Origin of the sequence: Fastidiosibacter lacustris, from assembly GCF_003428155.1 — a bacterium.
Lineage (GTDB): Bacteria > Pseudomonadota > Gammaproteobacteria > Francisellales > Francisellaceae > Caedibacter > Caedibacter lacustris.
Genome location: NZ_QLIR01000005.1, coordinates 1 through 57671, shown reverse-complemented (window position 1 = coordinate 57671; position 57671 = coordinate 1). Strand labels below are relative to the sequence as shown.

The 57671-nt window shown below is 35.4% G+C and carries 49 protein-coding genes, 1 other RNA gene and 3 pseudogenes (1 of these 53 running past the window's edge); 18 read left to right on the top strand and 35 right to left on the bottom strand.

Annotation, left to right across the window (positions count from 1 at the left end; genetic code table 11):
* Positions 1-672: the 5' portion of an outer membrane protein assembly factor BamD gene (locus DNJ77_RS03860; protein WP_116963686.1), read on the bottom strand. 129 nt of this gene lie to the left of the window's left edge; the window shows 672 of its 801 coding nt (coding positions 1-672); it begins with the start codon at positions 670-672; its stop codon lies beyond the left edge, outside the window.
* 88 nt (positions 673-760) lie between these two features.
* Between DNJ77_RS03860 and rluD the strand changes: the two genes are divergently transcribed.
* On the top strand, positions 761-1858 hold the full coding sequence (gene rluD, locus DNJ77_RS03855; RefSeq protein ID WP_116963685.1) for a 23S rRNA pseudouridine(1911/1915/1917) synthase RluD: 1098 nt from the start codon (positions 761-763) through the stop codon (positions 1856-1858).
* Between the two features lie 147 nt (positions 1859-2005).
* Here the strand turns inward: rluD and leuS are convergent, their stop codons facing one another.
* The 6 genes and pseudogenes from leuS to DNJ77_RS03830 all read right to left on the bottom strand — a co-directional run bounded on the left by leuS (position 2006) and on the right by DNJ77_RS03830 (position 10291).
* On the bottom strand, positions 2006-4750 hold the full coding sequence (gene leuS / locus DNJ77_RS03850) for a leucine--tRNA ligase (RefSeq protein ID WP_116963684.1): 2745 nt from the start codon (positions 4748-4750) through the stop codon (positions 2006-2008).
* Between the two features lie 110 nt (positions 4751-4860).
* Positions 4861-5197, bottom strand: a pseudogene (locus tag DNJ77_RS03845) (transposase); the annotation flags it as partial.
* On the bottom strand, positions 5164-5292 hold the full coding sequence (locus DNJ77_RS10205) for a transposase (protein ID WP_420810612.1): 129 nt from the start codon (positions 5290-5292) through the stop codon (positions 5164-5166). The pseudogene DNJ77_RS03845 and the gene DNJ77_RS10205, both read right to left, overlap by 34 nt.
* A gap of 264 nt (positions 5293-5556) precedes the next feature.
* A complete protein-coding gene (parC, locus tag DNJ77_RS03840; RefSeq protein WP_116963683.1) occupies positions 5557-7794 on the bottom strand; it encodes a DNA topoisomerase IV subunit A in 2238 nt (745 codons plus the stop codon).
* 117 nt (positions 7795-7911) lie between these two features.
* Complete coding sequence (gene mnmC / locus DNJ77_RS03835) at positions 7912-9867, bottom strand: bifunctional tRNA (5-methylaminomethyl-2-thiouridine)(34)-methyltransferase MnmC2/FAD-dependent 5-carboxymethylaminomethyl-2-thiouridine(34) oxidoreductase MnmC1 (RefSeq protein WP_157966583.1); 1956 nt, start codon at positions 9865-9867, stop codon at positions 7912-7914.
* Position 9868: 1 nt separating this feature from the next.
* Entirely contained in the window at positions 9869-10291 is a 423-nt protein-coding gene (locus DNJ77_RS03830) for a hotdog fold thioesterase (RefSeq protein WP_116963681.1), read from the bottom strand.
* A 337-nt stretch (positions 10292-10628) separates the two neighbouring features.
* On the opposite strand from DNJ77_RS03830, the gene DNJ77_RS03825 reads away from it, so the two are divergent.
* Both DNJ77_RS03825 and DNJ77_RS03820 read left to right on the top strand, forming a co-directional pair.
* A complete protein-coding gene (locus DNJ77_RS03825) occupies positions 10629-11900 on the top strand; it encodes an MFS transporter (protein WP_116963680.1) in 1272 nt (423 codons plus the stop codon).
* Entirely contained in the window at positions 11878-12744 is an 867-nt protein-coding gene (locus DNJ77_RS03820; protein WP_116963679.1) for a response regulator transcription factor, read from the top strand. Before DNJ77_RS03825 ends, DNJ77_RS03820 begins: the two co-directional genes overlap by 23 nt.
* Here DNJ77_RS03820 and DNJ77_RS03815 read toward each other — a convergent pair.
* The 3 genes from DNJ77_RS03815 to DNJ77_RS03805 all read right to left on the bottom strand — a co-directional run bounded on the left by DNJ77_RS03815 (position 12741) and on the right by DNJ77_RS03805 (position 14025).
* Positions 12741-13142, bottom strand: a complete 402-nt coding sequence (locus DNJ77_RS03815; protein WP_116963678.1) for a hypothetical protein — start codon at positions 13140-13142, stop codon at positions 12741-12743. The two genes, DNJ77_RS03820 and DNJ77_RS03815, sit on opposite strands and share 4 nt — an antisense overlap.
* 143 nt (positions 13143-13285) lie before the next feature.
* Positions 13286-13588 (bottom strand): RnfH family protein, encoded by a 303-nt coding sequence (locus tag DNJ77_RS03810; protein ID WP_116963677.1) that lies wholly within the window; start codon positions 13586-13588, stop codon positions 13286-13288.
* Positions 13588-14025: a type II toxin-antitoxin system RatA family toxin gene (locus DNJ77_RS03805; protein WP_116963676.1), complete on the bottom strand. Its 438-nt coding sequence runs from the start codon at positions 14023-14025 to the stop codon at positions 13588-13590. Before DNJ77_RS03805 ends, DNJ77_RS03810 begins: the two co-directional genes overlap by 1 nt.
* Positions 14026-14099: 74 nt before the next feature.
* On the opposite strand from DNJ77_RS03805, the gene smpB reads away from it, so the two are divergent.
* A complete protein-coding gene (gene smpB / locus DNJ77_RS03800) occupies positions 14100-14582 on the top strand; it encodes an SsrA-binding protein SmpB (RefSeq protein ID WP_116963675.1) in 483 nt (160 codons plus the stop codon).
* Between the two features lie 5 nt (positions 14583-14587).
* The gene (ttcA, locus tag DNJ77_RS03795; protein ID WP_116963674.1) at positions 14588-15370 is read left to right on the top strand and encodes a tRNA 2-thiocytidine(32) synthetase TtcA; all 783 of its coding nucleotides are present in this window, start codon (positions 14588-14590) and stop codon (positions 15368-15370) included.
* 3 nt (positions 15371-15373) lie between these two features.
* On the opposite strand, the gene DNJ77_RS03790 is transcribed toward ttcA, so the two are convergent.
* On the bottom strand, positions 15374-15952 hold the full coding sequence (locus tag DNJ77_RS03790; protein WP_157966582.1) for a hypothetical protein: 579 nt from the start codon (positions 15950-15952) through the stop codon (positions 15374-15376).
* A 275-nt stretch (positions 15953-16227) separates the two neighbouring features.
* Here DNJ77_RS03790 and DNJ77_RS03785 point away from each other — a divergent pair, with 275 nt between their 5' ends.
* The 3 genes from DNJ77_RS03785 to fabF all read left to right on the top strand — a co-directional run bounded on the left by DNJ77_RS03785 (position 16228) and on the right by fabF (position 19052).
* Positions 16228-17307 carry a beta/alpha barrel domain-containing protein gene (locus DNJ77_RS03785; RefSeq protein WP_116963672.1) on the top strand — a complete coding sequence of 360 codons (1080 nt, stop codon included), beginning with the start codon at positions 16228-16230 and terminating at the stop codon, positions 17305-17307.
* A gap of 141 nt (positions 17308-17448) precedes the next feature.
* Positions 17449-17685: an acyl carrier protein gene (gene acpP / locus DNJ77_RS03780; protein ID WP_116963671.1), complete on the top strand. Its 237-nt coding sequence runs from the start codon at positions 17449-17451 to the stop codon at positions 17683-17685.
* A 113-nt stretch (positions 17686-17798) separates the two neighbouring features.
* Entirely contained in the window at positions 17799-19052 is a 1254-nt protein-coding gene (fabF, locus tag DNJ77_RS03775) for a beta-ketoacyl-ACP synthase II (RefSeq protein ID WP_116963670.1), read from the top strand.
* A gap of 22 nt (positions 19053-19074) precedes the next feature.
* Here the strand turns inward: fabF and DNJ77_RS03770 are convergent, their stop codons facing one another.
* The 5 genes from DNJ77_RS03770 to DNJ77_RS03750 all read right to left on the bottom strand — a co-directional run bounded on the left by DNJ77_RS03770 (position 19075) and on the right by DNJ77_RS03750 (position 23657).
* Complete coding sequence (locus tag DNJ77_RS03770; RefSeq protein WP_157966581.1) at positions 19075-19581, bottom strand: hypothetical protein; 507 nt, start codon at positions 19579-19581, stop codon at positions 19075-19077.
* A gap of 10 nt (positions 19582-19591) precedes the next feature.
* Positions 19592-20605, bottom strand: a complete 1014-nt coding sequence (queA, locus tag DNJ77_RS03765; RefSeq protein WP_116963668.1) for a tRNA preQ1(34) S-adenosylmethionine ribosyltransferase-isomerase QueA — start codon at positions 20603-20605, stop codon at positions 19592-19594.
* Positions 20606-20696: 91 nt separating this feature from the next.
* Positions 20697-21875: an FAD-dependent oxidoreductase gene (locus DNJ77_RS03760; RefSeq protein WP_116963667.1), complete on the bottom strand. Its 1179-nt coding sequence runs from the start codon at positions 21873-21875 to the stop codon at positions 20697-20699.
* Positions 21875-23089: an FAD-dependent monooxygenase gene (locus DNJ77_RS03755; protein ID WP_116963666.1), complete on the bottom strand. Its 1215-nt coding sequence runs from the start codon at positions 23087-23089 to the stop codon at positions 21875-21877. Before DNJ77_RS03755 ends, DNJ77_RS03760 begins: the two co-directional genes overlap by 1 nt.
* Before the next feature lie 7 nt (positions 23090-23096).
* Positions 23097-23657 (bottom strand): UPF0149 family protein, encoded by a 561-nt coding sequence (locus DNJ77_RS03750; RefSeq protein WP_116963665.1) that lies wholly within the window; start codon positions 23655-23657, stop codon positions 23097-23099.
* A 139-nt stretch (positions 23658-23796) separates the two neighbouring features.
* Here DNJ77_RS03750 and ssrS point away from each other — a divergent pair.
* A non-coding RNA gene (gene ssrS / locus DNJ77_RS03745) (6S RNA) lies at positions 23797-23979 on the top strand.
* 8 nt (positions 23980-23987) lie between these two features.
* Here the strand turns inward: ssrS and DNJ77_RS03740 are convergent.
* The 7 genes from DNJ77_RS03740 to DNJ77_RS03710 form a co-directional block, all read right to left on the bottom strand.
* Complete coding sequence (locus DNJ77_RS03740; RefSeq protein ID WP_116963664.1) at positions 23988-24590, bottom strand: CvpA family protein; 603 nt, start codon at positions 24588-24590, stop codon at positions 23988-23990.
* A gap of 42 nt (positions 24591-24632) precedes the next feature.
* The gene (locus DNJ77_RS03735; RefSeq protein WP_116963663.1) at positions 24633-25160 is read right to left on the bottom strand and encodes an OmpH/Skp family outer membrane protein; all 528 of its coding nucleotides are present in this window, start codon (positions 25158-25160) and stop codon (positions 24633-24635) included.
* Between the two features lie 35 nt (positions 25161-25195).
* The gene (gene bamA, locus DNJ77_RS03730) at positions 25196-27601 is read right to left on the bottom strand and encodes an outer membrane protein assembly factor BamA (protein ID WP_116963662.1); all 2406 of its coding nucleotides are present in this window, start codon (positions 27599-27601) and stop codon (positions 25196-25198) included.
* A 126-nt stretch (positions 27602-27727) separates the two neighbouring features.
* Positions 27728-28894, bottom strand: coding sequence for a 1-deoxy-D-xylulose-5-phosphate reductoisomerase (ispC, locus tag DNJ77_RS03725; RefSeq protein WP_116963661.1), 1167 nt, complete (start codon positions 28892-28894; stop codon positions 27728-27730).
* Positions 28895-28897: 3 nt separating this feature from the next.
* Positions 28898-31531, bottom strand: a complete 2634-nt coding sequence (gene gyrA / locus DNJ77_RS03720; RefSeq protein WP_116963660.1) for a DNA gyrase subunit A — start codon at positions 31529-31531, stop codon at positions 28898-28900.
* 220 nt (positions 31532-31751) lie between these two features.
* A complete protein-coding gene (locus tag DNJ77_RS03715; RefSeq protein ID WP_157966580.1) occupies positions 31752-32672 on the bottom strand; it encodes an FUSC family protein in 921 nt (306 codons plus the stop codon).
* Between the two features lie 86 nt (positions 32673-32758).
* Positions 32759-33340, bottom strand: coding sequence for a cysteine hydrolase family protein (locus tag DNJ77_RS03710; protein ID WP_116963658.1), 582 nt, complete (start codon positions 33338-33340; stop codon positions 32759-32761).
* A gap of 102 nt (positions 33341-33442) precedes the next feature.
* Between DNJ77_RS03710 and DNJ77_RS03705 the strand changes: the two genes are divergently transcribed.
* Complete coding sequence (locus DNJ77_RS03705; RefSeq protein WP_116963657.1) at positions 33443-34357, top strand: LysR family transcriptional regulator; 915 nt, start codon at positions 33443-33445, stop codon at positions 34355-34357.
* Positions 34358-34437: 80 nt separating this feature from the next.
* Positions 34438-35043 carry a short chain dehydrogenase gene (locus tag DNJ77_RS03700; protein WP_116963656.1) on the top strand — a complete coding sequence of 202 codons (606 nt, stop codon included), beginning with the start codon at positions 34438-34440 and terminating at the stop codon, positions 35041-35043.
* A gap of 10 nt (positions 35044-35053) precedes the next feature.
* On the opposite strand, the gene DNJ77_RS03695 is transcribed toward DNJ77_RS03700, so the two are convergent.
* Both DNJ77_RS03695 and proC read right to left on the bottom strand, forming a co-directional pair.
* The gene (locus DNJ77_RS03695) at positions 35054-35617 is read right to left on the bottom strand and encodes a YggT family protein (protein WP_116963655.1); all 564 of its coding nucleotides are present in this window, start codon (positions 35615-35617) and stop codon (positions 35054-35056) included.
* Between the two features lie 157 nt (positions 35618-35774).
* Positions 35775-36620, bottom strand: coding sequence for a pyrroline-5-carboxylate reductase (proC, locus tag DNJ77_RS03690; protein ID WP_116963654.1), 846 nt, complete (start codon positions 36618-36620; stop codon positions 35775-35777).
* Between the two features lie 157 nt (positions 36621-36777).
* On the opposite strand from proC, the gene rdgB reads away from it, so the two are divergent.
* The 3 genes and pseudogenes from rdgB (at position 36778) to DNJ77_RS03675 (ending at position 39625) form a co-directional block, all read left to right on the top strand.
* The gene (rdgB, locus tag DNJ77_RS03685; protein WP_116963733.1) at positions 36778-37371 is read left to right on the top strand and encodes an RdgB/HAM1 family non-canonical purine NTP pyrophosphatase; all 594 of its coding nucleotides are present in this window, start codon (positions 36778-36780) and stop codon (positions 37369-37371) included.
* A gap of 103 nt (positions 37372-37474) precedes the next feature.
* Positions 37475-39265 carry a translation elongation factor 4 gene (lepA, locus tag DNJ77_RS03680; protein ID WP_116963653.1) on the top strand — a complete coding sequence of 597 codons (1791 nt, stop codon included), beginning with the start codon at positions 37475-37477 and terminating at the stop codon, positions 39263-39265.
* 99 nt (positions 39266-39364) lie between these two features.
* Positions 39365-39625 (top strand): annotated as a pseudogene (locus DNJ77_RS03675) (transposase).
* Between the two features lie 4 nt (positions 39626-39629).
* Here the strand turns inward: DNJ77_RS03675 and DNJ77_RS03670 are convergent.
* Positions 39630-40934, bottom strand: a complete 1305-nt coding sequence (locus DNJ77_RS03670; RefSeq protein WP_116963652.1) for an MATE family efflux transporter — start codon at positions 40932-40934, stop codon at positions 39630-39632.
* 818 nt (positions 40935-41752) lie between these two features.
* Here DNJ77_RS03670 and DNJ77_RS03665 point away from each other — a divergent pair.
* Both DNJ77_RS03665 and plsY read left to right on the top strand, forming a co-directional pair.
* Positions 41753-44011, top strand: coding sequence for a hypothetical protein (locus DNJ77_RS03665; protein WP_116963651.1), 2259 nt, complete (start codon positions 41753-41755; stop codon positions 44009-44011).
* Between the two features lie 110 nt (positions 44012-44121).
* Positions 44122-44712, top strand: coding sequence for a glycerol-3-phosphate 1-O-acyltransferase PlsY (gene plsY / locus DNJ77_RS03660; RefSeq protein ID WP_116963650.1), 591 nt, complete (start codon positions 44122-44124; stop codon positions 44710-44712).
* A gap of 157 nt (positions 44713-44869) precedes the next feature.
* On the opposite strand, the gene nadB is transcribed toward plsY, so the two are convergent.
* Positions 44870-46444: an L-aspartate oxidase gene (nadB, locus tag DNJ77_RS03655; RefSeq protein WP_116963649.1), complete on the bottom strand. Its 1575-nt coding sequence runs from the start codon at positions 46442-46444 to the stop codon at positions 44870-44872.
* Between the two features lie 163 nt (positions 46445-46607).
* On the opposite strand from nadB, the gene DNJ77_RS03650 reads away from it, so the two are divergent.
* Both DNJ77_RS03650 and DNJ77_RS03645 read left to right on the top strand, forming a co-directional pair.
* Positions 46608-47129 (top strand): outer membrane beta-barrel protein, encoded by a 522-nt coding sequence (locus tag DNJ77_RS03650; RefSeq protein WP_116963648.1) that lies wholly within the window; start codon positions 46608-46610, stop codon positions 47127-47129.
* A gap of 130 nt (positions 47130-47259) precedes the next feature.
* Positions 47260-48663: a leucyl aminopeptidase gene (locus DNJ77_RS03645; RefSeq protein ID WP_116963647.1), complete on the top strand. Its 1404-nt coding sequence runs from the start codon at positions 47260-47262 to the stop codon at positions 48661-48663.
* Here the strand turns inward: DNJ77_RS03645 and DNJ77_RS03640 are convergent.
* The 8 genes and pseudogenes from DNJ77_RS03640 to DNJ77_RS03605 all read right to left on the bottom strand — a co-directional run.
* A complete protein-coding gene (locus DNJ77_RS03640) occupies positions 48647-51730 on the bottom strand; it encodes an efflux RND transporter permease subunit (RefSeq protein ID WP_116963646.1) in 3084 nt (1027 codons plus the stop codon). The two genes, DNJ77_RS03645 and DNJ77_RS03640, sit on opposite strands and share 17 nt — an antisense overlap.
* Positions 51731-51733: 3 nt before the next feature.
* Positions 51734-52909, bottom strand: coding sequence for an efflux RND transporter periplasmic adaptor subunit (locus DNJ77_RS03635; protein ID WP_157966579.1), 1176 nt, complete (start codon positions 52907-52909; stop codon positions 51734-51736).
* A 125-nt stretch (positions 52910-53034) separates the two neighbouring features.
* Positions 53035-53976 carry an alpha-L-glutamate ligase-like protein gene (locus tag DNJ77_RS03630; protein WP_116963644.1) on the bottom strand — a complete coding sequence of 314 codons (942 nt, stop codon included), beginning with the start codon at positions 53974-53976 and terminating at the stop codon, positions 53035-53037.
* Entirely contained in the window at positions 53977-55566 is a 1590-nt protein-coding gene (locus DNJ77_RS03625) for a UUP1 family membrane protein (protein WP_116963643.1), read from the bottom strand. It lies immediately after the preceding gene.
* Between the two features lie 41 nt (positions 55567-55607).
* On the bottom strand, positions 55608-56258 hold the full coding sequence (locus tag DNJ77_RS03620; protein ID WP_116963642.1) for an ATP-dependent zinc protease family protein: 651 nt from the start codon (positions 56256-56258) through the stop codon (positions 55608-55610).
* 566 nt (positions 56259-56824) lie between these two features.
* On the bottom strand, positions 56825-57118 hold the full coding sequence (gene cas2, locus DNJ77_RS03615) for a CRISPR-associated endonuclease Cas2 (protein WP_116963641.1): 294 nt from the start codon (positions 57116-57118) through the stop codon (positions 56825-56827).
* Positions 57119-57128: 10 nt separating this feature from the next.
* Entirely contained in the window at positions 57129-57533 is a 405-nt protein-coding gene (gene cas1 / locus DNJ77_RS03610; protein WP_116963640.1) for a CRISPR-associated endonuclease Cas1, read from the bottom strand.
* Positions 57530-57671 (bottom strand): annotated as a pseudogene (locus tag DNJ77_RS03605) (IS5/IS1182 family transposase); the annotation flags it as partial. The gene cas1 and the pseudogene DNJ77_RS03605, both read right to left, overlap by 4 nt.

Below are 57671 nucleotides of genomic sequence, written 5' to 3'. Positions count from 1 at the left end.
AGCACGAATGATCAATACCAATGCATTTTCAATAGATTTACTTTGCGGGTAACTCTCAACCACAAGCTTAGCGCGGTTAATTGCTGCCACATAAGCCTCATGGTCAAAATAAAACTTGGCGATATTATATTCATATTCCGCAACCACATTGTTGATATGCACCATTCTACGCTTTGCATCGCCAACGAATGAACTTTCTGGATCTAACAGTACTGCACGCTTTAAATCATTAAATGCTTGGATATAAGCAGATGGATCATGTTGGGCCATATCATAAGGCAATCTGCGTTGCAAAAATCCACGACCATTATCGTAATTGATCACTCCCATCATATAGTAGACATAGCCCAAATTTTTAGAAGTAGGATAGGCTCTTAAAAACTGTTGAGCCAAACCTAATGCCATTTCTGATTGACCATCTTCATAATAAGCGTAAATAAGCTCAAGATTTCCCAACTCAGAATATTTTTGAAAAGGATATTGAGAATTTAATGAGCGAAATGTATCGATCGCTTTATAGTACTCACCATTTTTAACTTGTTCATGCCCTTTAGCATAAATATACTCTGCACTTTCACCTTGATAAGGTAAAGGCTTGTTTGTGGTGGTAGCACACGCTGAAAGCAAAGCAAACACACCAAGACAATACATCCTCAATAAAATCTTTTTCATTTATTTTCCTTTGATTCATTACCGCCTTTGTCATTTATTGTTTACAATAATACCCAGATTAAAAGGCGTCTTTTATAGGATTTTACTTGTGTCACATCATACCGTATTTAAAAATATTCATCAAAATGTTATTGCACCAGAAACACTAGCTGGAAAAAGACTTGACCAATGTTTATCCATCCTATTTAGAGACTATTCACGTTCACAATTACAAAAATGGTTAAAACAAGGCGATATTCTCGTAAACGGTGAACAACGTAAAGCTAAAGATAAAATTATCGGCGGTGAAGAAATTACTCTTAATACACAATTAGAACAACAAAACAACTGGCAAGCCGAGCCAATAGCACTTGATGTTATTTTTGAAGATGATCATATCATCATTATTAACAAACCAGCTGGTCTTACTGTCCATCCAGGAGCTGGAAACTATTCTGGGACTCTATCCAATGCGCTACTTGCACACGATTCTGCTTTTTCAACACTACCAAGGGCAGGTATTATTCATCGATTGGACAAAGATACTTCAGGCATAATGGTTATAGCTAAAAGTCTTAAAGCTCATACTTCGTTAATTGAACAATTAACTAAGCGACAAGTAAAGCGTGAATATGAAGCAATTGTAACAGGATATATCACCGTTGGTAGTACCATTAAAACAAAAATAGGTCGAAACCCTCATAACCGTTTGAAAATGGCTGTAACACCAACTGGTAAAGAGGCAATTACTCATTTTGTAGTACTTGAGCGTTATCGTGGGCACACGCGAATTAGATGTAAACTTGAAACGGGTAGAACTCATCAAATTCGCGTGCATATGGCGCATATTAAAGCACCTCTTGTAGGTGATCCTATCTATAACCCACGTTTAAAACTGGTTAAAGGCTTATCAGATGAAGCACAAGAAGTATTAAAAGCTTTCAAACGTCAAGCACTACATGCTTATAAACTTGCCTTTATTCACCCTGATACTGAAAAGCATATTGAGTTTATTGCCAAACCACCTACAGATCTACAAAATTTAATTAAAACGCTCCGCTACGACGCTCAGCAATTGTACAGTTATGATGAAGATGACTTTAATGATGACTATTTTGACTTTGTTGATGACTATGAAGATTATGACGACGAGGAATATGATAACGATGATGACAACGATTTAGATCAACTAAGGTTTGAATATTAATAATTAGGCAGTGTTGTCATCTAGCACATCCCTTTTTATAATCTCAAATCAAAAATGACGAAAATTGATGTAGATTGCAGGAATTCCAACTCAATAAAGACAGTTAAAGCAGGAACGCTAAAGTAAAACACTGCCAATCTATCTATATCAAATAACAATATTAATTATTTTCCCAGGAACATGTATAAATTTTTTGATTTCTTGATTTTTTATTAACCTTTTAATTTTTTCTTCACTTATAGTCTTTTGTTTTATGGTTTCATTATCATCTTGTGAATCAAAATCCATGTGTAGTTTTAACTTTCCATTTATAGTAATTGGGTATGTAATAACTTTAATGTCTAGATATTGATCTTTGATTTCAGGATAACTTTGGTCAACGATGTAATCATTCTGTTTAAGAGCTTGTTGCCAAAGTTCTTGTGATATATACACAGCAAAAGGAGAAACAGCGATAAGTAAATCCTTCAGGATGTGAGTACTATGGCATTTAATGGCAGTTAGTTCATTGACACAAATCATCATGGCGCTAATAGCTGTGTTATAGGAGAAGCGATCTATATCGCTAGCTACTTTTTGCAACATAGTATGCAGGATATGCAACTCATGATGTGTTGCTGCGTTATGACTAACTATAAGCTCTCCTTTATCATTATAAAACAAGCGCCACAGCTTATTGATAAATTTGCTGACACCTTCAATACCATTTAACATCCAAGGTTTTGACTGCTGTATTGGACCTAAAAACATTTCGTAAATTCTAAAGACATCTGATCCAAATTGTTGAATTATATCGTCTGGATTGACTACATTGTATTTTGATTTAGACATTTTTTCTATTGTCCAATCGCAGTAAAAATGTTTACCATCGTAGATAAACTTACTGTCTTTATTTTCATTTCTCCATGTTTTAAATTCTTTAATATTGAGAGAGTCATCTGAGTTAATATATTTAATATCAACATGAAGTTTTTGAACGTCATAATTATTTTTTAACTCACTTGAAACAAAAGTATTTTCTCCTTTTATACGATAAATAAAGGATGATCTTCCTTGGAGCATCCCTTGATTAATAATTTTTTTAAAAGGTTCAGCAAAGCTTATAACTCCTATATCATATAAAAAAAGATTCCAAAATCTTGAATATAAAAGATGTCCCGTTGCATGTTCACTGCCACCAATATATAAGTCAACTTGATCCCAGTAAGAACTGTCTTCGCTGTTTACAAGATGGTTTTCATTATTAGGTGACATATATCTTAAGAAGTACCAAGTTGAAGCTGCCCAGCTTGGCATTGTAGTTAGTTCATATTTAAATTTACCTTTATACAACCACTCTTTAGCACGACCTAAAGGTGGTGTTCCATCTTTTGTTGGAAGGTAGTTATTTATCTCTGGAAGTTCTAAAGGGAGTTCAGATTCTTTAATAGCTTTAGGGATGCCATCTTCATAATAAATTGGGATCGGTTCACCCCAGTATCTTTGACGACCAAATATTGCGTCACGCAATTTGAAATTAGTTTTTTTCTTTCCAATCTTTAAATTGCATAAATATTGGCATATTGATTCGTTTGCTTGATAAGTAGACATTCCATTTAAGAAGTTTGAATTTATTATTTTATTTGTGTTTTTATCTAGTACATCAATAAAATTTAAGTCATATTTTTTTGCTAACTCGCTATCTCTTGCATCTTCACTTGGAACTCCCATTACAACTCCCGTTCCATAACTTGATAGAACGTAGTTTCCAATCCAAATAGGTATTTTCTGGTTATTTGCAGGGTTTATGGCATATTTACCAGTAAAGATTCCACTTATTTGGTTAAGATTAGAAACTCTTTCTAGCTCGCTATCTTTGGAAGTTTTTTCAACATACTCATTTACTTTTAACTTATTCTCATTTGTTATAAAGCTTTGCAAAGATGGATGCTCTGGGGAAATGCATAAAAATGTTACGCCAAATATAGTTTCAGGTTTAGAAGTATATATATCTATCGTTTCACTTGAGTTGTCAATATTGAAATTAATTACAATACCTTGAGATTTCCCTATCCAATTTTTCTGTGTTTCTTTTAAAGATTCTGGCCAATCCAGAGAATTTAAGTTAGATAGCAAACGATCTGCATATGCTGTTATTCTCATCATCCATTGTTTCATCTTCCGTTTTTCTACCGGGTGCCCCCCTCTTTCAGATACCCCATTAATAACTTCATCATTCGCAAGTACAGTTCCTAGTTTTGGACACCAATTCACTGTCGCATAAGACAGATAAGTCAGTCTATATTGCATAAGGATTTCTGATTTTTCAAGTTCAGAAAAATTTGTCCAATCATTTGCTGAGAAATCAGCAGCATTATTGTCCTTAGCTGCATTAATTCCAAAAGAACCACCTTTTTCAAAACATAAAATTAAATCTTTTATGTCTCTAGCTTGATTTTTTTCTGTATCGTACCAAGAATTAAATAACTTAATAAAGATCCATTGAGTCCACTTATAGTATTCTTTATCTGATGTTCTAATTTCTCTAGATTTATCAATGCACAGTCCCATTCTACTTATTTGGGAATTAAAGTTACATATGTTTTCTTCAGTTGTTTTTTTTGGGTTTTGCCCTGTCTCTATTGCAAATTGTTCTGCTGGCAATCCAAATGAGTCAAATCCCATAGCATGCAAAACATTATATCCTTTCAAGCGTTTATAGCGGCATGTAATATCAGTAGCAATGTATCCTAGAGGATGTCCAACATGAAGACCGCTACCAGAAGGATATGGGAACATGTCAATGCAATAAAATTTTTTCTTTGTAGAGTCGGGGTGAACTTTATATACATTGTCATCATTCCATTTAATATTCCATTTTTTCTCTATTTTTCTATAGTTAATATATCCCATTAATTAAACTCCCAAACTCAAATTAAAGCAAAATAATAACACACAGAGATTAGTGTAACTAGTACACCGTCTCATTAATTTTGTCAGGCAGATGAGACCTTAGAGCCTGTTCAAAGTCTCTGTGCTATTAGCCTAATGAAAGCAAGTACAACCATTTGCAAACTGGTATTATTTTTTCTTTCACAGTTTTTCCATAAACGCCGACATTTTATTTTTCTAATCAAGCAAAAGAGCGTTCAACCACCCAACTCTTTGGGATCACAGCAAACTTATGCAGTTCACTTCGTTTAGCTAATTTGTTGTAATATGGATAGCATGCGGCAAGCCTTGTGTATCCACAGCAATATATCGCTTAATTCCAGAAACTCTTTTACCTGCGTCATAACCTTTATTTTCAGCAGTATCTGTATTTTTCACACTTTGCGCATCCACAATACAAAAGCTAGTTCTCTTGGTGCTGTCTTTTTTCTAGCACTTAAAAGAATGGGTTCAATTACTGCAAACTGTGCGCGTGTAATATCAATGGGATAGCGTTTTCGCATTTCAACTCCCCACTTTTGGAATTTAAAAACGTAGATTTTAGCAAATTAAAAAAATTTTTGAACAGGTTCTCAGGCAGCCGACCTAGTGCTTTATATTCAATTTGACAGGGATATCTTTGTGCACCATTTGGACTAGATTTCAATTGGTTCTTACCTGCTTTAACTGTTTTTATTGAGTTGCAATTCCTGCAACGTATATCAATTTTTTCTATTTTTGATTATAAAAACAAATGCGCTAGATGACAACATTACCCACTTTTTAATCTATAGCACAATCACCCGATCAACATTCTGAAACCCACGAGGGAGGAGCTTACCCCTTGTTGCCCGCTTACCTTCATAATCCTTTAAATCAGAAAAGCTTAAACGCATATGGCGTTTACCTGAGAAGATAGTCAATGTTTCACCTTTAAGAACAACTGCAACAAACTTAAGCATTTCGCCTGTTGCAAGATGACTTGGCATATTAATTAAGCGATTGCCTTTACCTTTAGTTAAGTTTGGGATCTCTGATTTCTTTACTGCCAAAAGCCTGCCTTGATTAGAAATAGCAACAACAAAGGCATCTTCATTTTCTTTAATATTAACAGGAGGTACAATGCGATCATCACCTAGTGTAATCACCTGTTTACCGACTTTGCTTTTGGTGATAAGACCTTCTGATTGTGCTAAAAAAGCATTGCCCGCACTTGAGGCAAAAAGCACTTGATCATCAGTCCTCACAAAACTTAAACCTATTATTGTCTCATTTTTTTCTAATTTCAAATGTCCAGTAATTGGCTCACCTTGCCCTCTTGCTGAAGGCAGATCTGTACTTAGTAAACTATAAACTTTACCTAGGCTTGAAAAAAATAAACAAGGTTGATTAGTTTTACCCACACTAGAAGCAAAGTAGCTATCGCCCACCTTATAACTTAAACCTTCAACGTTTACTTCATGCCCTTTAGCAACTCTCACCCAACCTTGCTTAGATAAAACGATAGTTACGCTTTCCACAGGTTGCAAATCAGAATCTTTGAGCGCTCTGGCTTCAGGGCGTACAATTAAAGCAGATTTACGTGCATCTCCATGCTTTTGCTGAACAAGTTCTAGTTCCTTCTTAATAAGCGTTTTAAGCTTAGCTGGATCATCTAAATAACCCATTATCACATCACGCTCTATTTCTAATTCATGTTTTTCCTTTTGAAGGGCAATTTCTTCAAGCTTAGCCAAATTACACAAGCGTAAATTCAATATTGCTTCTGCTTTTGCATCTGTAAGTTCAAAGCGTTTTTTAAGCTCATCTTTTGGATCATCTTTATAACGAATAATGGCAATGATTTCATCAATATTTAAAAATGCAATCAAAAAACCATCTAGGATGTGTAATCGCTCTAATATTTTATCCAATTGAAACTCTAAGCGTTTAGTTGTTACTTGTGTTCTAAACTCTAACCACTCAGTTAAAATTTGGATTAATGATTTAACTTGAGGTTTGCCATTTAGACCAATTATATTTAAATTAATACGATAGCTTTTCTCTAAATCAGTTGTTGCAAACAAATGACTCATCAGCAGATTTGTATCAATACGATTGGATCGTGGAACCAGTACAATTCTAACAGGGTCATTGTAATCTGATTCATCTCGAATATCACTTAACCACGGAATTTTCTTACCGTGCATGTGAGATGCAATCTGTTCAATCAACTTAGCACTAGACACCTGGTGTGGCAAACGTGTAATAATGATATTTCCATCCTCAACATGAAAAACCGCACGTAGTTTAATGCTACCTGTGCCTGTTTCGTAAATTCTTTTTCGCTCTTCAAAAGGGGTAACAATCTCAGCACCACCTGGATAATCTGGTCCTGGAATATGATCCATCAATCCATCTAAATCATGATTTTTATCCGCTAGTAAATATAAACATCCTTGTACTACTTCATTTAAATTATGTGAAGGGATATCCGTTGACATTCCAACTGCAATGCCCATACTCCCATTTAACAATACATTTGGTACTTGTGCAGGCAATATCTTTGGCTCCTGAAGCGTACCATCAAAATTTGTGGTCCAATCAACCGTACCAAGTTTCAATTCGCTTAAGAGTACTTCTGCATACTTTGATAGCCGTGACTCAGTATAACGCATTGCTGCAAACGATTTTGGATCATCTTGAGATCCCCAGTTACCTTGACCATCAATAAGAGGATATCGATATGAAAAATCTTGTGCCATAAGCACCATTGCCTCATAACAAGCACTATCACCATGTGGATGATATTTACCCAACACATCCCCTACGGTACGCGCGGATTTTTTATGCTTACTTAATGCTGATAATCCAATTTCGGACATTGCATAAATAATCCTTCTTTGCACAGGTTTTAGACCATCACCAATATGTGGTAGTGCACGATCTAAAATCACATACATGGAATAATTTAAATAAGCTTGACGCGTAAATTGGCTAATGGTTTGCTTTTCATTATCCTCAAAAGATAGACTTAACTGATCCATATTCTCATAGCTTAGACATAGAACTCTGCCTAATCATAACAAATGGATGCTTATAGGTCACGGATGATTTGTATAGAGTATAAAATAAGTTTTCAAAAACTATATATGTAGAAAAAACTATCTTTGCTTCAATTCTCTTACCCAAAATCTAAGCGGATGCAACGCTTCAAGTAAATGATTTGCCAACGCAAAATGACGACCATTTTCGATCAAACAAGCTAGAATTTTAGAACCATAAATCATTGAGCATAAACCTTTAGAACCAAAAGCACTTAGTACATATAAACCTGTTAGATACTGTGGCTCTGGTAGTGCTTTTAAAATCATGCCCTTTTGCAGTTTATGGTAATACTGTTGATAAAATTCATCGTAACTTGCAAGCGCACCTATTATTGGTACATGATCACTTGTCACACAGCGAAGCCCTACTCTATTTGTGATAATTTCTAAGCTGACATCATCACTATTTTTAAATACGTTTTGTAATTGTAGAATATTGCTTTGATCATCTTCATTTCGCCTATCTCCAGCTAAATCAATATTATCGCGAAAACTTGCACCAATCAGCTGCACGTTATTATGAATGGGCAAAAAGTAACCTTTGTCTAATAAAATTGTTTTATTTGCTAATGCAGGTTTTAACAATGTGATTTGTCCATAGGAAGGATAAACTTTAAGTTTTTGTAAAATTTCCAATGTATTTATCAACGAAGCATTACCAGCAAATATTACTTGTTGATAGTAATTTGTTTTTTGTTCAAAGACTAATTGCCATTTGTTACCGTTTTTCAAACAATATTTAAGTTTATGTTCTAAAAACAGCTGTAGTTTTTCACTTGCATGATTCATAAGAGCTTTACATAACGAATAAGGATTTACCATCATCGCAGTTGGATAATAAGCACATGGATATTCAATATTTATACTTGCAATTTCTGAGGCATAAGTTTTATCCACAAGCCGTAGAATCCTTGGATCAACTGCACGCTTTTTGACAATATTGCTAAAGCGCAAATAGGACTTATCGTCACTCAATAACTCAAGCGCGCCACATTCAATAAAATCAATCTTAGCCTGATGCTTTAATATATACTCTCGTGTAGATAAAAAGCCCTGCGTATGAAATATGTCTGAAACATTCGCATCAGCAGTAAGATAAGGTTTTAAGATGCCATAAGGATTACCTGAAGCTGCTTGTGCAATGTCTTTTTTTTGCTCATATAAATGAACCTCATACCCTTTTTGTGTTAACTCATAAGCTACAGCACAACCAGCCATACCTGCGCCTATAACAGCAATAGGGTTATTTTTATTAGTTTTTACATAAGGCTTAGAAAAATAAGGTTTAATACGATTTATAGGGTTTTTATGAATGTCTTTAACAGTTGCTGTAAGCATTTCACGCTTATAAGCAAAACCTTTTTGCTTTTTTACTTGAAAACCATTATTTTCAAGTGCGCGTTTCACAAAACCTGCCGCACTAAAGGTTGCTAACGTTGTCTTAGCATGACTTAAACGATAAGTTTCACTAAAAAGCGCATCACTCCACATATCAGGATTTTTAGATGGGGCAAAACCATCTAAAAACCACGCATCAACCGAGGTATCAATTTTTGCAAGTGACATTGCAGCATCACCTATTAACAAATTAAGGCTGATATTTTCAGCAATTGTTAATAAAGTTTGTCCTGTATAAAAAATTTCTGGATAACTTGCTATTAAGCTCCTTTTTTCTTGTTCTAAGCTTGACCATAAAGATAATGATTGGATAAGATCAGATCGGGTTAATGGGTATTTTTCACAGCTAATAAAAGTGAGTTTTGCAGATTTAGGGGCTACCTTATGCCATAAAGAAACTAATGCTAAAAAATTTAATCCTGTCCCAAAACCTGTTTCAGCAACAATAAAATGAGCATTATCTGTTAAGTTTTCGAAGCGCTCTCTAAGGCGATTGCCTTGCAAAAACACATATTTGCTTTCCGCCAAACCATTACTTTTAGAAAAGTAGACATCACCGAATTCAGAAGATATAGGTTCTCCTGTAGCTTGCCAGCTTAATTTAGCATATTGCAAATTAGCGATCCTTAACAGCCATTGTTAAGCGATTGATTGAAATTAAACGATTTTGCTCATCTTTTATCTCAATTGCCCAAACCTGTGTCGTGCGTCCGATATGATGTGGATAGGCTTTAGCCGTTAATATACCAGAAGTAGCAGGTCGAATATGATTAGTGTTGATGTCTAAACCTACGCAATATTGCGTAGTTAAATCCACTGCATAATTTGCAGCTGTACTGCCTACCGTTTCAGCAATTGCACATGAAACCCCTCCATTCATAATCCCAAGTGGTTGCTTATGTTTCTGCTGAAGTGTTATTTCTGCAAGCAAATAATCATTACCTAACTCAGTAAACCGAATGCCTAATAAATCTGAAAATAAACCTTCACCACGCTCATTTATTTGTTTGATTGTTACTGACGTTTTCCAAATATTCATTCTCTATCCCTTAATGACTCTATGTTCTATAAACCTACAACACTACATGATTTGAACTTAAATTGTTTTAATCAAAATATGATTTGAAAGCTTACAATCCTTAAGCTGAAACATTGTTTGCAAAAACAACAAAAGAATCGCAAGATGAATTATTACATAGTTGAAGATATTTGGAAAAAGATTTGTGAGCAGCACTCCCTTATTAAAATTTAATTATTAGATTCCTTGTTACATTCGCTTCAAATTAAATATATTTCAATACAAGAAATGAAATACATATTTTCATGGTTCTGGGTGACAATTATGCTATCAAGGTGATAGTGAAGGATGAAGTTTGGTGATAGAGAAAAAAGCACTGGTTATTGCTCTTGGAAACGGGCTAGAATTTTATGACTTTATGCTGTATGGAATTTTGGCACCTATTTTTGCCCCTCTATTTTTCCCACATGATAATCATTTTATCAGCTTATTAATGGCATATACCTTAATTGCGGTAGGCTATATCATTCGACCACTTGGAGTGTTCTTATGGGGGCATATAGCAGACAAAAGAGGGCGAAAACCTGTTTTAATAATCACAATTTCACTAATGGCAATTTCAGCAACGATTATAGCAATACTACCAACCTACAATAGTATTGGCATGATAGCCCCATTAATTTTATTAGTATGCAGAGTAACTCAAGGGCTGGCATACGCTGGTGAAATGCCAACTTCAAGAGCCGCATTATACGAAATTGCACCATCTGGTCAAAAAATCAGATACACAAGCTATTCTGAAATTAGCACAGTCACTGGAGCGGTTACTGCGTGCTTAATCGTTCTGTTATTCACGTGGATAATGCCTCAATCAATGTTTCAAAATTGGGGTTGGAGAATACCTTTTGCCATATCAGTAGCAATAATTATCTATCTTGGTTACATACGTAGTATAGCATTAGAAACACTACCTAAAATTAATCATAAAGTCACAAATTTTCCAGTATTTAGTGCTCTTAAATACCAATGGAAAAGTGTTTTAAGAATTATGCTAATAGAATCACCCTTAAGCATCTGTTTCTATACATTGACATTTTACTTGCCAAATGTTTTGCAAGACTTAATGGGTTTCTCAATTTTAGGATCGTTAACATTACTTTCTATTTCTTTAATCATATTGCTATTGTTCTTGCCGTTGATGATTAAGATTGCGAAAAACTTACATGTTTTATATCAAGTTGGTACAGCTTTGATGGGAATGTGTTTAACAAGTTTTTTAGCATTTAAATTTGTTCAATCACAATCAATTTGTGGAATTATTATCTCAATGATCTCTATATGCTTTTTCCTTTCGATGTATTTGCCAAAGTATGCTTTACTTGTTGCAAAACAAAGTAGTAATCACTTACGAGCATCAACAATTGGGCTAGGTTTAAATATTGCAATTGCAATATTTGGAGGAACAACGCCTATGGTTAATACGTATTTACAATCAACTCTTAATATATACTACGCTCCAAGTCTGTATTTATTGATTATGAGCGTTATAGCAATTTTTATCATTCGTTCTGTTCCACAAGTTAACAGTGAAAACTGGGAGAACAATTATGCTTACCAATTCAGCCAGTAATGTACCAGCAGAAGTTCGTAACTTTACTATGCCTAATCATGAACCCTTAAGTGAAATATGTGCACCTTTATGGAAGAGTTCCCTAATATCCTACTTTACCTATGCCAGAATATTTGACGATGGGTTTTGTATTGATTTAACGACCTCAGATGACAAAACCACGCCGATATCTGCTTCAAAAGAATGGATTTTATACTTTTATCAAAACCGTATGCATGAAAAAATTGCTGGTCGCATGAAATTGGGAATTAATTACCTAAGAAAATTAGAAAAGGAAATATCTCAGTCAGAAACTCTATCCACACAGTTATTTGATATTGGTAATAAACTTGACCTAGTGAGAAGAGGAAACGGCTATTTTGACCAGTTTTGTTTTGGATGTAGTAGTAAAAATTTCGATCAAGTTTCTCATTTTTATATATACCATCAGGATGAATTATTAAAATTTGCATCATATTTTCAATCTGCGGCAGAGAAAATTATACTAGACGCATATAGCCATAAAATCGAACTTCCTAATTACATTACACCCACATATAAGCTAGAAAGAAAATATCATAAAGAACTGCAAGCTGAGCGACATAAATTAAGCCTTACAGCAAAAGAATTTGTCTATCTTCTATTATATGCAAACGGTTGCAATCGCCAACAAATGGCTGAAATGATGAACGTTACTATAAAATCTGTTGATTACCATATTTCAGAAATTAAAAGCAAAAACAATATTAGCACAAGAAAAGACGCTAACGTAATTGTAAGAGAACATGGATGGCAAGACCTTGTGGGATTTTTTTTTAACTATATCCCTAAAGCAAAACACAAAGTAAAGCACAAGTTTAACTAACAAAAATCAAAAGTTGGATTTATTTTATCAAAAACAGGGTATGCTGGTTTACCCTTTAATATCTCCCTATAACTTGAAGTTATTAGAATACTATCACTTTCTATATGCCACAGCGCAATGAGTTCTTGCCCTGTAGGTTCAGCTGCCTCAATTGTATATTTATTATCTAGAATGTAAATAGCTCTTAAACCACACCCATCTAATTGATTTTTTAACATAGCTAGCTGGCTTGTTGTTTTAGCAATATAAATTGGTAACATCAACTCCACATTAACTTGTTGAACTATATCAACAATTCCATACATGTAAGTGCTGTCATCTTCTGCGATAACAATTGCATCATAATCATTTAGACGTTTAGTCAACAGAAATTTTAAATCATCTTTATTACTTGACATATCGATCTCCCTACATGAAAGTATTTTTTATATAGGAAGTAATTATAAAATTAAAGACATTATGTTAATTTAGGAGTAAATACTAAATTTTCTTATTTTATTTCTTCTTTTGTGTTACATACATAATAAATCAACCTTATTTTTTATGCCCCAAACAACTTTAATCCCTCTTTTTTGCGTTTTTCTTCGGCACGAATTCTACGTGCTTCTTTTGGATCAATGGTTAATGTACGATAGATTTCAACTCTATCACCTTCTTTTAACCTATGCCCCAACTCAATAATTTCTGAGAAAATTCCCACTGGTTGTGTTTTTAAATCAATTTCTGGAAAATCCTTTAATACGCGAGTTTGTTCAATGGCATCTTCTACTGTTGTACCCTCAGTCAACTCAAGCGTATATCGCTTTTGTATCGTTTTTGTTGCATAAACAAGTTCAACTTTCATCAATCATCTCCATAAACAACTTTTGCCCTTTTACAAAAGGCATCTAACATTGTATTTGCTAAAGTATTAAACACAACACCTAAAGCTAAAGCAAACACCTTAGAAGAAAATTCAAATTCAAGGTTTAAAGTCACTTTACATGCCTTCTCATTTAACGAAGTGAAGTGCCACACACCCAATAAACGCTTAAAAGGACCCTTGATTAAACGAATTTTTATCTCTTGATTTTTGATCATATCGTTATGTGTGCCAAAATCTATTTTCACCCCACCCTTAGCAATTTTAAGTGTCGCTTCAGCTTCATTTTCAGTATGTTTATGCACTTCAACTGATTGGCACATTGGTACAAATTCAGGATAACGATCAATATCGTTAACAAGATCATACATCTCTTTTGCGCTATATTCAACTAATGCCGTGCGATGAATTATTGGCATATTATTTCTCTTATGTCATGAGTTCATGTTAAAATCTCGGCTATTGTAACGCTTACCCACAAATTTGCAAAACAATGGCAAAAACAAAATCAAAATCAACAGCAACTGACAACGTCATTGCCAAGAATAAAAAAGCTTTTCATGATTATATCATCGAAGAACGCTTTGAAGCAGGTATCGTTCTTCAAGGCTGGGAAGTCAAAAGCATTCGTGCAGGGCGCGTGCAATTGATTGATAGCCACATTCATGTTAAAAATAATGAAGCTTGGCTTTTTAATGCACTGATTACACCCCTTAATTCAGCTTCAACCCATGTGGTGCCTGCCCCAAGTGGTACTCGCAAACTTTTGCTACATCGCCGAGAAATCAATAAGCTACTAGGCAAGGTAGACCAAAAAGGCTATACCGTAGTACCTCTTTGTATGTATTGGCAAGGATCACGCGTTAAACTGGAAATCGCGATTGCCAAGGGGAAACAACTGCACGACAAACGCCAAGCATCAAGAGAGCATGATTGGAAACGTGAAAAAGAACGATTATTTAAAAAGAGTATCTAGCCATCATGACTGCCGTTGAGAAAAAACTTCATTTTTACATTACTAAAGCGATTGCTGATTACAAAATGCTAAAACAAGATGACAAGGTGATGATTTGCTTATCTGGTGGTAAAGACTCCTTTAGCCTTGTTAAAATCATGCATGATCTTGTTCAACGTGGCATTTATGACGTCCACCTTCTTGCTTATACTTTAGATCAAAGTCAACCTGGATGGGACGATAGTAAAATGCGTAATTATCTTGAAAAGCATAACATTAAATATGTGATTGAAAAACGTGACACTTATTCAGTTGTAATTAATAAGGTACCTGAAAATAAAACCTATTGCTCATTATGCTCACGCTTGCGTCGCGGCAACATCTATCGATTTGCACGCGAAAATAAAATCGATAAAATCATATTAGGTCATCACCGTGACGACGTCATTGAATCAGTTTTAATGTCGATGCTCTATCAAGGCAAAATAAAATCCATGCCACCTAAACTTCTCACAGAAGATAAACAAAATGTTGTTATTCGACCAATGGTTTACTGTCAAGAAAATGACATTGCACGTTTTGCTAAAGAACAAGATTTTCCAATTGTTCCTTGTAACTTATGTGGCAGCCAAGAAAACCTAAAACGTAAGCAAGTTAAGCACCTAATCCATGAGCTTGCCAAACAAAACCCAAAGGTTCCGCAAAATCTATTTAGTGCATTGAATAATATCGTACCTAGCCACCTATATGATAGTAATTTGTTTGATTTACGCGAATGCGATCAAGAACGCATACCATTGCCAATTTAAATCTCAAAAACGAATAACAAACTTTACCGTAAAAACCACACCAATATAAGAAAATTCGGCTCCAAAATTTTTATACGTATAATCGATATAAAGCTCAGGAATAGGTAAAACAGGCAAATATTTTGCAAAGTCAGACATCCGTTCATCATAACCAGATATTAGTCCTAAACGATAGCCAATGTTAATCTGATTGTTCTGCGATAGCTGGTCAGTATAAATATTACGTTGTACACCAATAACAAATGCGCGATCATTAAATGAATTCAAAAGTGTTCCCATAAAAATACTATTGTACACCCCCCCAATTAAGTTATTTGACCAGCGATCATCAGATCGACTTGCAGGGTTAAAGTGCCAGGTAAACATACCCAAATAAATGCCATTACTTGGTTGAGCACCTTTTAGGAACTCCCAAAATGATGTACCTTGTTGCGATTTGCTGTCACTTTGATCATCACTATTTGTATTGTTTTGCTCAACGTTAGCAGTGTTTTTTGAACCCACTCCCTCTGACTCAAGGACTGTTGCCGATACACTATTTGAATGCCTAGTTCCAGCTGCTATCGTCAGTCCATTGGACATAAAAAACAAAATTATCAATAAGCAACACTGTATGCTTTTTTTCATCAATCCTACCGTACTTATAAATTATCAACCGTAAAAAATGGATGTGGCATCTTCTCAAAATGAATATAAAAGGTCAATATTGTAACTTAGATTTCAAATTTTAAGGTATGAGCTAAAGCGATTGATTCAATTTATTTTTGCATTACTACTTGTTATTTTTTGACTACACACTTCCTTTTTTCTATAACATTCTCTACCATAAGGTAAATCTAGTTAAGGTATCTAGTAGTATGCTTCACCCGACTTACAATATTCACAAGTCTTATGATGAAAATTATCAAAATGGTCCCATGTGCGATTTTGAAATCCCAAAGAGAGTTAAACTTAAGCCTATCAAGCTCTGGGGATATGAGATCAACTCCCCAATTGGCGTACCAGCAGGTCCCTTACTAAACTCATCATATATTAAACTTTATGCAGCACTTGGTTTTGACTTACCAGTTTATAAGACTGTACGCACGGTTGAGCGTAAAGCGCATTTAGCACCAAACTGTCTTATGGTCAAAAGTAATAGACAACTAACCGTTGATGATATTGGTAACAGCATCTATCCATTTGATCATGAACCTCAAACTACACAAGAAATTGCGATTACAAATTCTTTTGGTATTCCAAGTAAATCAATTGAAATCTGGCAAGCCGATATCGAAAAGGCCAACAGATTTATGGCAGATGACCAACTGATGATTGTTTCATGTGTTGGCACCCCCAGTGAAAATAGAAACTTTATTGATGACTTTGTCTTTTGTGCACAGAAAGCTGTTGAAGCAGGCGCCAAAGCAATTGAGCTTAACTACTCTTGCCCGAATGTTGTTTCTAAAGAAGGTAGTATTTATCAAGATCCAGTACTGTCAGGTGCCATCTCTAAAGCTGTTAAAAAAGCAATTAAAGATATCCCTCTTATGATTAAAATGGGCTATATTGCCAACGAGTACCAAGTATTAGAAATATTAAAAGCCAATGCGCCTTTTATTGATGGAGTTTCTGCAATTAATACCATCTCAATGCAAGCGCGTAACAAAGATGGCTCACAAGCCTTACCAGGTGAAGGACGCTTAAATAGTGGGATCTGTGGCAGTGTTATTAAAAACCTTGCTCTTGAAATGACAAAACGTATTCATAAAATACGCAAGCAAAATAAGTTTGATTTTGTGCTGTGCAGTGTCGGTGGAATCGTCAGTTTAACTGATATAGATGATTATTTACAAATAGGCGCTGATATTGCAATGAGTGCCACAGGTGCAATGTGGAACCCACTGCTAGCATATGAATGGCAACACCAAAAAAGTCAACTACATATAAGAATTTAATCCTTATGTGCAGAATTTTGTTGTAAGCTTATTGCAAATAAGGCACATTTCTCTACAATGTCTACTCGATTGTGGCACATGCCAGAACTTCAAGACAGTTAATAATTTTATTAAGCAAAAATAAAAAACTAAGGAAATAAAATGAGCGATATTCAAGAAAAAGTAAACGCTATTATCGTTGAACAGCTAGGTGTAAAACCTGAGGATGTAAAAGCAGAAGCCTCTTTTATTGACGATCTAGGCGCGGATTCTCTTGACACTGTTGAATTAGTGATGGCTTTAGAAGAAGAGTTTGATACTGAAATTCCTGATGAGGAAGCAGAAAAAATCAAAACTGTGCAAGATGTTTATAACTATATTGAAGCACAAAACAAATAAAAGGCTTATTCATAAGCTAATGCATTGACGATAAATCAGCATTAATCGCAAGAGTAATGCTGATTTTTTTGTTTGTATACTTTGTATAACTACGAAACTTGGATAGATGAGTTATGAAATCAGCAAGACGTGTTGTTATTACTGGAATGGGGGCAATAAGTCCACTGGGTAATGATGTTAAAAGTACTTGGGATGCGATCTTAAAAGGACAAAGTGGAATTGATAAACTGCCTGAATTTGACCTTGAAAGCGGTCCATCCATTTCAGAATTCAAGGTCACCATTGGTGGGACAATCAAAAACTTTGATCCTTTACAACACTTAGACAAAAAAGAGCTTAAAAAGTACGATCCTTTCATGCAATACGGTCTTGTTGCAGCTGAAGAAGCTTGGCAAGATGCGAGTATAACCGTTACCGATGAAAATTGCCGCCGAATTGGTATTTCGATGTCCTCTGGTATAGGTGGTATTGGGACGCTAGAAGAAACTCGTGTTATTATTGATCAAAAAGGTCCAAGCCGAATTTCTCCATTTTGTATTCCAGCTACTATCATCAACTTGATCTCTGGTAATTTCTCAATCAAACATAATTTACGTGGTCCTAATACTGCAATTGTCACTGCATGTACGACAGGCACACATAACATTGGTATTGCAGCACGCATGATTGCTTATGGTGATGCCGATGTAATGATCGCAGGTGGCGCAGATAAGGCGAATACAGCAATCGGGATAGGTGGATTCGCCGCAGCACGTGCACTTTCTACTCGTAACGACAATCCTAAAGCTGCTTCTCGCCCTTGGGATAAGGATCGTGATGGTTTTGTGCTGTCTAATGGTGCCGCAGCTGTGGTCTTAGAAGAATATGAACATGCCAAAAAAAGAGGTGCTAAAATATATGGCGAACTTATTGGATTTGGCATGAATGCAGATGCTTTCCACATTACCAACACTAGTGGTGAAGGCGGCTATGAATGTATGAAGCTTGCATTAGAGGATGCGCAAATCAATCTAGATCAAGTGCAATATATCAATGCCCACGGCACTTCAACACCTGCAGGAGATGTTAAAGAAAGCCAGGCAGTTGAAAAGTTAATGGGAAATCACGCTAAAAATATCGTTATGAGTTCCACCAAGTCGATGACAGGTCACATGCTTGGGGCTGCTGGTGCTATTGAAGCGATTTTCTCATTACTTGCAATTCGTGATCAAGTTGCACCTCCAACTATTAACCTAGATAACGTCGATGAAGGTTGTAACTTAGACTATGCTGCACATGAAGCAAAACAAATGAAAATTGATATTGCAATGTCGAATTCATTTGGTTTTGGTGGCACAAATGGTACGCTTGTGTTTAAAAGGCTCTAAATAACACTAGTCTAGTTACATGTTATTTTTCTTTGTTAAGCAACACTTCATTTTGAAGACTTATTTTCTCTAACGATAAAATCATTTTATTATTCTGCTCTAATATAAGCTGATTCTGCTGTGCTTGCTTATATAATAGATAAAATATGTATTGTTCGGGCTTTGATAAATTATGTGCGTTTTGATCGACCTTTAAAAACATATTATATAACTCGGATTGAATCGCCTCTATTTGACTTTCATTACCAACCATAACAGGATAATTTATCTGTGCTTTATACGCTATTGCAACAGGATTTTCTGGCATAATCACTTGTGGTGCTTTTACACCTCTTAGTTGTTGATCAAGAGATAAAGATTCGTCACCTGCCGAGATCACTTGCATTTGAGCATGGCTTTGTGTGCTATCACTAATAATATGCTCATTTTTAGACGATATTGTCGTTTCAGGTAGAGTTTCAGCAAACAAACTAGCTATCAACCCAAATGACACCATAAATGAAAAAACCTGAATTTTTCTGCTTTCCATGAATTTACTATCAATAAATAAACATAGCATCACCATAACTATAAAAGTGATAATTGTCATCTATTGCATGGCGATAGGCCTGTTTTATCATATCGGTAGAAGCAAAAGCACTCACTAACATAATTAAGGTTGATTTTGGTAAATGAAAATTCGTCACCATAGCATCTACAACATGAAAGTTTTTGCCAGGGTATATAAAAATATCACTCTCACCATAAAATGGCTTTATTTCGCCTGATTGAGCTGCTGATTCTAATGAACGCACTGAAGTTGTTCCCACTGCAATGACACGCTTACCATTGGCCTTTGTCTTTCTGACAAGCTCACATATTGATGATGGTACATTGATTAACTCACTATGCATAACATGTTCATAGATGTTTTCAGCTTGAATGGGCTTAAATGTGCCTGAACCCACATGTAACGTTACATAAGCAGTTTCAGCGCCCTTTTCTCTGATCGCTTTTAATAAAGCTTGTGTGAAATGAAGTCCTGCCGTAGGTGCTGCTACTGAGCCTAACAATTTACTATAAACCGTTTGATAACGCTCAGCATCAAAACTTTCATCTTGGCGCTTCATATAAGGAGGCAATGGTATATGACCATGCAGATTCATTAACTGCCACACATCACTATCGTGAAGCTTAAGCATATAAAGTCCATTTTGCTTGTTCAGTACCTGAGCTGGTACATCTGCGATCAAAATTTCGGATCCTATCTTAAGTGCTTTATTGGCACGGATATGAGAGATAAAAATTTGATCATCTATTATTTTTTCAATTAAAAATTCAAGTTTAGCACCTGTTGACTTTTGACCAAACAAGCGTGCTGCCATCACTCGAGAATTATTAAAAACAACTAAATCACCTGCTTCAATATAATGAATAATCTCAGTGAATATGTGATTACTTAGCTGACCTGTCTGTCGATCAAGTACCAAAAGCCTGCTCTGATCACGCTCTTTTGCTGGGTAACGAGCTATTAGCTTTTCCGGTAAATCATAATCAAAAATATCTGTTTTCATATAAAATATATTTATTTTAACCGTTTATCACATGAGTTATATTCTTTTATTTGTACTTAGTTTCATATTAAGTATGAAAATCTAGAAACGACTAATGACCTGCTGCTTTTTCGATAAAAAATCGCTTTAATAAATAGGTGTCATTAACAAAGTTCATTCCCAGTGCACGCAAGGGTTTTAATAACCTGTTATCATTACAAAATAGCTGCTTTAAACCTTGTACTGTATGAAGCATGGTTTGATTCTTAACACGTCTTTTACGCTCATATTTCGCCAAAGTGCTAACATCTGCAATGTCACGATGAATAGCTTTTGCATGAGCTAATACCTCAATCAATACATTAGCATCAGCAAAACCAAGGTTAATTCCTTGCCCTGCTAAAGGATGAATTGTATGAGCTGCATCAGCAATTACAACAATAGCTTTTTGATAATAACAATCAACGTGACGTTCGATAAGCTCAAAACTCATCCTGGGACTTTTAAGTTCAATTTGCCCTAGTTTTGCCTCGGATGCAACAAACAAATGCTTGCTAAACTCTATTTCACTAAGTGTCAAAATATCATTGAGTTTATTGCTTTGAATTGAATAAACAATCGAACATAAATATGGATCACTCAAGGGCAAAAAAGCTAAAACGCCATTGCTTAAGAATCGCTGATATGCTGTGCTTTGATGTGATTTTTGCGTTTTAATATTGGCAACAATTGCATGGTGCTCATAAGAAGTTTTTTTATATTGAAACTGGAAATAGTCTCGTACAAATGAATTAGCTCCATCAGCACCAATAATAAGCTTACATTGAAGTGTTTTGCCATTTTCTAAAAGAATATTATTTTGGCCTTGGGATGTCGCTTTACTTATTTCTTTAATTCTTATCTCTTCAAATATTTCAACATTGGTTTTAAGTAATGCGGATCTAAGCGTAGATAAAATTAAATCATTTTCAACGATCATACCTAAATTTGGCTGTGAAAACGCATGGGCTTGTAAATTTAACTGTGCAGATGAGTGTTGATCCCATACTTGCATTGCTACATAGGGTTGTGCCCGAGTTTGGATAATCTCTTGCCACACCCCCAATTGAGTTAAAAATTCCTCTGAGGCATGGTTGATCGCGCTAACTCGTTTAGGTTGTTGGGCAAGATATATTTGACACGCGATTTTCTTGGCATCCAAAACGACTACCGAGAAACCTTTATGGCTTAAACCTAAAGCACAAGCAAGTCCTGCCATCCCTCCACCAATAACAATAACATCATATTGCATTAATAAACCTTATGTTGCATTAAAGTTGAACCATAACTTAGCTTACCCATCATAAGCTCACTAAATGCTGCCTTTAGAAATTTATCACGCTCTAAGCAATGAAGTGCAAGACTTCTTAGTTTTTTTATCCCCCACTGCTGTTGGGTAAAAATATTAATCATTGAATGCGTCACCCATACTGTGCGCTTGTGATCAAAATCCCGAAGGCTTGTATAAGTTTCTAACAAGTTTGCAACGACTGCTGAAGTGAGTTTTTCCTTATCTAACATTAGATCATGTAACACCCCAATATCGCGTATACTCAAATTCAAACCCTGCCCTGAAATTGGATGCAAAAAATGTGATGCGTTACCAAATAGTAGAATATTTTTTTTATACAACGTCTTTGCTTGAACTAAAGATAATGGAAAGCTATGCATGTTTGTGATATCAAGAAAACGCCCTAAGCGATATGAGAAAATTTGCTGAAGCATTTTTAATAAATCGCTTTTATCCATTGCTCGTAATTGAGATACTGCTTGATGCGCTACACTCCACACGCAAGCAACGCGTTTTTGACCAACGGGCAACATTGCCATCACCCCATTATTAATAAAACGCTCATAAGCACAATTTTGGTGGTTCTTGTGTAATAAAACATCAAAAATCAAGGCAGATTGCCCATAATCGTGTATATAACTATCAATTGCCATTTTTTCCCGCAGTAGTGATTTTGCGCCATCAGCGGCGATAATCAGATCTGCATGTAGACTATAAATATCATCTTTTGATTTAAGTATTAAGGTATATTGACCGTTACAATCCATAAGGTCAATCACTTTTGCATTTGACCATAGTTCAATATTTTTATGTACTGATAAAGCATCAATCAGCTTAGGCAATACATGCTGCATTTTTATAACCACACCTAAAAAAGGCAATCCCTCGTCTTTAGCAGATAAATTCACTTGTCCATATAGACCTTTATCCGAAACGTGAATGTGTTCAATCTTCTCTATTTCATGTTTTATTCTCGCCCACACACCAAGACTCTCTAGCATACAAATCGATGTATAAGATAATGCAATTGAACGACCATCGACACAATTGTCATCACAACTAGGTAATTTTTCTATTAAAGTAATTTCTCTACCTAACTTTGCTAAGGCTAATGCCATTAACATACCAACTGCACCACCACCCACAATGACTAGATTTTTATGTTTAATATTCATAAATCTATCAGAAATTATTAAAGGATTTTAAGCCAAATTCACTATGGATCAATAATACAGCCACTTTGGTATATTCAACAAGCTCAACATAAGCTTTCTCTTCATCTTCTTGACCTGTTACTTCATCATCATATTGCAAACGAGACACATCCAATAAATCAGAAATTGCTTCTTGTACTTCAGCTGAACCCTTTGTGTAGTCTAATTCTATCAATCCCAAACCTGATAAATAACCTTGACACCACATTGCCAAGGCATCGATACGCTTATAAAATACCTCTTCATCAATAGGTAATAACAAATCAAAATGGATGTTATGTGATAAAAATTGAGCCTTTGTCACTTGGTACATCTGACTCAGTGTTTTGAGTGCTGCTTGCGCCATGATATCACCCGATTCAATAGGTTCTGCCATTAATGAATCCATCCAGGCTTGAATGCGTACTTCAGCACCTACAGTAAAAAGTGCGCATAGTAGAGCATGTGCTTCTGATGCCTCGGATAAGGCTTTGATTTTTCTTAAAGCATCTGTCACCGCTTGATAACTGGGTAATTGTTCATTTTTCATTATTTCCATTATTGTTTTCAAATCATCAAAATAAATATGTGCTTATCGTATCATTGTCGCTTGTTTTTATCCGCATTTTTTTACAATAAATCGCTTGCGCTTGAGCAATTATGCTTCTATGATTTAAGTGAAAGTTTAGTGTTGCCTGTGCTGTTAGCCAGTCTTTACATTCTTGAGCCGATGCATAACGTATCGGGAGCGTATATGCCTATTTTAGCGTGCATGCTCAGTTTGACTGAGAAGCCCAACGAATAAGCGAACGCACCCACCTGGTTCTTGAGGGTTCAAGAGCCATGTAAGCAGCGGCAGCTATGGGTAGCACTATAAAAATCAACCAATTGTATCAAATTCTTTTTCTCTTTTTTCATAGTTATTTGATTTATCTTGCCCTAAGGAAAGAGATCTTTCTTTGCTATTACCTTTATAAATACTGTTGTCATGAATCTTTTGGCGTACATCTTCTGGTAATTTATGATCCACCCAAACTGCCCCCTTGACTAACCAAGATACAAATAAGGAATCTTGCCAAACTTTCCCTTCAGTTAAAGCTTTATTATAACTTAGAACACCAATAATCAAGCTTAAAACCAATGTGGATTTGACAATACCAAACAAAAAACCCAACAGTCTATCAGTGATAGTTTGTGTATTTTTACGAAAAACTCCAAATATAATATGAACTATACCACCTAGAATCCAAACAAATAATACAATTGCAAAAAAAGACAACCAAAATGCTACTTCAGGTGAGTTAAACCAATTACTGATAACGCTTACACTCAATATATTGGCAAAAAAATATGCCGATATAGCTGCTACTAACCATGTCAGTAACGAAATAAGCCCGCGAATAAAGCCTTGCGAAAAACCAATTACCGCAAAGCAAAATACGATAATAATAAAAATCCAATCTAACCAATTTAATACTGCCATATTTAATCCCTTATTAGATTAAGTGAGCACAGCGTTATTTCATTATTCTATTGCCTGCTTCATTTGCACTACAACTTGATCAGTAATATCTACTTTTAAATCAGGTGAAGCATAAGCCACTGCTTGTGAGCTTAAAATTAAGCTGTATTTTCCAGATTTTGCAACAGTTTCTACTGCTGTATTAAAACCCGTTTGAAAAGCTTGGGCAATTTGCTGTTCTTGTTGCATTTGGCTCTGCCTAAATGCTAATGCTTGTTGCTTAAACTTATCTTGATCTTCTGTAAGTGCTTTTTGCTGCTTGTCTAAGTCTAATTTTGTCAAAGTCGGTGCGTTGGTTTGTAAAGTTTGCATTTTTTGCATTAAATCTTCTTGTTGCTTTTGTAATTCACCTGCTTTAGGCTGAAGTTTGGTCTGTAAAGCTTTAATACTTTCTTCTCCTTGTGGAACCGACTGATAAACTTCAACTGGATTCACTAAGCCAATTTTAAACTCATTAGTATCAGTTTTGGTCGCTTGTGCCATTCCACATAACGTAACACTACTTAAAAATGCGATTGCTAGTTTTTTCATGATTAAACTCCTTTATTAACATTTTTACCTATTTACTAAAACGTTTGTCCAAGCGTAAACTGGAATACTTGTGTTGAATCACCTGGTTTTGTATTCAACGGTTTAGCCACGCTAAATGCCATTGGTCCAAGTGGGGACAACCACTGAAACTCCACACCAACTGAGTAACGCAAGTTGGAAAAAGTCGGTGAATTAGGTGAAGTTGGCTCTGGCCATAATGGTCCATTTGGATTAGTCGTAGCATTGTAAACAGGCATGCTATAAGTATTGTAGACATTACCCGCATCAAAAAACACACCTAAACGCATATTTTGACTGTCTTTAATTCCAGGGATAGGAAATAAAATATCGATATTGGTATAAATATTTAAGTTACCACCAATCGCGTTACCTTGTTGTACTGTTCCACCATTTGGAATATAGGTATCCATAGGTCCCATACCACCTTGAGTAAATCCTCGTACAGAGCCCCAACCTCCAGCATAGAAATTTTGGAAAAATGGCAAATATTCTGTTTTACCATAACCATTACCATACCCAAGACCACCTTTAACAGATAAAGTGAAATCCCCAATTAATGGATGAAAAAATCCAGCTGATCCGATTACTTTGTACCATTGCAAATCACTGATTCCTGGTAGCGATGTGGTACTATTAATTCCTAAGGTAGTGCCCTCTGTTGGAAAGAAAGCACGGTTTGTTGAGTTATGATTCCATCCCAAATTTACAGTAAAGGTATTAAACGAGGTCTTGCCACTATTTTGGTTAACGAACCATTGTAAAATACTAGATTGTCCACCACTAGGTTGAAGTACTTGAGTATGATCAACGCCACCACCTATACTAATGGAGTCAAAGGCTGACGTTGGAATACTGTAACCTAAATTTGCTCCATATTGATTCAAACGATAACTCGCAACAGATGTATTATCATAATCTGTCCGTGATAGATAAGTACTAATAGTCTGACTCACACCTGATTGCGTAAAAAATGGATCGGTATAAGACATATTTAAGCTTTGATAAACGCTAGATAGATTAGCACCTATTGAAAACTGATTACCAGTACCTAGAATATTTGGCAAACTCAAATTACCGCCAATCATAAACTTATATAATTGTGAGTAACCAATGCTTGCACTTACCGAATTGGCACTACGCTCTGTGATATCATAATTCATATTAACAAGGTCATCACTGCCTGGAACAGGGACTTTGTTAACGGTGACGTCTTGTACAAATGGCATCCTTTGCAACTTAATCTTTGATTGATCAATCATTTTTTGATTATAAACGCCTGATTCAAAATACTGCATCTGGCGACGATAAACATAATCATTGGTAACGTTATTACCTAAAAAGTTAATCTGATTAATATATACTTTCTTACCAGGATCAATATAAAAAGTTAAAGCTACAGTCCTATTTTCTTTATCAACTTTCGGTAATGGATTAACATTTGCAAAAGCATACCCTTTATCTCCCAATGCTTGAGTAATTGATTTTGCACTATCAAACACTTTCTGACGTGAAAATATATCACCTGCTTTAAAGGTTATAAGTTTCTCAAGCTCTGCTTTTGAGATCACAAATTGCCCTTCTAAGGAAACTTTAGATATTTTATAAATTTGACCTTCACTGATATCAAATGCAATAAATGCGTTCTCTTTGTTTGGTGACAATGACGCTTGATTGGAGCTTACTCGGAAATCAAGATAGCCATTATTCATGTAATAGTTCGTCAAATCCTCAACAGAAGACTGCATATTAACTGGTGAATACTCCGCTTTAGAAGTAAATAAGCCCCATAAATTCCAAATAGATGGCGTCTTAAAAGTGATGTTATTAAGTAACTCACTTTCTGAATAAGCTTTATTGCCAATAACATTAATTCGACTCACTGTGGCAGTTTTACCTTCTGCAATATTGATTTTAATTGCAACACGATTACGTGATTCTTTTACTTCCTGAATGTCTACCGTTGTTGAATAATAACCCATCAATGCATACTGCATAAGCAATGATTGTCTGACTTGAAACAAAACCTCAGGATTAGCAATATTACCGACATCTAGCCCTGCTTCACGTAATACTTTACGCATATCGTCGTTTTTAATTTTGTCATTACCATCAAAATCAACTGAACTAATTGCTGGGCGCTCAACCAATTTAACGATAAGTGTGTTACCATCTTGATACAATTGAATATCTCTGAAAAAACCACTATCATAAAGCGATTTAATCACTTTGTTAGTTTCAGTACTATCAACCATTTCACCTATTTGAATACCTAGATCATTTATGACCGTTTCTTTAGAAATGCGCTCTAGACCCTCAACTTCGATTTTCTTAACAACAAAGCTATTTTGCGCATAGCTACCTGCAAAAGGGATAAGCCCCAGCATCGTTAACAATAGTGTTCTTCTCAATGACAAGCTCAAGCTAACCTTCCTTCATTTTTACTTTACTTTTGCACCTTTTACCCATTAAAGCTTTACTTAGCTTAAACGCGCAAAGCGAGTGAGGCATTAAACCATATAAGTATCTTATTTATAATGGGACTACCCTCACTTTAATAAATCTCTCACGAATGTACGCACATCTTGATCTATTCTAATTACATCGTCTATTGTTTTAGGACAATCAAAATGACACATTTTTAAAGTGTGTTCAATATACTTGATAATTTGCAGATATTGTATTTTTTCCGCCAAAAAAGCGTTAACAAGTACCTCATTCGCTGCGTTTAACGTAATAGTCGCCGAATAATTTTTATACTTTAAAATTTCATATACCAGTGGAATTACTCTAAAACGCTCACCATCCAAAGCTTCAAAGCTTAACGGTTTTTTAACAAAATTTAGTTTTGACACATTTATTTTATGTCGATTGGGATAATACATAGCGTATGCAATAGGCGTTTTCATATCAGGTGAACCCATTTGCGCCAAAAAACTGCCATCATGATACTCAACCATAGAATGCACAATACTCTGTGGATGAATAAGTACTTCAATCTTGTTATAAGGCACATCAAAAAGCCAATACGCTTCAATAACTTCCAAGGCTTTATTCATCATTGTCGATGAGTCAACTGATATTTTTCTTCCCATTTTCCAATTTGGATGTGCACAGGCTTGATCAGGGGTGATATGTTGAAGCTCGGTCAAAAGCTTATCGCGAAATGGACCTCCTGATGCAGTTAAGATAATGCGTGAAACAGCTTTATCATCATAGTATTTGTTCGCACAAGGAAGACATTGAAAAATAGCATTATGTTCACTATCAACAGGCAAAAGTATCGCATTGTGATGCTTAACAGCCGCCATAAATATTTCACCAGCTGTAACCAATGCTTCTTTATTGGCAAGCAAAATAGTTTTACCCTTTTCTACCGCAGCATAAGTGGGTTTTAAGCCTGCAATGCCAACAATAGCTGCCATCACAACATCCACTTCATCTGCAGTGACAACTTCAATCAATGCAGACTCTCCATACAAAACTCGCGTTTTGCTTTCAGTCTGCTTTAATTTTTCTGATAATGTCTGTGCTAAATCTGCACTTGCAAGAACAACATAACGCGGTTTAAATTGCAAACATTGTTCATAAAGCAGACTGATATTTTGATGCGCCGTTAATGCGTAAACCGTGAAATCATGTGGATTATCTGCAATGATCTCAAGTGTATTTACACCAATTGACCCGGTTGCACCTAAAATGGTAATGCGTTTCACGACTTACTCCATAGATGAGTCATCACTTTCACTTGTTTCGTCATTCTCAATAAATGGAATCTCGCTATGATTTTCGACTTTAATTTCCAACTCTTCTTCAAGTTCATCTTCAGTTACAACTTGAACAGATACGAGTTTTTCCCCCTCTTTTAAATTGATCAAACGTACGCCTTGTGCTGAGCGCCCTGTTTCTCTTACCTCGCACACACGTGTACGAATAAGCGTCCCTTGATCTGTCATCAACATGATATCATTATTTTCTTCTACAAGCCCAGCTGCAACTACTAGCCCATTTCGCTCAGAAGTAGAAATTGAAATCACACCTTGTGAACCACGTGCAGTTTTACGATATTCTGAAACAGATGTGCGCTTACCATAACCATTTTCTGTTGCTGTTAAGACAACACCTTGATCAGGATTAGTAACAATTACATCAACAATCGATTGACCTTCTTGAATACGCATACCACGCACACCTCGCGCTGTTCTACCCATAGCGCGTACTTCTTCTTCATCAAATCGAATTACTTTACCTGCATCTGAGAACATCATGATTTCTTGCTGTCCATTCGTTAAATGCACGTGTAATAACTCATCTCCTTCATCCAAGGTTAAAGCATAGATTCCTCCTTTACGTGGACGTGAGAAGAGTGACAAATCCACTTTTTTTACCGTTGCTTGCTTAGTTGCCATAAAAACATGCCAACCTTCGGTATATTCAGATATAGCAAGCATCGCCGTAATACGCTCACCTTGTTCTAACGGCAATACATTATTAATTGGTTTACCTTTAGCCGCACGACCTGCTTGTGGGAACTCATAAACCTTGCTCCAATAAATTTTACCCGAGCTAGAAAAACACAACATCGTATCGTGGGTGGATGCAATTTGCAATTTATATACAAAATCTTCTGATTTGATTTGTGTTGAAGATTTACCACGCCCGCCACGCTTTTGAGCATTATAATCCTTCAATGGCTGCGCTTTGATATAACCATCATAAGACAACGTCACCACCATTGGTTCTTCTGTAATTAAATCTTCATATCCTAAATCAAGCTGCGAGGCGATAATTTCAGAACGTCGTTGATCACCAAATTGTTCTTTTACTTCATGAAGCTCCTCACAAATAACTTCAAGCAGACGCTTGATGTCTTTTAAGATTGCAATGAACTCTTCTATGCGTAACAGTAACTCTTTAAATTCATCTAAAATCTTATCCTGTTCAAGTCCAGTTAAGCGATGTAAACGCAATTCCAAAATGGCATCGATTTGTGTGGCTGACAAGAAATATTCATCATTATGTAATCCATAATGTGAAGCTAAACCTTCAACTCGATATAAGTTTTGATCAACGCCTTGTAGCATTTGTAACACAAGACTCCCTGACCAAGAACGCGCAAAAAGCGCTTCTTTTGCTTCAGATGGGGTTTTTGAGGCTTTAATTAAGGCAATCATCTCATCGATATTTGATAATGCAATTGCCAACCCTTCTAAAATGTGTGCCCGCTCCCTTGCTTTTCTTAATTCAAAAATTGTACGCCTTGTTACAACTTCTTTTCTATGCTTAATAAATGCCTCAATCACTTCTTTTAAGTTAAGAAGTTTAGGTTGTTTATCAACAAGAGCAACCATGTTAACACCAAAACTCAGTTGCATTTGTGTTTGTGCATATAGGTTGTTTAGCAAGACTTCTGCAACTTCTCCACGTTTAACATCGATGACAATACGCATACCATCTTTGTCAGATTCATCACGAAGCTCTGAAATGCCTTCTATCTTTTTATCCTTAACCAGCTCAGCAATTTTTTCAACCAATCGCGCTTTGTTGACCTGATAAGGAATCTCAGTCACGATAATCTGTTCACGTTCAGTTTTCTTATCTGTTTCAATAGAAGCTTTTGCTCGCATAATAACGCGACCACGCCCTGTTTTGTATGCCTCGATAATCCCTACTCTACCATTAATATAAGCACCTGTCGGAAAGTCTGGTCCTGGAATATATTCCATGAGCTCTTCTATTGACAAATCTGGATCTTCAATCAACGCAATCACGCCATCAATAACTTCTTTTAAATTATGAGGTGGAATATTAGTCGCCATTCCCACTGCAATACCAGATGAACCATTAACAAGCAAGTTTGGAATGCGCGTTGGTAACACATCCGGAATCATCTCAGTTTCATCGTAGTTAGGTGAGAAATTAACAGTTTCCTTATCAATATCAATTAATAAAGAGTGTGCAATTCTCGACATTCGTACTTCGGTATAACGCATGGCTGCAGGTGAATCACCATCTACGGAACCAAAGTTTCCTTGACCATCTACCAACATATAACGTAAAGAAAAAGGCTGCGCCATACGTACAATCGTATCATAAACCGCTGTATCACCATGTGGATGGTATTTACCAATAACATCCCCAACCACACGCGCCGATTTTTTATAAGGTTTATTAAAATCATTACCTAAGTCTTTCATAGCATAAAGCACACGGCGATGCACTGGCTTTAAACCATCTCGTACATCTGGTAATGCTCGCCCAACAATAACGCTCATCGCATAGTCAAGGTATGATTGCTTTAATTCCTGCTCGATATTAACGGGAAAAACTTCATTGGCAAATTGTGTTGTCATAAAGATATAAACGCTTTTACTAAAACAAAAACTAGCGCGAATTATATCACACTCAGTCCACTACAGAAATAGGAATCTCTAACATAGAGACTATCAATTACTTCCACACTTCAAACTAATTGGCTTTAAAAAGTTCACACACCATCAAATCTCACAAGTGTAAAATACCTCACACTCTCTTATATGATTGAATTTCAACCTAAGTTAATGCTCATTGTACTTACGTGCATTTAGATTTTACCTTTTCGATTTTTTTAGACAAAACGCTCATTTTTTGATTTATATAAGCAAGAAGATGACTCATAAGAAATCCAATAACTCCCCCCGCAATAATGTCATAAAATCTGATTTGTCCTATTGTTAAGCCTTGGTTAGCTGCAAATAAAACAATAAAAAAACAGCGTAAGCCAAAACCATGTGAATATAGTTTAAATGACATGAGGCTTAACATAATTCCTATATAACTTATTGTGCTTATATAAAAATTTGTTGGTAGTAAGTTCAAGGTGAGAAAACCCATCAATAGACCAGTTGATCCAGCATTTATACGGTGTTTAATTTTAATTGTCGCATCAGCAGTGTTTAAATTCAAAACGGATAAGCCAGACCAAAGATACCACTGTGGTTCATATACATGTCCTAATCTAAAAACGATCAGTGCAATGATAAAATATAAGGTATATTTAAAATAATGAATGCTGTTTTGCCAGCTAAATACTAAAACGATATTTATCGTAGTCGTTTTTGTCTTTATCTTGGCAGAATATACAAAAGTTGTGATACAGATTAAACCTAAAACAAATAGATTTAGATAGTTTATCCAGGTGATATCAAAGGAATATTGTTGTAGCTCAAAGCTCCCATAAAGTAATCCAATAAAAGTCCACGCGCTTAATTTTTTAAGCGTTCCAATATTTGTCTCAAGAAAGCCTAATAAAAAACTAACAACCAAAATAATTATCCAAAAATAATAAGGTTCATTATTTAATAAGTAGCCCCCTAATATGCTTCCAATAAAAAGCAGCGTAAACATCATAAATATATAGCGCTTTTTGTAAAAGCTTAAGCCATAGGGCATAAGGGCACTAATAGCAAAAAAACTGGCTAAGAAGAAATATGGATTATGGGACAAACCACCCATTATCATGCTAGGTAATATCGAAATGAAGCAGATCAATGACTTTTTAACATTTAAAGTGCTGTATATAAAATGAGACCATAAATTGATCATTTTGACGATCTTATCCAATCATCTATCGTTTTCACCTGAGCAATTCTTAATATGTTATTGATCGATGCTTCATGTTTTTCTTCGCTATGGGCACCACAAGCATCTTTTAACACAGTGACAATATAATCGCGATCATGGGCTTCTCGTGCTGCAAGCTCTACCGCCATATCTGTTGAAACCCCTGTAATAATAATTTCCTCAATCTGATTAGCACGTAATACACACTCCAGATCCGTGTTATAAAATGAGCTAATACGATGCTTAACTAATATGTGATCTTGTATTTGCACATCAATTTTTTCGTGAAATTTAGTTCCCCAAGTGTCAAGCATTAAAGCGCTAAACTTTTTGGCATTACCAAATATAGGTGAATGCTGAGGGCACTCAATATAACTGCGACTAAAACCGACTTTAACATGAGCAATTAAAATATCTTGCTTGCGCGCATGTGAGATTGCCTGATTAGCATGATCTAGTACCGCATATTTTTGCAAAAAGGGGGAAAAGTTTGTACCTAATTTCCCATTTTCATGCACAATATCATTAATAAAATCAATCACCAATAGTATTTTTTTCATTTTGTTCTCCGTATATTTTGCTTGGTTACTGAGCTAGATTATAGTTTTGGTAAAAGCTAAGATAAACTTATAATTCCTAACAGTGTTGTAAGAAGAGCTAACATGGAGCTGAGCAAAATCCATTATATGCCATTAAAAATGTTACCTGTTTTTTTGTGTGTCGTGAAGCATCTAAGTTTTAGCAAAGCAGCTCAAGAGTTATGTGTCACGCATTCTGCGGTCAGTCAAAATATAAAGACCTTAGAAACTTATTTAGGAATTAAATTATTTAATCGTCAAAACGGTAAAGAGATTACATTGACATTGTTAGGGGAGCATTACTATCAACAAATTCAATCTGCGATTGAACTCATTTATCAAGCCAACACAGATATCAAAAATAAACAACAAAAAAATCAGCTTGTTCTTAATCTCCCATCTTCTTTTATGACAAAAATAATTGTACCTAACTTAAAACATTTTGAAGAAAAATACCCACTTATTAAACTTACGATGTCATCTCACAAAAATTTGACTAACTTTTATAATAAAAACTATGACTGTGAAATTGTATATGTTACAACTCAACAGTTACCACAAGATTATGTTTGCAAGAAGCTATTGGACGATGCGTTGATTCTTATTTACCCTAAATCTACACAATTCCAGAAGAAACATGAAATGATTCAGCACTATAAACCTATATACGTCAATGACGAATTGCGTAAAGAGGATTGGCAGCGATTTTGTCATAACATACAGATTTCCGAGCCAGCTGAGAATGAAAGACTCTATGTTTCATCAACGATTCAAGCAATTGATATAGTTGCTAGTGGTTATGGTTGTTTTGTAACACACGAGGCATTAATTAAACAAGATTTAAAGACAAGAAATATTAATATTGCCCCTCAAAAGTTTCCATGTGAGAAAAGCTATTATTTTTGTAGCTCACCGGATAAATTCCAACTTGATAAAGTCACATGTTTTTATGCCTGGTTGATCTATATAGTCAATGATAATGAAAATGAGATCTATTAGTAAAATCCATTGTGAAAGGCATGAACTTAGCTCAAAATAGTATCATTTTTTGAAGTAAGTAAATTAAATAAAGGTATTGTATGAAAAAAGTTATTATTATTGGAGCTACTGGTACAATTGGTAATGCTGTTTGTAAAAAACTCACATCAAGTGGATATCAGGTTATTACAATTTCACGTTCATCCCAAATAAGTGTTGATATTAGTGATATTGAGTCTATCCGAAATATGTATAAGGTAATTGGAGCGTTTGATGATTTAATCTCAACAACAGGTAAAGTAGCATTTAAACCCATTCAAGAAATGTCTTATGCCGACTTTATGCTTGGTTTAACTAACAAGCTAATGGGACAGGTTAACCTTGTACAAGAAGGTCTAAAGTATATTAAAAAAGAGGGATCATTCACACTAACAACGGGGATTTTAAACCATGAACCGATTGCGCTTGGTAGTTCTGCTGCTATGGTTAATGCTGCTATTGAGGGTTATGTTAAAGCAGCAAGCCTAGAGCTAAGAGAAAAAGCACGCATTAATGCTGTTAGCCCAACTGTAATCACTGAAGCTCTAGATAAATATGCTTCTTTCTTTGCGGGTTTTAAATCAATTAGCGCTGATGAAGCTGCACTTGCTTACCTTAAATCAGTTGCAGGCATCGAAACCGGAAAAGTCTTTCATGTTGGATTCTAGATTGTTATTATTACATACTAAATATTGATGAAATAAATATTTGAATACAGATTAATATAAGTAATACCAACGTAGGTGAAAAATCGATTCCACTTTGAGTTCGAGGAATGATTTGACGTGCTTTACGCAACAATGGCTCTGTCAATTGATGTAAGGCAAGGAGGATTGGATTATAAGAAGCATGACTAAACCAGCTCGCAATCGAGCGAATAACAATCAAAATAATATACAGCCATATTACGTTTAAAATGAGTTTAATGAATGCAACCACCCAAATGACTGCCCATGTAATATAAAATGACTTATCTACTAACATTTGCACTAAGATCAACTGTAAAAATATTACAACGTAGGCTAATAGAATTGCCGCAAAATCTAAGCCAAAAAAACCAGGGATAACACGACGCAACGGCTTAAGCAAAGGACTAGTAATACGAATAATCAATTGACAAAATGGATTATAGAAATCTGCCTTAACCCATTGCAGAAAAAAACGTAACAGCACTGCATAGGTAAATAAGCTAAAGACAACTTCAATCAAAAATAAACCAATATTAATAAAAGCATTTGTCATACGTGTTCCTCAAGTATTTTATTTTTTATGAATTACTATTTTGTAACCGATACAAAATAAGTTAAGTATTTATTTTTCCTCACATACGTTGCAAGAGAAACGCAAACAGTCTCGCAGGGGTCAATGTAGAGAGATTATTCAATTTATTTTTACATCGTTACTTTTCATGTGTGAGCGCTGCACCAAATTGTTGAGATAGTTCATGCGAGCGCTCCAGATTTTTTTGTATTGCAAACTTAATGCTTTTCTCAAAGCCAGATTCATCAAATGCCTTTAATGCTGCGGCTGTCACACCTTCTTTTGACGTAACATTATGACGTAAAGTTGACAATGAAACCGCACTTTCTAGCGCCATTTTACTTGCGCCAAAAGCCGTTTGAGTTACCAACAACGTTGCTTGCTTTTCAGACAATCCTAGATCAACTGCTGCTTTGACCATATGTTCCATCATTAAGAAAAAATACGCAGGACCGGAACCTGAAATAGCTGTTGCGACATCAATTAACGCTTCTTCATTAACCCACGTGATTACTCCGGTTCTTCTTAAAATTTGTTCTGCCATTTCTTTTTGTTGGCGCGATACATGGACATTCGCATAAAGCGCAGTTGCACCACAACCAATCAACGCCGGGGTATTAGGCATTCCTCTTACAATTGCATATTCCGTTAATAACCAGCTTTCTATTTGAGCTAAAACAATCCCCGCTACAATCGAAATAAAAAGTGGTCTACTATGCCTATTAATGGCAGGCTTAATCGATAAAATAAGCTCTTTTAATGATTGAGGCTTGACACACAATAAAATAATATCCGCTTTTTTCACAGCATACGCTGCATCTTGAGTTGTCTGTACATGAAAACGTTGATTTAAAAAATCAAGCTTATTCTGATTCCTATCAACTACCACAATCGACTTAGCTGATATTCCATCAGCAATAAGTGCTGACAAAATGCTGCTTGCCATATTGCCACCACCTAGAAAACAAATTTCTGCATTAACCATCTTTCTTTCCCTTTGATTATTTCATCGTATTCACTAAAGCAATAAAAGTTTTTACTTCATTTTTCATCATTAACTTATTACTTAAAAAATAAATTTTTCTTATGCTACCTTAACTATGATAAACTCACCATCCAAACTTATAAACTTAATGCATTTTATGAAAAAAATTGTTTTTGCCTCTAGCAACAAAGGCAAAATAAAAGAAGTCTCTGAAATATTAAATCCTTTAGGTATAGAAGTCATTCCCCAAACGAAATTTAATATACCCGATGCTAAAGAAACAGGCTTAAGCTTTGTTGAAAACGCGATCCTAAAAGCACGTCATTGCTCGTATTATACTAAGCTGCCAACGTTAGCAGATGACTCTGGGTTATGTGTTGATGCCTTAAACGGTGCACCAGGTATTTATTCTGCTCGCTATGCCCAACATGGTAATGATAAAGCGAATATCGATAAACTATTAAAAGAAATGCAACACATTCCTGACGAAAAACGTAAAGCACATTTTCAATGTGTACTTGTTTTAGTTATGCACGAATATGATCCTATGCCTATTATTGCTGAGGGACGTGTAGATGGTTTTATTACTTGCACACCGAAAGGCAACAATGGTTTTGGCTATAACCCAATATTTCTCCTACCCGCTTATCATCAAACGATGGCTGAAGTAGACAATCATATTAAAAATAGTATCAGTCATCGCGCTTGCGCGCTTGAAAAACTAAAATTTAAACTCATTGAAATCTGTTAAGTTCAAACACTTAAATATCCCATCTAACAAGAGTTTATTCCTTTTATCAAAATTTTTCGGCATAATGCTCCTCACATGAGGATACTTAGCTTAAAACATACACATGCAGCATATTCGTAACTTTTCTATTATCGCCCATATTGATCATGGCAAATCAACCCTTTCTGATCGTTTTATCCAAATTTGCCAAGGTTTGACTGAGCGTGAGATGAAAGAACAAGTGCTTGATTCTATGGACATTGAACGCGAACGTGGTATTACCATTAAAGCACAAAGCGTTACCCTCAATTACACAGCAAAAGATGGTAATACATATCAACTTAACTTCATTGATACACCAGGACATGTGGACTTTTCATATGAAGTATCACGCTCTCTTGCTGCTTGTGAAGGTGCATTATTAGTCGTTGATGCAGCTCAAGGAGTTGAAGCTCAAACTGTTGCTAACTGTTATACTGCGATTGAACAAAACCTTGAAGTAATTCCAGTACTAAATAAAGTTGACCTACCTTCGGCAGAACCTGAACGTGTTTGTGAAGAAATTGAAGATATTATCGGCATTGAAGCAGTAGGTGCCACCACTTGTAGCGCTAAAACGGGGATAGGTGTCACCGCTGTTTTAGAAACAATCATCGCCAAGATTCCCCCACCAAAAGGTGATATTAACGCACCTTTACAAGCACTTATTATTGATTCTTGGTTTGACCCTTATCTGGGGGTAGTATCGCTTGTCCGCATTAAAAATGGACAACTTGAACTCAATGATAAAATAAAAGTCATGTCTACAGGTCAAGTATACCAAGTTGATCAACTTGGTGTATTTACACCTAAAATGCACAAACTTCAAACTCTAAAAGCAGGAGAAGTCGGCTTTATCGTTGCAGGTATTAAAGACATTCATGGTGCCCCTGTTGGTGATACACTAACGCTTGCTAAGAATCCAACTGATAAACCTGTACCTGGCTTTAAAAAAGTTCAACCACAAGTTTATGCAGGAATGTTTCCAATTAGTGCTGACGATTTTGAAGCTTTTCGTGAAGCGTTAGATAAATTGAGTTTAAATGATGCTTCGCTTTTCTTTGAGCCAGAAGTTTCTCAAGCACTTGGTTTTGGTTTTCGTTGTGGCTTCTTGGGTCTTTTACACATGGAGATTATTCAAGAGCGCTTAGAACGCGAATATGACCTTGATTTAATCACATCTGCACCTACGGTTATTTATAAAGTCACACTTAAAAATGGGACCGAAGTTGACGTCGATAATCCTGCAAAACTCCCTGAACCATCTGCGATTGCCGAAGTGCGTGAACCAATTGTCCGCGCATCTATCTTGGTTCCACAAGAATATGTAGGCACTATTATCACACTTTGTGTTGAAAAACGTGGTGTCCAAGTTAGTCTAAACTATATGGGTAGACAAGTCTCAATCATTTACGACATTCCAATGATTGAGGTGGTATCTGACTTTTTTGATCGTTTAAAATCAGTCAGTCGTGGCTATGCCTCTTTAGATTATGAGCTACAACGTTATCAAGCTGCTAACATGGTGCTATTAGATATTTTAATCAATGGTGAGAAAGTTGATGCCCTTGCAAGCATTGTTCATAAAGATCAAGCCGTATATAAAGGACGAGAACTTGTTGAGCGTTTAAAAGAACTTATTCCAAGGCAGATGTTCGAAGTCGCGATTCAAGCAGCAATCGGTGGCACTATTATTGCAAGAAGTACAGTTAAAGCCATGCGTAAAAATGTTTTAGCAAAATGTTATGGTGGTGACGTTTCACGCAAACGTAAACTGCTGGAAAAACAAAAAGCAGGTAAAAAACGTATGAAACAAGTTGGTAATGTTGAAGTACCTCAAGAAGCATTTTTATCTGTTCTAAAAAAGAATAATTAAAATCCATTTCCTAATTTATAATACAAATTCGATATAAAAGAACGAAATTTAGTCATTAATTTATAGTCATTCCAGTATATAACCAATCCTATATATTTCATGATAACCATTTTGGAGTATAGGTTGGATAATGTGGATATTTATTGGAATGACTATAGTTCCTCTGTGTTTTATCATTCAACTGCCAATATTGAATCCATCAATGATCAACTGACAAATATCAGTCAAATTGAACATACAAGACACCGCTCAATTTAGAGTTTTATGACAAATTTATTGTGTGGCTTGATCGCCTATTGCTTTCAACCTAAGAAACCAAGTTTGCGGGTTAAAAAGACAAATGAATTGATCGTATTGTAAACATTTATGCCGAACTGACGTTACTTATAAACTGTCGGTATTTTGTGATATAGAATAGCAGTATAATAATTTCGAACAACAAAAAAATTATTCCTAATTGCATAGTGGTCCATGCCCAAACGGTTGGAAGGATCATAAGGCATAAAATATGCAAAAGTGCTCCAATCATGGAGATGGCTTTTTCAAATCTACAATGCACCAATACATGGTATAACACTAATGACATCCCTTCAAAAATAAACGCTAATACGATTACAAAGCTAAAATCGAGCGTCTGTGTCTTTAAGAGTATGGCAATGGAAATGCCAGCAATAATAATGCTAAAAAGCGAGGAAAAAAGCAGTGTATGATAGGTGTTTTCCCTAATGGTTTGTGCGCTTTTCTCTACCTTATGACTGATGATCTGCGCAGAGTAGATGCCATTGGCTTGAGTAATACCCGAAAATATAAGTCGATTAAAGTTAAATGCGGTTAATATTATTCTAAATATGCCCAGATAGACCATGCTAAGATCACCTATTTTTGACATAAAGTATAGCAAAGAGCATGCACCTACCATATTATAAACAGCCGAAACGCCGATAATTGATCTGACTTTACGCCAATATAGGATAAAAGTGCTGAATTTAACTTTTAATTTTAGTAATGATACATCATGAAACCAGATGATAACCAAGGCATATAGTACGCCAATGATTTCTCCTCCCAATAAGGCATAAGCGGGCAGTCTTATCAGGGAATTATCGGCGATAACACAGTCCCTTAATAAACCCAAAAAAATTGTAAGTAGCGCTATTCTTATGACATTCTCCATCGCCGAAATTCTGAAACTAAGATGCGTGAGTCCTCTACCGTTGAGTGTGCCTTTAATGGAAAATAACACTGGCACCAACAACATGCTAAACGAAGCGATATTCAAATAATCAAGAATAAGGCTCATATTCCCAGTGTCGCTGGCTGGATAATGAAAAGCAATGAAAAACAACACCATCCTAAAGCACAAAAACACACTAACAGCAATCACAGCAGATGTGAGGATAGAACAGAAAAAAAACTCAGAAAGCATGCTACGATCACGCTTTCTTGATATAAGCCTAGCAAAAGCAGATTGATTGGCTGTAACAAGACTCATCATCCCTGACATGATAAGACTGATAAACATTGTTGATAGCGCAAGAACTCCGAGCAATGCCAAGGATAAACGCCCCAATAGTATGACTTCAACCATGCCCGCAGCGTATGAAAACACCCCCGCGTAGGTTAAGGGAAATCCTAAACGCAGAATAGTATGATAGTAAGTTTTCAGCATTTGTCTTGACTGTCACTCCAAACTATGCCAAATATCATAGCCAGCATCTGATGTTGATCTATCTATCTTATGCAAGGATTTTTCTGAAGGCTTAAAAATAATCGCTTGGTTAAAAATAGGCTTACTATCAATTATTTTCAGACACCCTCTCCGAGAAGAGAATACTTCTATTTCATATGGCATCTTTGTTTCCAAATACTCATAGAATGAACGACTAATGCTGGATTGTTCTAGATAATCTGAATTTTTAATGACTTTAATGACTTCTAACAAGTTATCGAGTGTCACATGAAATTTTTTTTCAGGGATGCGCTCGTTACATCCGAGTCATATATCAGAACGACAACGTGGTTTAAATAATTCCTCTGCCAATAGTTTCTCATCCGCATTCCTTGTTAAATAACAAAAAACTACATAAATTGGATAAAAACATAATTTTAACTGATCGTCAACTGAAAACTCCCAAATTGTAGCGGATAAATAAACTGTCCTCAGAAAGAACGTATGAATTGTTTAGTCCAGCTCATAACCAGATATCACATTGGTAAATTATTTTCTGAAAATAAAGGATTAATATTTAATAATATTGATTATCTTAGTTAACGCAGATACGCTAAAACAGTTAGATAAAATAAAAGCTATCGGTATTGATGATATAACAGGGATAAAGAAACAATGTTCATCATTTTGTCTGTTTATCTACCCATTCCATTGTAGAAAATTTGTCAATATGTTAACAATATATTAATAGGTAATAAAGTGAAATTATATTTCGAAACCATAAGATTTATTGACATACTAGATATTTAGGAAAGGTTATGCCAAAATTTAATTTTTTAAATATACCTGATAACGACTCCCCAATTAAATTAGTAAAGGCAGTTAGTGAGAAATTGGGTAACGTAAACGTAGGTACGGATGTTCAAAGTTGTTACTTTGATTTTCAAGGGCAAGTGTTAGCAGAAAGCAAACTCAATAACAAAGATGTATTAATTGCTTTTGACCTTCATCAAGCAACTGATTTAGTTAAGCAGGATTTAACTGGTGGAATGCACAGTTTTTATACCCAATTAAAACGAGAACTTAAGAGTTTAAAGCTATCAGAACAAGAACTATTTTCAAATTTTAAAGCGTTAATTAATTCAGATTGCCGTTTTAGTGTTATTCCCATCCATAAGGAAATGTATTTTCACACTTTACGTTCTGCTAATGCATCGACAGCAGATAACGAGAAAGCCAAACAAGCGTTTAGATTTGCTTACGACCACGTTTATCAGTTGATTAATGCAGATATGGCAAACTATCTGAATCAAGAACGACGTAATTTGCAAGCCTTAAATCAATTTATTGATAAGCAGCGAGTTAAGTACGCAACGGTGGCAGAAAGCATGGTAATGAGTCATTTAGTTTCTGACCAAACACCTTTACGTAATGCACAAGCAAGAAAAGAAATCTTGGAAAAACATACTGCTGCAAATATGGACTTTGTCTCAACAAATTCTCTAAGTGGATTACTTACCCATGTTAGCGGCTCTGACCAGTCTTCACATAGCAAAAAAGAGCAACTTCCTGCCTTTATGCAGATTGATCAATATAATTTAAAAGAAGATATTAAAGTTCAATCTCAGTTTCGAGTACCATCTCTAACAATTCCTAAAGGAGATAATATTGCCAACGATTTTCAGGACGAAAATGGTCGGAATATTCGACCAATTGATGCTCAAATTCGGGATTTTATCGATAATCAAGATTTTAGTGATCCTATAGTTTATAACTTATTGACGTCCCTTCCTGTTGGTATAGATTCAAATAGTCAAGAAGCTGCGGCCAAAAAGATTTTTAAGGCAATGCACGTTTATAATGCGAACCGAAATAATCAGAGTGAAAATAGACCCTTGTTTTATGTGATGAATCTTCCGATCAATCAACATACACACCGCTTACGCTATGATGGTAGCACGTCACAACGAGAAGCTTTATTACTTGCCGATTTAGCTATGTTAAATACAGTAGCGCAAGATGTAAGGTTTTCAGTGAATTACGAAAATAGCACTCTTAGTGTGCATGATGCTATAAATAAGCTTTACACAGCTTATTTAGATACTCCAAACAGAGATGAGTATTTTTCATCATCACCTCAAGGTCGCCAAGCAATAGAGTTTTTCACTCAATTCAAAGATCATAACCTTGTCTTAGCAAGCAACGATAATGCTACTTTAATTAAAAAAGCTTTTTTAAAATTATATGCTGATAAGTATAAAGGCACAGCTATTGATGATCAAAAAGAGTATGGGAGTTTAGCTCAAGCTTTATTTCTAGCAGCGACGAACAACCATAACTTAAAAGGTTGTAAGAGTGCAAATGAACGTTTTTTCTATATAGAAAATATCAACAATTTACTACTTGCTTTCAAAGAAGCTACATTGCAACCAGATATTCGAGGGCAGATAAAGGAAGCATTAACGACATATGTTAAGGGTGGTTCTGCGCAAGAATTTGCTCTTGCAATACATAAGATTAATGATCAATGTAATGCGTATAATGCAGGAATGATTCCTTCGTGTATGGATACAGGAACTCCAAAATGTAATACTGCTCCAGGACAAGGTTTGGCTGTTGGAGGTATTAACACTAATTACTTCGTTGCGAACGAATATCATAACATCTCGCAATCTAAGGCAAGTGCAGTTCAGGCTCATAGTGGTAAAATAGCGAGTCGTTTAGATAAATTGCAAACAATAACTGAAGAAAGGTTAGCACGTTATAAGCGAAATTATACTCAATTAAACCCTGCTAAACTTGCACAAGCAGTGATAGGTGATTATGTAACAGGTTCTTGGCGTTGGGGTTCTCATTTTAAGCAAACTGGACGAGATTTTTTGCAAAATACCAACAATAATTTTCTTAATAAAAATGAACTGACGAATGAGGATAAAAAGGATCTTTTAAACGCAATACGAGATTTGCAAACACAAATCCAAATGTCGAGTGATTTTGGTAAAACTAGCTCATTTAACACGAGACTGATCTTTCTAGAAAGTAAAATAAATGAACCGTATATTGAGCCCACGCTTTAGGGTTTGGAGCTAGTTAAGTTTTAATAAGACAACCCTGATTTAAACTTGACTTCATTATAAAAAGCTTAGACACTCCCTATACTTAAAACTCTCTGATATTGGCTTAAATTATGTTTATCGTCATGCTTATTATTGGCTATCTTCTTGGTTCTATAAATAGTGCCATTCTCACCTGCAAACTATTAGGTCTTCCGTCCCCTAGAACAATTGGTTCTGGTAATCCAGGAACGACAAATGTTTTGCGTTTAGGCGGTAAGAAAGCGGCAATAATTACCCTTTTAGGAGATGCAATTAAAGGCTTTGTTCCAGTTATAATTGCCCATGTTATTGTGTTAAGCAACACTGAAATTGGATACGTTGCCTTAGCCTCTGTAATCGGTCATATATTCCCGATTTTCTTTAGCTTTAAAGGTGGCAAAGGTGTTGCCACTTTAATCGGTGTAATGCTTGGTTTTTATTGGATAATTGGGATAATTTTCTTAGCTGCTTGGCTATTATGTGCGCTTATTACCAAATACTCCTCACTTTCTGCTTTACTTGCCACAATCATCTCATCGATTTGCATCATCTTTATGATGAACTTTAACAGTGCATTACCTTTTTTAATGATTACGATTATCGTATTTGTGCGCCATCATGAAAATATTAAACGTCTGATAGATGGTACAGAAAGTAAAATAGGTCAAACGAAAAAGCAATAATGTTTTTGTTGTCATGTCTAACTTTATTTGACTCTTAACTCTTTGTTTTTCTCATACTAAATGCGTACAAATAACACATGTAACACGCAATAAAAAACGCCAAATAGTGAGGCATGGCACTTGATTCAAAAGCACAATTTTGAAATAAATTTCTATCCTAACTTTTGGCGGGATGCAAAATAGTTGGCTTTAAGAACCTTGGGTCTTTTTGTTTATAATCTAAGGTGTAGTGTAGACCTCTACTTTCTTTTCTACGCATTGCTGACTCAATCATAAGCTCAGCAACCAGCACAAGATTTCTAAGCTCTAACAAATCAGCAGTAACCGTAAAGTCTGAGTAATAATCGTAGACTTCCTGACGTAATAGCTTAATCCGGTTCATTGCTCGCTGTAGGCGCTTATTACTACGCACAATTCCAACATAGTCCCACATACAACGACGCACTTCTTTCCAATTGTGACGAATAAAGATTGCTTCATCTGAATCTTGAACAAGTGCATCATCCCAAGCAGGTAAGTTAATGATTTTATCAAATTCTAAAAGCTTACGTTTAATATCTTTTGCTGCTGCAAAGGCATACACTAAGCATTCAAGAAGTGAATTACTCGCCATGCGATTAGCACCATGAAGCCCAGTATAAGTCACCTCACCTGCTGCATATAGACCTACAATGTCAGTTCGCGCCTTACTATCAACCATTATCCCACCACAAGTATAGTGTGCTGCAGGTACAACAGGAATTTGATCTTTAGTTAAATCAAAACCATATTTTAAAAGCTCTTCATAAATCATTGGGAAGTGAGTCTGGATAAACTCTGGTGATTTATGTGTAATGTCTAAATAAACACATTCTAAACCATATTTTTTCATCTGTAAGTCTATTGCTCTAGCAACAATATCTCTTGGTGCAAGCTCAGCCCGCTCATCGATTTGAGGCATAAATCGTTTACCATTAGGTAAGCGTAAATATGCCCCCTCACCTCTTAATGCCTCACTTAATAAAAAAGATCCTGCTTTGGGATGATAAAGACAAGTGGGGTGGAATTGGTTGAACTCTAAATTAGCAACTCTACATCCTGCTCGATAAGCAATTGCAATACCATCACCACTTGATACCACAGGATTAGTGGAATATTGATAAACGCGTGAAGCACCACCTGAGGCAAGCACAATCGCGCGCGCTGAAAAAGTTTCTATTTTATTTGTCTTTAAATTAAGTGCATAGGCACCAACACAACGCTGCTGCTGTAATATCAAATCAACAACATTATAGTATTCAAAGACTTGGATATTTTTATTGTTTTTGATCAAAGTTGTTAGGGTTGTTTGCACTTCTTTTCCAGTTGCATCTGCTGCATGTAAAATGCGTCGATAAGAATGCCCCCCCTCCATTGTTAAATGGTAATAATTCTCATGTTTACTATCTAAGGTAAAGTTAACCCCTTGATTAATTAACCACTCAACACAGCTTTTGGCATTTTCAACCGTAAAACGTACAGCTTCTTTATCGCACAAACTATCACCTGCAATAAGCGTATCTTGAATATGAGACTCTAGCGAATCACCTTTGTCCATTACAGCTGCAATTCCACCTTGCGCGTATAGGCTTGAACCATCACCTAGTGCGGATTTACACAAAATAGCGACTTTACAGCTATCTGCCAAATTAAGAGCAGCAGTAAGTCCAGCAGTTCCAGCGCCTATCACTATTACATCTATTTCATCAAGCATCTTTATTTAATTTTATTAAACTCATGGAGTGAGGAGATTATACTTTAATTTCATGTTTGTGAGTTAGTATCTCTTTATTTTTAGGTTTCACACACTATTTTTACACCTAAAACCACTTTATAATACAAAAATACTCCTTCCTAATTGTTTAAAAGAGCTAAAAATGTTTAAAAAAATAATACTAATAAGTGCGATTTCTGGAGTTTTACTCACAAGCGCACATGCGGGGCTTTATGTTGGAACGCAAGTTGGTATAAGTCATTCATCTAGTGAACTTAAGGCAGATAATAATGCTACAACAGGTGTTTTATTGGGTTATCAATTTCCTATTTTCCCATTGTTAAAATTAGGAATTGAAACCGAATTTAACTACCTCAACAGCATGGTTAAACAAAACGGTCAAACCGGCAATTTAATGACAATCCCATTTTATGCAACTGCTAACCTAAACCTACCACTAGGACTAAACTTGACTGCTAAATTAGGTTATGCATATAACCGCATTAATGGTGTTAATGAAAGCGCCTTTCCTAATACATTATGGCGCCCTGCTGTTGCTATTGGTATCGGATACCAAATACTTGGATTTAATGTCTTCTTTCAAAGCAGTCGCTATTTTCTTTACAATCGCGGAGAACAACCTTTTGCTGATGCCTATACCTTTGGTGTAACTTATGAATTTTAATGATTTTAGTGCATCTGTGTGAATTTGAAAACTTTGCATAAAATATGCGAAACTTATACCACTTGAACAACTTAGAGTTTGCCTAAAATCACTTTAACAAAATTTAAAACAAATCAATTAAGGGAAATCTATGCACATTTATGCAGTTACTAGCAGCAACTTAACAACAGAAGCTGTATTTATATTTGAAGATACACAAAGCAACATTGATGCTATTCAAAAAGCACAAGAGAAGGGGCTTTTCAAGGCAAAAAATGCAAGCAGTTATTTTGTGTTAAGTAATGGAAAAGCTTACATTGCGATTGGTTTAGGCAAAAAAGACAAGCTCAATATAAGCACGATTCGCAAAGCTATCGGTGCGCTTTACACTCAACTTAAATCGCTGAATATTGATTCCTTTTCTATTGATAGTACACTTTTGGGAGATCATCATAGTCGCCTATTTGTTGAGTCATTTTTAAATACAGCTTATGTTTTTGATCAGTTAAAGTCGGAAAAAGAAACTTTTAAACTGAAACAAATTGATATTACAACTTATGCGATTGAAGAAACCAAACATGATATTAAAATTGCGCAAGCCATTGCCAATGGTCAAAACTATGCCAAAGACTTAAAAAACTTGCCTGCTAATATCTGCACCACAGACTACTTACTCAATGAGGCAAAAAAACTCACCGATGCACACAACAAATGTAGCCTTCATTACATTGGTGAAGATCAAATGCTTAAGCTTAGCATGGGCTGTATTACCGCAGTAGGTCAAGGCTCAAAGATGCCAACTTATATTGCTTGTATGGAGTATTATGGTGGTAATAAAGATGATAAGCCCATTGTACTTGTTGGTAAAGGACTAGTCTTTGACACAGGTGGGATATGTCTTAAGCCATGGCAAGGCATGGGTAGTATGAAAATGGACATGGGTGGAGCGGCCTCTGTATTTGGCACAATGAAAACCATTACTGAGCTAAATCTACCAATTAATGTTATTGGTGTTGTGGCATTAGTTGAAAATTCAATTGATGGTAAATCATATCGTCCAGGTGATGTCTTAACCAGTATGAAAGGCATTACAATTGAAATTGGTAACACTGATGCTGAAGGTCGTTTAGCGCTATGTGACGCTTTGACTTATATTGAACGTTACAATCCAAAAGTCGTCATTGACATTGCTACTTTAACTGGAGCGATGATTGTATCATTAGGCGGTGATTTAACAGGCTTATTTGGTAATAATGATGCTTTAGTCAATGATCTTAAAATTGCTTCACAAGAAAGCTATGATCCAGCTTGGCATTTACCCTTGTATGAACCTTACCATGAACATTTGAAAAGTGATGTGGCAGATATGAATAATATTGGGGGAGCAGCCGCTGGCAGTATTACTGCTGCCTTATTCTTGTCTCGCTTTACCGAAAATTATACATGGGCACATTTAGATGTCGCCGGCAGTGCGATGAAAGGTTTTGAAAAAGCAACTGCAACTGGTCGTCCAGTACCATTATTAACACAATACATTATCAATCAAACAAAATAGCATTTTTTCTATTCGCTAATAATATCTTTTTCTTCTTGTGATCTAGTGGAGATAAAATCACATAGGCAACAGGAACGATTAACAACGAAAAAACCGTTCCAAAACAAAGCCCACCAACGATCACCCAACCAATCATATTGTTCGAAATATTTCCTGCTCCTGTTGCTAGTGCTAATGGAAGAGAACCTAACACCATTGCAGATGTTGTCATTAAAATAGGACGCAAGCGTGTAATGGCCCCGACTTTAACTGCTTCAACAAGACTGACTCCCTCTTTGAAGTTTTCGTTTGCAAACTGAGTAATTAAAATTCCATGTTTACTAATCAAGCCAACCAGCGTAATTAAACCAATATTTGTAAAGAGGTTCAAATTTCCACCTGTTAATAATGTTGTAATCAAAGCGCCAACTGTAGATAAAGGCACAGTCAACAAAATAATAAAAGGATCGACGAAACTCTCAAACTGGGCAGCCAATACCAAATAAATAAAGATCAATGCCAAAGCAAATAATCCAAACATAGTTCCATTTGAAGATAAAAATGCAGCCATACGTCCACCATAGTCAATACTCGCCCCATTGAGTTGAGTTTGACTAGCAATTTTATTCACCGCATTATAAACCTCACTCATGCTATAACCATCGTTAATATTGGCCGTAATCTGAGCCGTGTTAACCCGATTATATCTAAAAAAACTACTTTGTCTGACTTCTGGTTTGATCTTGATTAAATTTGATAATGGAATCATTAGACCTGATTTACTTGGTACATAGATTTTATCTAAACTACCAAAACTTGAAAGGTCTTGTAAATTCATTTGCACTAATACTTGATAGCTTTTTTCATCAGTCTTGACATCGGTAATATGTTTCCCACTCATTAAAATACTAAAAGTATCTGCAATATTCTGTGGATCCACCCCAACACTTGCAGCCAAATTGCGTTGAAACGTTACATTATAAGCAACGTTATCAAACTTAAGACCATTATTAACGTTATTTAAACCTAGATACTGCATAAGTTTACTAGTAAGCACATCTGCTGCCTTGACTAAATTCTCAACAGGTCCGACATTATGAAGATAAATAATTAAATCTGAACTATCTGCATCTGGTCCAAAGCTCACAGGATCGGGAATATTCATACTCACCTTTATACCTGGAATTTGTTGAGCTTCTTTGAGAAGATTTGGAATGATTTCTTGTGTTGGCACCTTCCGCTTCTCTCCCCAAGGTTGCATCGTCACAAAATTATTACCTGAGCCTGAAAAAATATATTCGGCATTGTTTAAAATGTAGGGACTATCAGCATAAACACGCTTGCTCAATATGTTCATGTAGTAGTTTGTATAATCAAGTGCAGCACTTGGCGGTGAATTAATATTGGCCTCAAAATAACCAATATCCTCTTTTGGAATAAAGGATTGTGGCATAATTCTAAATAATAGATAACATAATCCAGCTAATAAAATTAGTAATCCTACCACCCAATATTTTGCTTTTAATACAATATTAAGTACTTCTCCATAACCAGCATTGAGCTTATCAAATGCATGGTTGAGCCAAATTTCAATTCTTGTTTCTTTTTCTCGTGCTCTAAGAATATAAGCACACATCATCGGTGAAAGAGTAAGTGCCACAAACCCAGAAATAAGTACGGAACCTGCCAATGTAAAAGCAAATTCTCTAAAAATAGTTGCACTAAATCCAGATAAAAAGCCAATTGGTGCATAAACAGCTGCTAAGGTTAAAGTCATTGCAATCACTGAGAAGCCAATCTCAGCTGAGCCTTCTATAGCTGCATTAAATGGTTTTTTGCCCATTTCGATATGTCTATGGATATTTTCTAGTACAACAATTGCATCATCAACGACAAGACCAATTGCAAGAATAATCGCCAATAATGTGACAACGTTGATGCTAAATCCACACAACAGCATGACACCAAAAGCACCAATCACGCATACAGGAATAGTTAAAATAGGGATAAGTGACGCACGAATACTGCCTAAGAAAATAAAGACAACAATCATCACCAAAATAATTGCTTCAATTAAAGTATCATACCCATCTGTTATAGATTTTTGTAAAAAAGTAGATTGATCATATACAATTTTAACTTCCATACCGTGTGGCAGATTGCCTTCAACTTTTTTTAGCTCTTTTTTAGCAAGAGCTGCTACCATAATTGGATTAGCATTATCTGTCGGTCTTAGCTGCACACTAATCGCATTTTGACCATTAATGAGCATTGGAGAATCGCTTAAGCTTGCATTGCCTAAGTCAATTTTTGCAATGTCTTTCAAATAAACAGGGGCATTAGGATCGTCTCTTACTACCAGATTTCTAAATTGCTGAGCAGTTTTTAAATCAGTATCTGAACTAATTGAAAAGTTACGATATTTTCCTCTAATACTACCCCCTGAAAAACTAATATTATTACTATTTAGTGTCTTTTGAACATCACTTATCGTAATGCCTAAAGCAGCCATTTTTTGCGGATTTAGCCAAATACGCATTGCATAATCACTAGCACCATATACCCAAACAGCGCCCATACCAGGGACAGATTGAAAAATAGGCATGATATTTCTTTGTACATAATCTCGAATTTGAGCTGAAGTCAAATCTTTATCCATCACACCTAAATTCAGTACGGGTCGCTCAACCCCGCCTTGGCTAATATTAGGGGAATTAATATCAGCAGGAAGCCTTTGTGACATAATACTAGAAATGTTGTCGCGTACTTGCCCCATCATATCAGTCATATCAGCGTCATCAGCAAAGGTTAAATTAATTGTGCTACTACCATATGAGCTTGTTGATGTAATTTTTACAAGTCCATCAATATTATATAGGGCATCTTCAACAGGAATAGTAACGTCATTTTTAATAAGTGTTGGCGAAGCACCTGAATAGGAAATAGATACCGTAGCAGTTTTTTGCTGAATTTTAGGAAAGTAGCGTATTTCCAAATAGCTAAAACCCACAATCCCTAACACGATGATCATAAGATTTAGTACAACCGCAAATACGGGTCTTTGAATACAAATTTTTGATAGTTTCATGCTTTAATTCACTATTTTAGTAGTTGAAATATTAGCATTTTCTTTCGTATGGATATGAATATTTACCTCTTTTTGTAGCTTATCAAATGACGGAACTGGAACATCTGAAAAGGTTATTTTTGCACCATTTATCAATTTATTACCGCCAATGGTAACCACCTCTTGCCCTTCTGCTAAACCCTTTGTAATCTGCGTCCACCCTTTGCGAATAAGCCCTGTTTCAATCTGAGTTGCCCTGACAGTATGGTCAGGATTAACAACATAAACAAAACTCCCTTGCTGATTTATTTGTATAGCCATATCTGGCAAAACTAGCATAGGTCGTTTTTCTTGTAAAACTTGTAATACAGACATAAACATACCTGGCGATAATAAATAATCATCATTCTTTACCTCGGCTTCTATTTCAAGCGTACCAGTATTGGTGTTAACTGTAGGAGAAATATAATTCACTATTCCCTTAAAGGTTTTTTCTGGATAAGTTTCTGTTGTTAGCTCAACTTCATTCCCAATTGCAATCTTTGGTTTCATTTCTGATGGAATGGCAAATCGAATTTTAAGTGGGCTTTCTTGCGTTAACTGCACAACGACAGTTCCTGCTGCAATATAAGCCCCTACGTCAAACTGATAGGTTCCTAATACACCTGTAAAAGGGGCTTGTAATTTATCCTGATTGACTACAACTTTTTGTTGATCAACATCTGCTTGTGCCTGTTGTAAACCTGCATATTTCTGGTCGATATCCTCTTTTGAAATTGCACCTGATTGCTCTAATAATTTGACCCTAGAGTAAGTTTGTTTTGCTAAATTAAGCTTTGCCTGTAAAGCCTGTAGATTCGCCACATTTTGTTGATCGTCAAGAGACGCCACCGTTTCACCTTTAAGTACTCGATCACCATTTTTAAAGTACTTATCTTCTAACTTACCACTATTATCAAAGCTTAAATTGACTTGTTTCACTGCAAGCATATGTCCTACTGCTGTAATTGTTTCAGGCACATTGATTTTCTCTACCTTTCCAACGTTCACTGCGACCGTTGGAACACTTTGTGCTTTATCTTGGGCATAAGATAAATTGAGTAAGAAACTTATTACGCTCACCAGCATTAGGTTCAGAAATACTTTTCTTAGACTTCTTACCATTAATTCATATTTATTTTTTAATACAATAGCGTTCATTGCTTTATACTTCATTGTTTTAATATAGATTACATTTCTTTATAAGTTAATTTGATTATAGCTTTTACGTTACAATAATGTCTAATAAACGATAGCTTGTAGTTCTAAATTTCCAAACGTTTGTTTTATAAACGATCAAGCACATATTTAATTCGCTCTTCTTTTGTCATATCTCCATTTATCACAGGCTTAATCAATTTATAACGCTCGATCAATCCAACTTGGTTTGCAATTTGGATATTAAGTCCAGGACGAGCATTTAATTCCAACATAAGTGGTCCATAAACCTTATCCAGTACCAAGTCTACCCCCAAATAACCAAGCTTAGTCATATCATAGCAAGCACTTGCAATATCTAAGCATTTCTGCCAATAAGGTATGGTAATACCTTCCACCTCATGCAAAGTATCTGGATGGTGAGTAACGATCTCATTGTGCCAAACACCATGCAAAGTTATACCTGTTTTTAAATCAACACCCGCTCCAATTGCACCTTGGTGTAAGTTTGCTTTACCATTGGATACTTGAGTAGGTAAGCGCACCATTGCCATCACCGGGAAGCCTTTGACTAAGATAATCCGAATATCAGGCACACCCTGAAAAGCAACTTTAGCAAAAATTGGATCAAATTGAATAAGATATTCAATCATTGCCTTATCTGGCCGACCACCTAGCGAATACGCACCACTTAATGTTGTTGAAGTATGATATTTTAACTGGTCCAAAGTCATAAGCCTACCATTGGATAATCTATAACGATTATTGATAAAATGAGTAATAACCAAAATGCCTTCACCACCTGCTCCTTGAGCAGGTTTAATTACAAATTGACTTCTACCGGTAAGCATCTTGTCTAAATTTTTATTATCGTGCTCTGAATGAATCACGCCATATAATTCAGGCACATTAATACCATGCTCTAATGCAAGTTTTTTACTCTTTAATTTATCATCAACAAGCGGATAAAATTTGCGATTATTAAATTTTTTAATATAAGATAGGTTACGCTCATTAATACCTAAAACACCAGACTTGCGTAATGCTAGCCATTTGCTTATCCACCACATTTAGACCCCTTTTCCTTTTTCTTTGCTACTTGCTTTTAATGCTAGCGCTTCAAAACGATATAGCTCAGTCAAACGATACCCTCGATAACGCCCTATTAACAACATAACAGCCATCACAAGAAGCAATAAGCCCGGGAAAGTAAAAAACCAATACTCCAGGTAGTTATTAAAAATGAAAACATAACAAACCGTTGCTGCAAGCAAACTACCAAGCGCAATTTTAATTGTTTCTGTGCTACCACGCTCATCCCAAGTTATTGACAAACGTTCAATTGACATTGTCAGAATCACCATTGGAAAGAGTGTAATTGATAAGCCTTGAGATAGTTCCATTTTATGCATCACAATACTAATCAAAGCCATCGTTAATACTACAACTGTCAAGATCATTCCAAGTCTCGGCACTACAAGAAGTTGTAGTTTTTCAAAATATGTTCTAAAACTTAATCCCAAAATAACAACCAAAGAAAAAAGCACAATTCCCCAAATTAAAGTTGTATCTTTAAATGCCAAAGCAATTAGTACAGGCATAAATGTCCCTAAGGTTGGCACGCCAATAATAATACGCAAAACTAAAAGTATTAACACACCAAAGGGTACCACTAATATGATTTTATAAATCTCTTGTGTCTGCGCAGGAAGGTTTAGCAACGAAAATTCATAGACATTTTGCTTCATTACATTATTTCTTAAATCTAAATAACGCTCCATTGGAATACTTTGCTTTGTTGCAGTAAATGAGACAATTTTTACCGTACCACCTTCAACATCCACAAAATTGCCATTGCCCATCCACCATACCATTGCTTGCATATTTGGATCATCAATGGGGGCACCTGATTTTACGTCAAATACATGCCATGCATTGTCATAATAAACATTGACCCATACTGGCAAGTTTTTTAAGTTCAACTTACCTTCATATTGATAAGGTACAACGTGTAATAACACGTTAGGTAAATGCAGCTGTGTTAACAGGTAATTGAGCAATTGCGCTCGACCTTTTGCTGTTGGTTTACCATTAGTCATTTCCTGCCAAAAATATAAATTACCATCATCGTTAACAAAATTAATGGTTTGAGTAACTAAAGTTGTCGAATCAGCCGATTTTTCTGCAATGTCTTTTGCTGTTGTCAAAAGCGTAATAAGCTTTTTAGGTTCAAGAGCGTTCTTTATTTTTTTTTTCTCCTTTCCTAAATCAGGAATAGGGGGCTCAATAAAGCTTGAATTACTTGCAACAGTTACATCATAAATAATTGTCTGCTTTGAACTAACTTCACTTTTTGACAAAACTGCCACTCTATTATTCTTATTTTCTGAACGTAAAATAATCTTACCAAAACCAGAGGCATTAATATTTTCATCTAATACATCTGATTTTTGCAAATTTGGTACAACCAGGTTCACCTTTAAAGATGAATTTGTCGTATCAGGTAAGATTTGTAATTCAGTATTAAATTTCCAAGTCATATTTTCATCATTTGGCCACCAGGATAACCCCAGCTTATAATGCTGATATAAAGTAAAACCAATCCCTGCTAGCAATAAAATAATTAATAGGGTAAAAAATTGTTTATTAACTTTACTCATAATATATCTATCCAAGTATCAATTGATTTGCTTACTTTATACTAATTTGTTTCTTCTTCTTTTAATTTTTCACTATCAATCGTCGTTTCTATCTTTTGCACTTTATTTGTTGATGCGTCTTTAGATTTTTGCTTTATTTTTTCGTTCTCTTTTTCCAAAAGCTTAATACAATCATCTAGATTTATCGTGAATTTTTGACCAGGATCAACTACAGCATTTAATTTAATTAACGCCTTTCGACCTAATAACACAGGATATTTAAACCTTGATCTATCCGTTAGATTCATCTCAATATTATAAATTTTTCCATCAAAACAAATAGGCATGTCAACAACAGGTCGCTCATCATATCGTTCTTCTATATTCTCACTTAGACGATTTTTAATTTTCATGTCACGCTTTAATGGTAAATCATAGGATTTTTTTCTAGACTTATCCGTTTTTTCATCATCTTTAATCATCTCGTGCATTACATCAAAGCGGATATAATTTTGACCATCTTTATCATAAATATAAATATTAGTTACTGAAATAGATGATATACCTGCACCCGTGTCAAGTTTTGCCTCAAGGATAGTCTGACTTGGTAAAAGCAAAATCTGTTCAACATAACCATAACCTGTTTTAATATTTGCCATCACACTTCCTGCTGCTAAAATGATACCCATTGCAGTTAAACATTTTTTTATCATATTATCCTATCTTAAACTTAATTCTTTTGGTTCTTTTACTGTTTATTCAACCTAACCATTCCAATGCAGGCTAGTATAATTATAAAGTCTTTATCGTGCTAGTCGAAGTACTAGCAAACCAAGCGTTTAATAAAAACATAGATTTATTAGAAATTAAGGAGTAATTCAATTAAATTTCATAGAAACAATCAGCAACACTTAGTAAAAAACAATTTATCACCCAATATCGGAGTTGAGTTATGATGTCTTAATCCACGCACCCATGCGGGGTGCGACAAGAATCGCAACTTGTATTTGCAATTAAACAGTTGGTTTCAATCCACGCACCCATGCGGGGTGCGACTGCATAGATAATCAACCTTGATTTTATTAGCTGTACACAAGCTTATTCGCTAACCTCTAAAACCAAACTATCTACACAAGTATTAATGTAACATATAAACGCTTAAGGGCAAGCAGAAACTTAATCGCTAAAGGTATAGAAAAATTATGAGCACAGCACATTAGCGAATGATATATTTTTCAATTGTTAAACATCAAATTACAGCTTAGGAAGCTAAGCATTTTTATAGTATCAAGACAGATTTAAATACATCTGGCGCTTTTTTAGCACCGAAATGCTCAACCTTATTATGCCCATTTTTACCAAGCTTATAAAAACCTAAACTGTCTACATCTGCATCATAGATATCCAAAAGCTTTGCTTTTAATATACACCATTGATCTGAACTGACATCACACTCAAATACCGAATTCTGTACTCTTATACCATAGTCCAAACAGACTTCAGCAATTTTTCTTAATCGTTTACTACCTGTCTCATCTTTTAACGATACATCATAGGTTATTAGAATAAGCATGTTTATTTCCTTAGCGTGGCACAAATGGTGGATATTCTTGCAAGTCCCCCCTTAAATGCCTTGCTAAAAGCAGAGCTTGAATATGTGGTAAAAGACCAATTTGTACTTCTTCACCTAAAAACGGATGCTGAATTTTTTCCTGCTTACGAGTCTGTAACGTAGTCAGTAAAAGCTTTCTGGTATCGTCTTTTAGCTTTACTGCTCCACTTACTTCTACTTCAAAATCCTGTGGTTTAATCTGACGACGATTAATTAAACTTAATACCATACGATCAATAAACCAAGACCGAAATTCTTCTAGAATATCCTGAGCCAAACTATCTCTACCTGAACGCACTTGATGTAAAAACCCCATTTGTGGATCAAGTCCTACACCCTGCAAAGCTGCACTAATAGAGTTCTTTCCAAACCTCAATTAGTCAATTCAAAGTTGTAAATTCCCGTTATTAAATTAAATCGAAGTCCAAACCTTTTTCGTCTATTCCGATATTTGTCGGCAATAATTTTAAAACGTTTTAACATGCCTATTACGTTTTCATTTAGTACACGGAGA

Coding starts and splice junctions, on each gene's coding strand:
- rdgB (WP_116963733.1), top strand. CDS start 36,778: ATGAAAAAAATTGTTTTTGCCTCTAGCAACAAAGGCAAAATAAAAGAA.
- DNJ77_RS03785 (WP_116963672.1), top strand. CDS start 16,228: ATGCTTCACCCGACTTACAATATTCACAAGTCTTATGATGAAAATTAT.
- gyrA (WP_116963660.1), bottom strand. CDS start 31,531: ATGACAACACAATTTGCCAATGAAGTTTTTCCCGTTAATATCGAGCAG.
- lepA (WP_116963653.1), top strand. CDS start 37,475: ATGCAGCATATTCGTAACTTTTCTATTATCGCCCATATTGATCATGGC.
- nadB (WP_116963649.1), bottom strand. CDS start 46,444: ATGCTTGATGAAATAGATGTAATAGTGATAGGCGCTGGAACTGCTGGA.
- DNJ77_RS03645 (WP_116963647.1), top strand. CDS start 47,260: ATGCACATTTATGCAGTTACTAGCAGCAACTTAACAACAGAAGCTGTA.
- DNJ77_RS03650 (WP_116963648.1), top strand. CDS start 46,608: ATGTTTAAAAAAATAATACTAATAAGTGCGATTTCTGGAGTTTTACTC.
- DNJ77_RS03755 (WP_116963666.1), bottom strand. CDS start 23,089: ATGAATATTAAACATAAAAATCTAGTCATTGTGGGTGGTGGTGCAGTT.
- DNJ77_RS03625 (WP_116963643.1), bottom strand. CDS start 55,566: ATGAGTAAAGTTAATAAACAATTTTTTACCCTATTAATTATTTTATTG.
- DNJ77_RS03735 (WP_116963663.1), bottom strand. CDS start 25,160: ATGAAAAAACTAGCAATCGCATTTTTAAGTAGTGTTACGTTATGTGGA.
- DNJ77_RS03715 (WP_157966580.1), bottom strand. CDS start 32,672: ATGGGTGGTTTGTCCCATAATCCATATTTCTTCTTAGCCAGTTTTTTT.
- smpB (WP_116963675.1), top strand. CDS start 14,100: ATGGCAAAAACAAAATCAAAATCAACAGCAACTGACAACGTCATTGCC.
- DNJ77_RS03695 (WP_116963655.1), bottom strand. CDS start 35,617: ATGACAAATGCTTTTATTAATATTGGTTTATTTTTGATTGAAGTTGTC.
- proC (WP_116963654.1), bottom strand. CDS start 36,620: ATGGTTAATGCAGAAATTTGTTTTCTAGGTGGTGGCAATATGGCAAGC.
- DNJ77_RS03710 (WP_116963658.1), bottom strand. CDS start 33,340: ATGAAAAAAATACTATTGGTGATTGATTTTATTAATGATATTGTGCAT.
- DNJ77_RS03620 (WP_116963642.1), bottom strand. CDS start 56,258: ATGATAAAAAAATGTTTAACTGCAATGGGTATCATTTTAGCAGCAGGA.
- DNJ77_RS03640 (WP_116963646.1), bottom strand. CDS start 51,730: ATGAAACTATCAAAAATTTGTATTCAAAGACCCGTATTTGCGGTTGTA.
- DNJ77_RS03770 (WP_157966581.1), bottom strand. CDS start 19,581: ATGGAAAGCAGAAAAATTCAGGTTTTTTCATTTATGGTGTCATTTGGG.
- parC (WP_116963683.1), bottom strand. CDS start 7,794: ATGGATCAGTTAAGTCTATCTTTTGAGGATAATGAAAAGCAAACCATT.
- DNJ77_RS03700 (WP_116963656.1), top strand. CDS start 34,438: ATGAAAAAAGTTATTATTATTGGAGCTACTGGTACAATTGGTAATGCT.
- leuS (WP_116963684.1), bottom strand. CDS start 4,750: ATGGGATATATTAACTATAGAAAAATAGAGAAAAAATGGAATATTAAA.
- DNJ77_RS03670 (WP_116963652.1), bottom strand. CDS start 40,934: ATGCTGAAAACTTACTATCATACTATTCTGCGTTTAGGATTTCCCTTA.
- DNJ77_RS03665 (WP_116963651.1), top strand. CDS start 41,753: ATGCCAAAATTTAATTTTTTAAATATACCTGATAACGACTCCCCAATT.
- DNJ77_RS03635 (WP_157966579.1), bottom strand. CDS start 52,909: ATGAACGCTATTGTATTAAAAAATAAATATGAATTAATGGTAAGAAGT.
- queA (WP_116963668.1), bottom strand. CDS start 20,605: ATGAAAACAGATATTTTTGATTATGATTTACCGGAAAAGCTAATAGCT.
- plsY (WP_116963650.1), top strand. CDS start 44,122: ATGTTTATCGTCATGCTTATTATTGGCTATCTTCTTGGTTCTATAAAT.
- fabF (WP_116963670.1), top strand. CDS start 17,799: ATGAAATCAGCAAGACGTGTTGTTATTACTGGAATGGGGGCAATAAGT.
- DNJ77_RS03740 (WP_116963664.1), bottom strand. CDS start 24,590: ATGGCAGTATTAAATTGGTTAGATTGGATTTTTATTATTATCGTATTT.
- DNJ77_RS03820 (WP_116963679.1), top strand. CDS start 11,878: ATGCTTACCAATTCAGCCAGTAATGTACCAGCAGAAGTTCGTAACTTT.
- DNJ77_RS03810 (WP_116963677.1), bottom strand. CDS start 13,588: ATGAAAGTTGAACTTGTTTATGCAACAAAAACGATACAAAAGCGATAT.
- acpP (WP_116963671.1), top strand. CDS start 17,449: ATGAGCGATATTCAAGAAAAAGTAAACGCTATTATCGTTGAACAGCTA.
- DNJ77_RS10205 (WP_420810612.1), bottom strand. CDS start 5,292: ATGCGAAAACGCTATCCCATTGATATTACACGCGCACAGTTTGCAGTA.
- DNJ77_RS03705 (WP_116963657.1), top strand. CDS start 33,443: ATGGAGCTGAGCAAAATCCATTATATGCCATTAAAAATGTTACCTGTT.
- DNJ77_RS03805 (WP_116963676.1), bottom strand. CDS start 14,025: ATGCCAATAATTCATCGCACGGCATTAGTTGAATATAGCGCAAAAGAG.
- DNJ77_RS03760 (WP_116963667.1), bottom strand. CDS start 21,875: ATGCAATATGATGTTATTGTTATTGGTGGAGGGATGGCAGGACTTGCT.
- ttcA (WP_116963674.1), top strand. CDS start 14,588: ATGACTGCCGTTGAGAAAAAACTTCATTTTTACATTACTAAAGCGATT.
- DNJ77_RS03750 (WP_116963665.1), bottom strand. CDS start 23,657: ATGAAAAATGAACAATTACCCAGTTATCAAGCGGTGACAGATGCTTTA.
- DNJ77_RS03815 (WP_116963678.1), bottom strand. CDS start 13,142: ATGTCAAGTAATAAAGATGATTTAAAATTTCTGTTGACTAAACGTCTA.
- DNJ77_RS03630 (WP_116963644.1), bottom strand. CDS start 53,976: ATGTGGTGGATAAGCAAATGGCTAGCATTACGCAAGTCTGGTGTTTTA.
- DNJ77_RS03790 (WP_157966582.1), bottom strand. CDS start 15,952: ATGTCCAATGGACTGACGATAGCAGCTGGAACTAGGCATTCAAATAGT.
- DNJ77_RS03830 (WP_116963681.1), bottom strand. CDS start 10,291: ATGAATATTTGGAAAACGTCAGTAACAATCAAACAAATAAATGAGCGT.
- cas2 (WP_116963641.1), bottom strand. CDS start 57,118: ATGCTTATTCTAATAACCTATGATGTATCGTTAAAAGATGAGACAGGT.